This window comes from Fodinibius sediminis (assembly GCF_900182555.1).
GTDB classification, from domain to species: Bacteria; Bacteroidota; Rhodothermia; order Balneolales; family Balneolaceae; genus Fodinibius; species Fodinibius sediminis.
The window spans coordinates 1-57,671 of sequence record NZ_FXTH01000016.1 but is presented as its reverse complement, the minus strand read 5'-3'; the positions used below and the strand labels follow the sequence as shown (position 1 = coordinate 57,671).

Sequence of the window (57,671 nt, the reverse complement as noted above, 5' to 3'; positions counted from 1 at the left end):
AGTGCCGCATTGCGACTATATCCCGACAAGTCAATAGCCAGCGTATCCCCGGAGGTGTTGATATGCGGGAGCAGTTGTTCGGCCTCGAACCGAAGGTGGCGATCATAGTTATGATGGATCGACTGATGGTACGACTCGTATAAAAAGTAACCGAACAGGCTGAGCATCACGAACAAACTTAGCCCATACCAAAATGCCAGTTTTTTAGAGATTGAGAGCCGATCAAAAAAGCTTGTTATGCTACTCACAATGCTACTCATTGTTGTTAATTAGGTCACTATGTAGTCGATACCCTGCACCCCGAATCGTTTCAATCACCTGAGAATGATCCTCCAAGAATATTTTCCCGCATTCATCAAACGATTCGGCCAACTTCTGGCGCAGTGTTGAAATTGTAGCTTCAATGGTGTTATCGCTCACGTGGTAGGCCGAGCCCCAGACCCGCTCGGCTAATTGCGTCTTTGAAAACACCGTTTCCGGCTCTCCAAGCAACAGTTCCAACAGAATAAATTCTTTGGGCCTGAGCGAACGCTTAATACCGCATACTTTTACCCAGTGTTTGCGCGCATCCAACTCAATGGGCCCTACCGAGACCACCTCATCGTTCTGCATCTCCGAGGACCGTCGTCCCAATGCCCGAACGCGGGCCAGCAGCTCTTCAAACGAAAACGGCTTGCCCATATAATCATCGGCGCCCGCATCAAGGCCTGACACTTTGTGATCCAAATCCCCCAGGGCCGTTAGCATGAGAACGGGGAAGGTCCGCTCTTCCGCCCGCCAATGCTCCAGAATTTGCTTGCCGTCCCGATGGGGCAACCGCCAGTCCAGGATCACCATGTCGTAATCATTGACCAGTCCCTGCAGCTCAGCCTCCTCTCCGTCGTGCATCACTTCCACTACATGCCCTTCTTCTTCCAGTCCACGCTTGAGGGAACGGGCAAGCTGTTTTTCATCTTCGACTAATAATATCCACATACTACTAACTTTCTGATTATTTAAATAACGACCTAAAGATAAAAGATGCTGACCAATAATGTTTTAAGCTTGATTTAAGGTTTACCCCTTATATTGCGGCACTATCTCAGAATCATATTGCTATAACACTGAATAAAAGAGGACATATAACCAGCTATGAGTGAAGATAATAACATGACACGCCGTCGCTTTCTACGTTATACCGCCTCAATGGCGGCATTTGCAGGAGTAAGCTCCATCTTGCCAGGTTATGCCCTTGGCGGATTTAACACCACAAACGAAAACGTACTCACTCCCCAGGGACCGGACAACGTTATTGATCTGACCATCGGCAAAATGGCACACCAGATCGATGGAAAGCGAGGAGAAGCCATCGGTATTAATGGAACGGTACCTGCCCCGCTCATTCGCCTCAAAGAAGGGCAAGACGTACTGCTTCGAGTAACCAACAAGCTGGATGATACGACTTCTATCCACTGGCACGGAATCCTGTTGCCTTTCCAGATGGATGGCGTACCTGGCGTTAGTTTTGACGGCATCGCCCCCGGTGAAACCTTTGAATATCGCTATCCAGTGCGACAGAGTGGTACCTACTGGTATCACAGCCACTCGGGCCTGCAGGAACAGCTCGGCCATTACGGTCCCATGATTATCGACCCGGCCGATGAAGATCCGGTCGAATACGACCGTGAGTACCCGATCGTACTCTCCGACTGGACCTTTGAAGATCCCCACGACGTATTGGCACACAGCGTGAAGCAGGAAGGGTACTATAATTATCAGAAGCGAGACCTCGGAGAATTTATCAATGATGTCAAAGAAGATGGGTTTGGTAATGCTGTTAAGGATTATCTCTCCTTTGGCAAGATGCGGATGAGCGCCACGGATCTGCTGGATGTAACCAGTGCGACCTATACGTATCTGATGAATGGACGTGGTCCCAATTCTAACTGGAACGCCTTGTTCAAAAAAGGTGAAAAAGTGCGCCTGCGATTTATCAATGCTTCTGCCGGGACCACGGCCTTTGATGTTCGCATTCCCGGCCTGGAGATGACGGTGGTAGCCGCCGACGGCCAAAATGTGGAGGCGGTACCCATCGAAGAATTCCGTATCGGTATTGCTGAGACTTATGACGTGATTGTCGAACCCAAAGAAGAAAAACCCTATACCATTTTTGCCGAATCCCTGGACCGTAGTGGCTACGCCCGTGGCACACTTGCGCCGCGCGAAGGGATGGAAGCGCCGGTACCTGAGCTTCGCCCCCGTCCCAAACGCAGCATGAGAGACATGGGCATGATGATGGCTATGGGCGACATGGAGGGTATGGACCATGGCGATATGAACCACGGAGATATGGATCATAGCGATATGCAAATGCCGGCCATGAAGAAGACCCCCGTAAAACACGGCCCCGACAAGCACGGGCCGGGGGCAGCGGCCGTTGCCCAAAACCAGTTTGACCGGCTCGATGAACCCGGTATTGGTCTTGGCAACGACGGACGAAAAGTACTGGTCTATAACGATCTAAAAAGCCTGCGTCCCAACAAAGACACCCGCGATGCCCAGCGTGAAGTAGAACTACACCTAACCGGCAATATGGAACGCTACATGTGGTCGTTCGACGGCGAGCAGTTTCATGAAGTGGATGGTCCCATTGAATTTACCCACAACGAGCGGCTCCGGCTCACGCTGGTCAATGACACCATGATGGAACACCCGATTCACCTACACGGCATGTGGATGGAGCTGGAAAACGGAAACGGGCAATACAATCCCCGCCAGCATACCCTGCTCGTACAACCTGCGCAGCGGATTTCGGCCCTCATTACGCCACGTGACAAAGGGCGTTGGGCCTTCCACTGCCACATCCTCTACCACATGGAACGCGGCATGTTTCGCGTGGTCCAGGTGGCCGACGAAGACGGCAGCATCTACGGACAGGACTATTCGTAAGTACATCCAACGAGCCTTAACGAACGAATTCTTTCTGACATACAAAATTGCACCATAATGACCATGATTAAACGCACCTCATCATTCATTCTCACTATTTTCGCTATCATCATAATCACCGGCAGTTCGGCCTTTGCCCAAAAAGCACCTGAGTTCAGCAACGACTTGATGATGGACGATAAAACCTACGTCTATCTGATTGCTGAAAAGTTGGAGTACCGCAGCGTTAGCGGCGTCAATCCCCTGATGTGGGAAGTGCAAGGGTATGTAGGCAAAGATCTGAACAAATTATGGTTTAAATCTCACGGCGAAGCGCTGACCACCGAGAGCGAAGCCGAAATGGAATTCCAGGGCCTCTACAGTCGGGCCATTGGTCCTTATTTTGACATTCAGGGAGGAATAAGATACGACCTGGCCTATGAAGATGGGGGCAACAAGTCCAGAGGTTTTGCGGTAATTGGCCTGCAAGGCATGGCCCCCTATTTCTTCCACGTTGATGGCGGTATGTTTGTCAGCGAGGACGGTGATATTTCGGCCTCATTGGAAGCGGAGTATGACCTACTATTTACGCAACGACTGATCGGTCAGCCGATCTTCGAAACCAGTGTGGCCCTGCAGGATGTTCCGGAATGGGGCGTCGGATCCGGATTTAACGACATCGGGCTCGGCTTCCGGCTCCGTTACGAGTTCGTCCGGGAATTTGCTCCCTATATCGGCATCAACTGGGAACGCAAGCTGGGCGAAACCGCCGATATGGCTCGCGCTGAAGGCGGACATGTGAGTAACCTGAGTTTGCTCGGCGGCGTTCGCATGTGGTTTTAACCGACTGTATGGCTAAGCCATAAAAATAACACAACAAATAGCCATAATTCTTTAACACCATATTCAGTGGAAATTTTTACCTTAATTATAAACCTTGAACCAAATCGACAATCAAAACAAACCTAACGGTGACTATTTATGCATATGTTTGACGGAATGGGCGGCGGCTGGTGGATGATGATCCTCTGGTGGGTTATTATCATTGCAGCTATTGTACTGCTGGTGCGCTATGCCACCCCAACCGGTTCGCCACCGCCACAGAAATCAGCGCTGGATATTTTAAAAGAGCGGTATGCCAAAGGAGAAATCAGCAAAGAAGAATTCAAGGAAAAGAAAAAGGATCTGCTGGAGTGAAAAAAGGTTAACTTCAAAAGTAAAATGGCATGGATCGCAAAAAATTCCTGAAATATCTTGGCCTCGGCAGCGCAGTAGCAACTCTGCCGTCGGCGCTTCTGGCGTGTAGCTCGGAAGCTAAAGAGGGCTTTGTGCTGCCTCAAAATGCGTTCACTCAGCCGCTGGTATTTCCGGAAGAGATCCGAGCCAACGACTTCGAGCTGGTGGCCGAATCCACTCAAAAAACGCTGGCCGGTGATGCGCCTTCGGATATTTATACCTTGAACGGCGCCCTGCCGAGTCCGACGATACGCATTAAGCGGGGCCAGTCGCTGAATATCAATTTTCAAAATCGTATTACCCAGGAAAGCATCCTTCACTGGCACGGGCTCATCGTGCCGCCCGCCATGGACGGGCACCCCAAAGATGCAGTCCAGCCCGGCCAAAACTATAACTACCGGTTCAACGTCGATCAGCGGGCCGGGACCTACTGGTATCACCCGCATCCTGATCAGCTGACCGGTCCGCAGGTATATCGGGGACTGGGTGGCTTTTTTATCGTGGAAGACGACGAGGAGCAGGCGTTGGGCTTGCCCTCCGGGGACCGCGAGCTGCCGCTGATCGTGCAGGATAAGCAGTTTAACAGCAGCGGGCAGTTAACCTATAATATCGGCAGGATGGATCGCATGATGGGTTTCTTTGGCAATACGCTGCTGGTGAATGGCCGCCCCGCTCCGTATCATAAGGTAAGCACAAACTGGCACCGGCTGCGGCTGCTCAACGGGTCCAACGCCCGTATTCTGGATTTCTCGTTCAGCGATGGACACGCTTTTCATGTGATTGGTGGTGACGGCGGGCTGCTGGAGCAACCGCATGAGATATCCTCTGTTATGTTAGCTCCCGGCGAACGGGCCGACCTGCTCGTCGATTTCAGTCGTTATGAGAAGGGTCAAAAAGTGCGTATGCAGGCCGAAGCGCAGAACGGGGGTGGCGGAATGATGGATATGATGGATGGAAACAGAAATGGCGGAATGATGGATATGATGGATGGAAACAGAAATGGCGGGATGATGAATGGCCGGCAAAGCCGCAGGGGCATGCAGGGAATGATGGGCGATCGGGACCGTCGAGGCAGCACATCTGGTGGAGAGGCAGATATCCTTGAGTTCAGAATCGCAAAAGAAAAGCAGGAGGAGTTTGAACTCCCCGGAAGGTTGGCAAAACGATCCTATCCTGACGCATCAGCTGCCGACCGGAGCCGGCGTATCAACCTGACGATGGAGATGATGCAGGGGCCGGCCATCAACGGAAAGTTTTTTGAGATGATGCGCGTGGACCAGAAAGTGCCCCAAGGTGCACTTGAAGTATGGGAATTCACCAATAATACGATGATGCCGATGCCGCACCCGATGCATATTCATGCTACGCAATTTAACGTGCTGGAGCGCAGCGGCGGAGAGCTATCCCCGCACGAGCGCGGCTGGAAAGATACCGTGCTGGTCGGCGCCGGCGAAACCGTGCGCGTGCTTACCAAATTTGATGCCCCCAAAGGCCTGTACGTATTTCACTGCCACAACCTGGAGCATGAAGACAACGGCATGATGGCGAATTTTGAAATTACCTAAAAATAAAGGACGCGCCTTTAGTCGCGGAGGATGTTTGAGACAGGTTGATACCAAGTTTATGGGTTGCTTTAATCAAAAATTCGGATCATAATATGTTCCATAACAATTAAAGAATGAAATAATGCAACCACTGCAGCAATACATCATCCTGTTCGGCATGCTGGTGGCCACGGCGGGGCTGGCGTGGATGATTTATCTCATCAAGCGTTCGCTGGGTGAGACGGTGGATGAGCCCGGCAAGGATATGCCGGCCCAGAGCGGCCATCCGTCGCCCGAGCCGGCCTGGAATCGCTACCACGTACACTACTACGGTTTTGCACTGCTCTTTCTGGCCTTTGATATGGAGATGGCCTATATGTATCCCTGGGCGGTAGTGTACAAGGAACTGGGACTTGTCGCCCTACTGGATATGGGTTTTTTCCTGGGCATCCTGTTTTTGGGACTCATTTACACCTGGACGCAAAGCGGACTTAAACGACAATAGTTTATGAGCAAACCGGTAATGACATACGGGGCCCGCAAGGGCAAGATGAGCGGGCTGAGGCGCTGGATGGCCAAGGCCTCAGCCAAGGATATCTGTATTTTTCCGGTGCCGGGTGCGGATATTTTAAGGATGTATCAAAATGAATTGGACTCAGACTTCATCATCGCTCCCAACCCGCGCGAAGCTAACGTGCTGCTGGTAATGGGGAACCTGCCCGACCCGCTGGCGCAAAAAGCAGCCGTGGCCTACCAGCAGATTCCGCGTCCCCGCGTACTGGTGGTGGCCGGCCCGGAGTCGCTCCCTTATCTTCCCAAGCCCGATCTTCATGTTGCATTAGCTAATAATTTCCTTGAGGATGCACTCCCCGAAATTCAGGAACTGTTTCAACATCACGCCTGGAGTGAAGACGCCGAGCCCTGGACGCCGGAGTTTCTGGTGAATATGGCTGAAGATTCGGAAAACGGCGGACATGCACATCATCACCATAATCACGGAAACGGGGATGAAGGTGAGCACGATCATAAAGAGCATGAGCATGGACACGAAGAAGATCATGGATCGCACGAATCACATGACGGACATGGCGGTCATAATAATCACGATCACGGTGATCATGAGAACGAAAAGGGTCATAATCACAATCACGGCGGACACGACCATCATCACGGCCACGGCGATCATGAAGGCCACGACCATTCCACCCATCAGCAGGGTAAAGCCGATGGAGGACACAACCATAGCCACGGAAGCCATAAAAATCACGATCATAACCATTCTGATGATACCGAAGCCGGGGACAGTAAAGACTGCCATGGAACACCGGACAAGCACAGCCACGAAAGCCATCAGCACGGTTCCCATAGTGCACATAAGGGCCATCAACATCACGATCATGGAGAACACGCACATGGGCAGGATGAGCATGAACATAACCACGCAGGCCACGGCCACGGCGGACACGACCACGGTGATATGGACTTTATGTCGATGGTGGCGATGACCAAAGACCTTCCGCGACCGAGGGACGGGCTGCCGATGAACCGTAGTGAGGTCTACTTCGGGCCCTTTCACCCCGGCCTGCCCGGCGGGTTGTCAGTATTCATGGAACTGGACGGTGATACCGTCATCGAAGCCCGGGTGGAAGATGATCTCACCGCCCGTTCTTTTGAAGAGCTCTTGCCGCTTGAGGCAACCGAACTGCCCGATCTGCTGGCGGGGCTCAACCCGTTGACGCCCCAAACGTACCGGCTGCTGGCAAAAAAAGCCCTGACAAACGCTTTTGGCAATGATGATTCGATTTTATCTAATGAACTTTGTGCTCTGGAAAACGAACGCATTGCCAGCCATCTGAACTGGCTGGCCACCTTTGCCAAAACAGTAGGCAACGAATGGATGCACCGACAGGCCGCGCGGGGGCATGTGCTTCACCGCACCAAAGATATATCATCTAAAAAACTGATCGCTTTTCTAAATCAGATCCGGTCCATGCTATATTTGCAAACGAAATTAAGCGTCGGAGGAATCATTCCCGACCCCCTGCTGCATCACCTGTCGGGACCGGTGGCCAAAGCCGCGGGAATCAAACAGGATCTGCGCTCGCAGCAAAAGCAGTACCGGGATTTGGGCTGGGAGCCGGTCATCAAAGAGGAGAACAACGGCTGGGGACGGCTGCTGGTGCGCCTGGATGAGATTGAGCAAAGCTTTGCGTTGATTAACAAGGCCGACCAACAACAAGAAAGGAATACGGTTGATTTGTCCGGCTCCGGTTCAGGCTCGGCGCAGCTTGAAAGTCCGCGGGGTACCCTGTCCCTTGCGATCTCAGTAAAAAAAGGAGTGGTAAAGCAGCTGCAATTGGAAACGCCCGCCCAAGCGCTGGCCGCCCTGGTGCCGACGCTCAGCGAAGAAGCGGAGCTGTCGGACGCGCTGGTGCAGATTGTCTCGCTGGATATTTCCCCGTGGGAAGTCGGACTCAAAAGTCCGGAGGTGAAATAGATGAGTACAGCATTAACGTGGACGGCGATTATCATTCTGTTTGCAGCAGGAGTCTATTTTGTGGCCCTGATGGAGCGCTGGTCGTTTAGCGGGCGCCTCGACTGGGCCGGGCCGCTTCATGCATTCTTGCGGGCTTTCGGACAGGAAGAAATCCGTACCCGCCGCTACGACACCGTTTTTTATGAAGCCACGCCGATTATTTTCATCGCCGTAGTGCTGCTGGCGGTCGCCATCCTGCCCTTTGCCCAAGGAACTATTTTGCTTGATCTGGGTACCGCTGCGCTCTTTATCAACGCCGCGCTGGTCTATATCATGGTTTCACTTATCATGGCGGGCTGGTCAGCCAACGGCGCCTACGGCATGATTGGCGGCTGGCGCGCCATGGCACAGCTCATCGCCTATTCCATGGCGGTAGTGATGGCCATTACCGCGGCCGTCATGCGGGCCGAGTCGATGGGGATGCTGGAAGTAGTACGCTCGCAAGCGCCGCTCTGGAACATTATCTACCAGCCGGTGGGTTTTCTGCTGTTCTACTTCGCGGTGATGGCCATGGCCTTTCTGCCGCCCTTTGATCTGCCGGTGGCCGAAGGCGAGCTGGCGGGCGGAGCCTGGGCGGAGTTCACCGGGGCGCGTAAAATTTTGTTCCGCCTGGGCCGCTTGCTGCTGGTTCTGACGCTCGCGCTGGCCGTAACCGTCTTCTTTTTGGGCGGATGGCTCGGCCCCTGGCTGCCCGATTTTGTGTGGACGTTCATTAAAACAGCGCTGGTAGCGGCCTCCTTCTTCTGGGTGGGCCGCTGGTTGCCGCGTATCCGCCACGATCACCTGCTGGAGTGGGGTTGGAAGTACGCCGTGCCGGCCGCCCTGTTTAATATTGTGCAAGTGGGAATTCAATTGCTGCTATGATGGAACTGCAAATCACATTATTAATGGTCATTGGCCTGATCGCCATCTGGTTCGGTTGGCGGGTGTTCCGCACCAACTCGATGGTGCGCTCGGCCTTTTCCCTGCTGGCCTCGATGGTGGCGATCGGCGGGATGTTTCTGGTGATGGAGGCGGAATTCCTGGGCGTGCTGCAGATTATGATGATGGGTACAGAGATGAGCATCATGGCCATATTTATGATGATGTATATGATGGATCCCGGCGGGCTGGGCCAGATGGACATGACCCACCAGGAAAAACCGTCCATCGTGGCAGCGGTCGTGACGGGCGGACTGGCGCTGGGGGTGATTCTGCTCACAAATTGGGGCGATATCGTTCCGGCGGCACCCGCTCCGGCGCAGCAAAACCACGATTTGGGCATGGAAGTGATGCAACGCTCGATGATGATCTTTGAATCGGCCGGCACGTCAATCCTGACCGCCATGGTCGCCGCCCTGGCCACGGCGTTGATTATTCACAACAACAATCAAAAGGAGCACTGATATGGTTTTAACGGTCGCCCTTATTATCGGAACCATCCTCTTCGGCATTGGCCTGTACGGGGCGCTGAGCCAGACCAACCTGGTGATGATCATGATGGGCGTAGAGCTGATGCTGGGCGCCGTCATGGTGAACTTGGTCGCTTTCTGGCGCTACTTGCACCCGGAGTCCTATTCCATCCAGATGTTTGTGCTGGTGGTAATGACGGTGATGGCCCTGGAGGCGGCTGTCGGCTTTGCTATCGGCACGCAGCGCTTTCGGACCAAAGGCTCCATCGAATCCGAAGAATCGGCTGATATGAAAGGATGAAAAATATCGAATGTCCAACAAGGAATAACGAATGAAGAAAGAGACTTCAAAATTGGACATTCCTTGTTCATTATTCGGCGGTTTAAGACTTTGACATAAGCTTATTGTAAAAACATGATTTATTTATTACTCATATTCCTCGCCCCCGCCGCAGCAAGTCTGTGGACGCTGTTTGGTGGCAAAAAAGAGGGCTACGTATCACTGGCCGGGGCAGCGATTTCCACGGGTGCATCTGCCGCCCTCTTTTGGAGCGTCGCCGGCGGCTTTGCCGCTTCCTGGAGCTTTGCCGGATTCCCCGGGCTGCCCTTCCGGCTGGAAGTAAGCTACCTGAACGGGCTCCTCTCGCTGGTGGTGGGGCTCGTAGCGACGCTCATTTTTCTTTACGCCATCGGTTATATGGGGGAGCAGAAAGGGAAATGGCGCTTCTGGAGTAGCATCTCGCTCTTTTTAGGGGCTATGCAACTGCTGCTGTTTGCAGGCGACTGGATTCTTTTTGTCATTGCCTGGGAGGTGCTGGGTTTTTGTTCGTACCTGCTTATCAGCACCAAGCACTGGAATGCCGAAACTGGCCGGGCCGCCAACAAGGTTTTTTTGATCAACCGTTTTGCGGATTTAGGATTATATATCGGGGTCTTTGTGATTATCCTCGGCAGCGGCTCCAGCAAAATTGCCGAAGTCCCGCAGGCAAGCCTCTCGCAAGTGGGCGCGCTCGCGCTGCTGTTGGCCGCGGCGGGCAAGTCGGCCCAGGTGCCCTTCCAAAGCTGGCTGGCGGCCGCGATGAAAGGCCCTACGCCCGTCTCGGCGCTGCTGCACTCCGCTACCATGGTGGCGGCCGGGATCGTGCTGCTGATCAAGGCTTTTCCCCTGTTTTCGCCCGGGATGCTGGTCTGGATCGGTGCGGTGGGCGGGATCACAATATTAATGACCGGATTGACCGCTATTTTTTCCGATGATATCAAAGAAATGCTCGCCGCCTCCTCCTCCAGTCAGCTGGGCTTTATGGTGCTGGCTATCGGGGCCGGGTCGCCGGGCGCAGCGCTGGCCCACCTGGTGGCGCACGCGTTCATGAAAAGCAGTCTCTTTTTGGGAGCGGGCATCTGGCAGCACGGGGCGGGCTCCACCCAGTTTGAACAATTAACTGGCGCGGGCAAAAAGTTAAAAGTCACCTTTACCGGCTTCGGGGTGGCTGCCGTGGCGCTGGCCGGTATTCCCCCCTTTGTCGGCTATTTTTCCAAAGACGGCGTGCTTGCGGCGGGGCTGCAATCATCGCTGCCGGAGTGGTATTTCCTCGCGGCCTTGGGAGGCGCGCTGTTGACGGCCATGTATATGAGCCGCGCGCTGGGCATTTTATGGAAGGGCGAAGCCGGAGAAATTCAAAATTCCCGGGGCCTTCGATGGATGCAAGGCGGCTTACTTGCCATGCTGGTTTTTGTCATAGGCGGCGGCTTTTTGCTGCACAATATGATGGAGATGGCAGGTTTTACCCTTCCCAAAGCCCAAGCAGCCCAAATCGGCGGATTGCTGGCGGCGCTGGCCGGCCTTGTCGCCGGCTGGCTGATGGCGGGAAAAACGTACCACCACTCCGCTGTGAAGTTTATCCGAAACAACTATCCGTTGGCCGGAGGATACCACGTCTTGGTGAACCGTCCCGTGATGCAACTGGCCCGGCGTTGCAGGCGGATTGATGAGAGCATTCACCGGGTTGTTTTGCAGGCCGGACGCTCGGCCCTGAAGCTGTCAGAAGCGGCGGGAGTCTCCGATGGGCTGCTTCACCGGGGCGTGTTTGGATTCGGAAAGTTTGGGCTACGGCTGGGCAACTGGTCCCGGCGCTCCGACGAGCGCGGTATTGACAGACTGATTGCCTTTTTGGTCGCAAAGGTGCAGGCGCTGGGCCGCTACGGGCGTCGGATCCAATCAGGACTGGTGCACCGCGAGCTGCTGTGGTCGGTCTGGGGACTGGTGGTCTTTGTCGCGTTGATGTTTTTAATCCTAATGTAAATCTGTTACAACTATTAAAGAAAGAATTATTTAACAATGCCACTATTATCAATTACGACATTTTTACCGCTGTTGGGAGCACTGGTGATACTGGTGCTGAAGCCGAAAAACCTGAAAACTACCTACGGCATCGGTATTGGCACCTCAGCACTCGCCTTTATTAGCTCTGTTTTAATTTGGCTGCGCGGTATCGATGCGGGGTTCAGCCAGGTAGAGCAGCTGAGCTGGATTCCATCGCTCGGCATTGCCTACCGGCTGGGGGTGGACGGAATCAGCTTTCCGATTGTGATACTTACCACCTTCCTGTTTTTGACGGCGCTCATCTATTCGGCCAAAATCGAAAAACGAGCCAATACCTACGTGATGTTATTCCTGATGCTGGAGATGGCTTGCCTGGGCGTGTTTATGTCGCTCGATCTGTTCCTGTTCTACGTCTTTTTCGAAATCACGCTGGTGGGCATGTACTTTATTATTGCCGAATGGGGGCATGAAAACAGCAAGCAGGCCGCACTGACGTTCTTTTTGTATACGCTGCTCGGCAGCCTGTTTCTGCTGCTGGCCTTTTTGTCGCTCTATATCTTTTCCGGCACCTTCGATATGCGCGCGCTCATCGCCAACCCGCCGCTGACCGGACTGGCGGCCGCGCTCACGTTCTGGGGACTGTTTATCGCCTTTGCCATCAAGACACCGTTGGTGCCGGTGCATACCTGGCTTCCGGCCGCCCATACCGAAGCACCGGCCGCCGGCAGCGCTATCCTGGCCGGCATATTGCTGAAGCTGGGCGCCTACGGCTTTATCCGTTTTTCGCTTCAGATGACACCCGGGGCCTTCCAGCAGTTTGCGCCCTATGTGATCGTCATTGCGGTAGTTACGGCCCTGTACGGTGCACTGGTGGCGCTGGCGCAAACCGACATCAAACGCCTGGTGGCTTACACCAGCGTGAATCATATGGGCTACATGATGTTTGGCGTGGCGGCCGCGGCGGCCCTGGGGGCGGGCACCGAAACCCCGGCGCTGGACGGCGCCACGCTGCAGATCATCAGTCACGGCGTGGTAACCGGACTGCTCTTTTTGCTGGTGGGCGCCCTGCAGGATCGCACTGGCACCCGCGATATGGACCAGATGAGCGGGCTGCTGAAAACGCACCCGGTATTGAGCGGACTGTTTATCGTGGCCGCTTTTGCTTCGCTGGGCCTGCCGGGACTGGCCCACTTTCCCGCCGAGTTTCAGATCTTTCTGGGCGGCTTCGAGGTATCTCCCGTCGCTACCGGCTTCATCATCCTGGGATTATTGATTACCACCGCTTTTTACTTACGGGCCATCCAGCGCGTGTTTATGGGCGAAGCCTCGGGTGGACTGGAGAAGGTAGCCGATTTGGGCCCGCGTGAGCTATGGGCGTTCATCCCGCTGCTTGCGGCTATCGTTTTGATCGGGGTATATCCGGATTCGCTGTTATCTATGATTAACGCAACGACTGACCTTTTAGGGTTTTAGCCGATGACCAACGACTTACTCCTTATACTGCCTCAAATTGTGGTACTGCTTACGGCCATCGGTTCGCTGGTGGCCGAGATGATGGGCAGCGCGCGCGGCAGCCTGTGGACGCTCGTCATCGGCATGGTAGCGGCTTCCGGGGTTGCCGTATCCAAGCTGGGGACCGTCACCACGGCCTTTTCCAACACCTTTCGGGTGGATTATCTGAGCCTGTGGGCCGTCATCATGCTCTGCCTGACGATTCTACTGATCGCCGTAATGGCGCGCAGCGAGCTGAAAGACACCTATCGTGAGGGCACGGTCTATAGCCTGTTGATCTTTTCCACGCTGGGAGCGCTGCTGCTGGCCGGCGCCGGTGACATTATGTTTATCGTGCTTGGTATTTTGATCGGCACGCTGGCGGGGACGGCCTTGATCGCTTATGCCAAAACGGACCGGGCCACCGAGGGCGCCTTTAAATACTATATCTACGGTTCGGTAACCAGCGCGGTCATGCTGTTCGGGCTTACCTTCTGGGTGGGGGCGACCGGCACCACCTATCTGTCGGCCTTACATGATCCCGGCCTGGGATCTGCCGCCGCTATTTTCGGATTCGGGGCCCTGCTGGTCGGCATCGGCTACGCGGGGTCGCTGGTCCCCTTTCACTTCTGGACGCCCGACGCTTTTGAGGGCGCACCGGTCTCCATTGCGGCCTACCTTTCGGTCGTGCCCAAGGTGGGCGCGGTCTTCGGGTTGGCGCAGGTGGCGCGAGAGCTGCCGGCCGAGGTGCTTAACTGGCCCCTTGTGGTAGCCGCGGTGGCGGTGCTCTCCATGACCTTCGGTAACGTGGTGGCCCTGTGGCAGGATAATGTGATTCGGCTGCTGGCCTATTCCACTGTTGCACAGGCCGGATATTTTATCATTGGGGTCGTCGGCATTCAGCAGGGCGGGCTGGCCGTGAATGCCCTGGTCGTTTTTGGTATCGCCTACGCGGTGATGAACACCGGCGCTTTTGTGGTGACGCAGTCCTGTGGCCCCCGGTTGCGTGATTTCAACGGGCTGGGAAAACGACATCCGGCCATGGCGGTGGGCATGACCATCTTTTTGCTTTCGCTGGTGGGCGTGCCGCCGCTGGCGGGCTTTGCCGGCAAGTTTTTGCTGTTCGGCACGGCCATCGGCAGTGGCTACACCTGGCTGGCGGTGGCGGCCATCATCAACAGCGTGATTTCCCTGGCCGTGTACCTGCGCATCATCATCCCGATGTTCTTCAGTGAGCCTGAAGAAGCGCCTGCAGCCGTCAAACCGGGCATCCGCTTTGTGTGGATTACGACCTTTATTTTAACCATCGGCGTGGGGCTGGGTTTGCAGTGGTTTTTGGTGTGAGGCAGGATGCCTGTATCAGGCAAACGAAATTTTTCTTGCTTGACTGCGTTGGAATGACGTACATTTAATTAAAAATAATACGTCTAACTATGAAAAGTAAATTAACGCTCCGATTAGACGACTCGTTGATTAAGCGGGCCAAAAAACGAGCCAGAGAAAAAGGAACCTCGGTTTCTCAAATGGTAGCTGATTATTTTACGCTTATTGAAGCCGAGCAATCGTCCTCTCACCAAAAATTACCTCCTGTTACCGCTTCTTTGGCAGGTATTTTAAAGGATACAGATATTCGAGAAGAAGACTATAAAAAACATTTGGAAGATAAATTTCTGAAATGAAAGTTCTTTTCGATACGAATGTATTATTGGATGTATTCCTGGAACGAACTCCGTTTTTTGAAGCCTCGTCTCAGGTAGTAGGATTGGCCGAAACGAGTGAAATAGAAGGCTGGATTTGCGGAACTACCGTAACCACTATTTTTTATTTGCTGGAAAAGGGATTGTCCCGCGAGAAAGCAGAAAAAAACATCAGGAAAATGCTTAAAATTTTCCATATTTCCAGCATTAATCGTGTAGTACTGGAAGAGGCGGTGGATAGTGATTTTAAGGATTACGAAGACGCCGTACTGTATCAATCAGGGGTACATGCTAATTTAGAAGTGATTGTCACCCGAAATCAAAAAGATTTTAAAGAAAGTGCCCTTCCCGTTTACAGCCCGGCTGAATTTCTAATTGCATACGATATTTTAACATAACTCGTGTCGAATTATCAAGCGTTTTACAGGATCGGGGCTCATTATCTGAATGCGTAAGCGAGATTAAATAATGAATGAACTTTACCTCATTCTCGGAATTCTGATAACGGTTATCACCGCCTTCGATTTTTTCTATACCACGGTCTCCTTTAACGGGGCAGGAATGATAGCGCGGCACGTATCATCGGGCATTGCCGGTGTATTTCTGTGGGCAAACCGCAAGACCCGCAGCCGGTGGCTGCTGCAGTTCTCCGGGATGACCCACATCCTTGTCCTGGTGACCCTCTGGCTGGCGCTGCTTTGGCTGGGCTTTTTTCTGGTGTTGATGGGGGATCCCCATTCCGTCATCCACGCCGAGAGCGGTGCCACACCGGGCATTGCCGCCAGGATCTACTTTAGCGGATATACGCTTTCTACGATGGGCAACGGCGAATACATTCCGGGCGGCGGTATCTGGCAAATGGTGGTAGCGGCGTTTTCTTTTGCCGGGTTTATTTTTATCACTACGGCCATGACCTACCTGATAAGCCTCACCTCAGCCGTCATCCACAAAAAGAACCTGAGCTTGTTTATTTCGAACGTAGGTGAAACGCCTGAAGCCATCGTCAAAAACGCATTCAATGGCGAAAACTTTGAGCAACTGGGAAAGATAGCTCCCGAGCTGCAAAAGATGATCAACAAGCATAACCAGAACCATTTTGCGCATCCCGCCGTCCACTATTTCTACAGCCGTAACCGCTCCGAGTCGCTGTCAATTAACCTCACCAATTTGGATGAAGCTCTGACGATTATACAGCATCATGTGGACAAAAGCGGCCGCCGGGATCAAGGGCTGCGCCTGCTGCGCGATGCGATCAGCAAGTTTTTGAACACCATCAAGCATCATTTTGTGGCGGCTCACGAAGGGGATATCGAAAATGGGCTGGAATTTAAGCACTTGCAATCCTCCGATGTTCCGCTGGCAGAGGGCCCGGATGGCCAGCTGCCCGAAAAGAAGCGCCGGGCCCTGCTGGCCGGCTTGCTGCGCAGCACCGGCTGGAGCTGGCAGGAGGTGTATTATTCGGAAGATTGAATTTATGTACTGCATTTAAGCTCAATTTAAGGTTGACGAGGTATATTATATTGGATTATCAGTAACCAATTAGTAAATCACACAAAACGGAGGGCTTTATGAGTCTTATACCCGAATGGGCACCCAACATCCACCCGATGCTGGTGCATTTCCCGATCGCAATTTTAGGCATTGCTATATTTTTTGATTTCGTTTCGTTCTTTCTGCCGAGAAAGAAAAAATGGTGGACCGAAGAGGCCACCGCGTTTCTGTACGGGGTGGGCGCCGTGGCTGCCGTCATTGTTTATTATACCGGAACGCTCGCCGCGGATAGCGTGATGCTGTCGGCTGAAGCCCAACCGGTACTCACCGAACACGCCGATTGGGCTTGGTTGACCGTCTGGTTTTACGGGGTCTATGCTGTTTTTCGTATTACAGCTACATGGTGGACCAGCGGAAAATATCGTATGAAATTTCATGTTGGTTTTTTCCTTGTGTCACTAGTGGGGGTATACTTTCTGTATCAGGCCGGTGATCACGGGGCCCAAATGGTATTCAAGCACGGCGTAGGCGTACAGGCGGCCGAGGTCGAAAATCCGGTGCAGCATGAGCATGACAATGGGCACAGCGAGGGTGAAGAAACCCATGCCGACAGTACTGGTACAACGAGTATGACGGGCAACACTTCATTTAACACAAATGAAAACGGCAACTGGATCTGGAATATTGAGCGAAATGCGATTGACGTTTTGCAAAAAAACTTTCAGTGGATTTCGGGGAGCTCAGAATCTGTAAATGCCGAAGTGGTAGAAGTAGAGAACGGTCATGCCCTGTCGTTTTCCGGTGATGATTTGAACGCCTTTTTCACCGGCGATCAATCATACGAAACCGAGCAGATCGACTACTATGTGGATATGGCCTCCTTTACCGGAACCGTGGAGTTTGTGAGCCATATTCAGGATCAGAATAACTACGACTTTGTCTCCATTGCTTCCGGTGGCACGGTAAAGCAGGGTCGTATGAGCAATGGTGAACCACAAATATTTGAAGAAGGGAGTGTGGATGTGTCCCAGCCGCTCTTCGTGCGGGTGGTCGGCAACGGAACGCACTTCCGGGGCTACATTAACAAGGAGATGGTGGTGCACGGGCACGGCGATGCGCCCAAGCCTGGCCGCATAGGTCTAAAAATGAATGGTAGCGGAAGCGTACTGCTGCAAAAGATGGGGCTCACGAAGCTGTGATCGCCCTGTTTTGGTATACTACAGGTAAAATCGGCTAAAACTAAGTGATAGATCAAATAATTAGAATAATCATTTGACTCTGGACCATGGTACAGGGCTTATATTACCGATGAACTGTTCTTTTAACCTTTAAAGCCATGTTATTATGCCCTTACAAAAAGGAGAAATATATCAATGCCCTGACGACAGTTGTGGATGTGAAGTCACCGTTACCAAAGGCGCCCCGGCTGATTGCTCCGGCGACCAAAATCCTACCTGTTGTTGTGGTAAAACCATGGAAAAGATAAACTAATATCAACCTCAAGATAGTAGCCGGGCATTAGTTCCGGCTATTATCTTTTCTTTCTCATTAGTAAGGAGAACTTTTAGCATAACTATTGGTATTATGAGAGAAGAGATGGACCAAAAATATGAGGGTGTCGTCACGTTTAAGATTGGTCAGGTAGCCAGCCGTGCTCATGTCAACAAAGAGACTGTGCGCTACTACGAAAAGCGGGGGCTCATCCCCACGCCTGACCGCTGGCGTTCCGGCTACCGAATCTTCACCCAACGCCATATCGATCAGATCAAGTTTATCAAGCGATCACAAGAACTTGGGTTTACCCTTAGCGAAATCAAAGAGCTGCTGGAGCTGCGTATGGATGAAGATACTACCTGCTCGGAAATTAAAAGCGAAGCACAGGAAAAATTCCAAGATGTGGTTGAAAAAATCGAAGATCTGCAGCGAATCAAAAATACCCTAGTAGATTTAATTGATTCGTGTGCCGGTGAAGGACCTAAGGGAGATTGTCCTATTCTTGGTGCCTTGGAAGGAGACAGTCAAATGGGGAGGAATTTAAGATAAGAGCAATCAGAGATATTTTTTATCTTTATTTAAGTATTTAATTAAATAATATATTTATTATACTTATGTTGTAATAATGAAACGCAACCAACAGCCAAAACTATGAGCAAGCAAGAATGTATTCGTGAGGTCGCCGACTTAAACCAGATTAACCGTTGTATTGACTCCCTGGAAGAAGTAGAAGGGTCTATTGACCGGTTAACTGATATTCTGAAACTGGCAGCCAACGACGCGCGCCTGAAGATCCTCTACCTGCTCAACCGGGAAGAACACCTTTGCCCCTGCGACCTGAGCGATATCCTGGACATGAGCGTCCCGGCCGTCTCCCAGCACCTGCGCAAGCTAAAGGACGGGGGACTGGTGGAGACCCAGCGCGACGGCCAAACCATTTTTTACTCGCTGAACCCGCAATTTAATGAAATTCTTTCCCCAAGCTTTGATCAAATTAAAGATAACAATATTCTGGAGGTGTTAGCCGCATGAACGAACAAACCAAAAGTAATCAGCCTAAAGATAGCACAGACACAAAATGGATGGGGGCCGGCCTGATGGCCGCTTTTGTCGCCTCCCTGTGTTGTGTAACCCCAGTTTTTGCCTTTCTGGCAGGTATCGGAGGTGTAGCATCCACCTTTTCATGGGTCGAACCCTTTCGACCTTATCTGATTGGTCTAACCGCCCTGCTACTGGGCTTTGCTTGGTATCAAAAGCTCAGACCCCAATGGGATCCGGACTGTGCCTGCGAGGAGAACCCCTCTTTCTGGCAGACCAAAGGATTTCTGGGCGTTGTAACTTTCTTGGCCGCACTACTGCTGGCTTTTCCCTACTACTCGGATGCCTTTTTCCCTAAACAGGACAAGCAGGTCGTGTACGTGCAGGAAAGCCAGGTGCAAACCATCACTTGGGACATTAAAGGGATGACCTGCACCGGCTGTGAGGCAACTGTCGAAAATGCTGCCAGCGGTGTAGATGGAGTTCTGGAAGCCGACGCTTCCTATGATACCGGTAAGGCAACCATCAGGTATGACCAGAGCAAGACCAACCAGGAAACAATTAAAGCCGCTATCAACAAAACCGGTTTTACGGTAGCCGAGAAGCAGTCCAATTAGCAGTAGCCCTGTTACCTGCTTTGACCATTCTCGGGCGTTTTATTTTATCAGTAATTTAAGAATTTGCTTAAATAATAAATGTTATGAAAGAACAAACCCTGAACCTATCCATAAGCGGCATGACCTGCGACGGTTGTGCCCGAACCGTGGCCAACCAATTTGAGGATAAAAAGGGAGTGCTGGACAAAACCGTCAGCTACCCCGACGAGCAAGCCGAGATCACCTACGATCCGGAACAAATCACCAAAGAGGAACTGATCGACACTATCAATGCGACTGGACACTACAAGGTAACCGGTGAAATCGGTGACCAGGAAAACGGCAGGAGCCGGTATTCTCTGGTGATCATCGGCGGCGGTTCCACTGCCTTTGCCGCAGCCATCAAGGCCAGCGAGCTGGGCGGCACCGCCCTCATCATCAACAAAGGGCTGCCCACCGGGGGTACCTGCGTAAACGTAGGCTGTGTGCCCTCCAAGACACTGATCCGCACCGCCGAAGCTCACCACCGGGCAAAGAATCCCGGCTTTGAAGGCATCGAAACCCAAAGCCGTATTGCCGATTTTAAGAAGATCATCGACCAGAAACGAGAGATGGTTCAGGATCTGCGCCAGCAAAAATATATTGACGTGATCAAGGACGATCCTAACATCACCCTGTTGAAAGTACGGGGCACCCTGGTTGACCAGCATACCGTCGAGGCAGGCGGCGAAACGTACCATGCCGACCACATTCTGATCGCTACCGGGGCCTCAACTTTTGTGCCGGACGTTCCCGGACTGGAGGAGGCCGGATACCTTACCAATGAAAGTGCCTACGAACTGGAAGAACTTCCTGAAAGCCTCATTGTATTCGGCGGTGGCTATATCGCCCTGGAAAACGCCCAGCTCTTTGCCCGGCTGGGTTCGAAGGTGACCATCGTGCAACGCTCGGCGCACGTACTCAGCGACCAGCCCGACGAGCTGGCCCGAGGCCTGACCGGATACCTGAAAGACGAAGGCATTACCGTGTTGACCAACACCGATGTGAAAGAAGTCAAATCAACAGGTGATGAGAAAATGGTAGAACTGACCGTGAACGGACAGGAAACCACGCTCAAGGCCACCCACCTACTGGTGGCCACCGGGCGGCAGGGCAATTCCGGGGGGCTGGGACTGGAACAGGTCGGTATTGACACGGTCGGTCGTGGATACATTCCTGTAGATGAATCCATGCGCAGCTCCGTTCCTAACATCTTTGCCGCAGGCGACATAACCGGCCAATACCAGTTTGTTTATACGGCCGCCTACGAAGGCAATCTGGCCGCCGAAAATGCTCTGCGTGGGGCTTCCCGAAAAGCCGATTATTCGGTACTGCCGTGGGTGATCTTCACCGATCCGCAGGTAGCCGGCATCGGCATGGACGAGCTACAGGCACGGGAGGCCGGTATTAACTACGATACTACCAAGCTTACCCTGGATAACGTGCCCCGCTCCATTGCCGCCCGCGATACGCGCGGGTTCATCAAGCTGATCCGCAACAAGGAAAACGACCAGCTGGTCGGTGCCCGCATCCTGGCCCCGGAAGGCTCGGAGTTGCTGATGGAACTGGCCATGGCCATGCGTCACGGCGTAACGGTTAAATCGCTTATTTCGGAATTCCACCCGTACCTGACGCTCTCGGAGGGCATCAAGTTGGCGGCACTCACCTTCGACAAAGACGTCAAGAAGCTAAGTTGCTGCGCAGTGTAATCGATCTCAAAGTAAATAATTCATATAACATTATGTCTCGTTTCGATTTCCTGAAGAACAAATATGCCCAAGTTGGCTTCTGGGGCACCTTGGTTGCCGCCTTGTGTTGTTTCACTCCAATATTGGTATGGGGATTTGCTGCTGCCGGGCTGGCCGCCTTTACCGCCTATCTGGACTATGTGCTGCTGCCGGTTCTCTTTATATCCTTAGCACTTTTCTTCTTTGGATATAATCAGTACCAAAAAAATAAAACGTTAAAGCAAAAAGATGGAGAAGACTGATCACACGAATAACAATCAAAATAACTGGTCGGATGCCTGGGCAGCGCTGATACTTCTCCTGCTGCATGCTATCTGTTGTATTGGAGTTGCCTTGCTCGTGTTGCTGGGAGGTATAAGTTTGTCGGCACTTCTGGTCTCCAAAGGATTTTGGGTTGCGGCCGCAGCGGTTGTGTTGATCTCTTTCATTGGATATTGGTATTTCAAACAAAATAAATAATACCCACGAACTCCAACAAGAAACCGCATTTTAACTTTAAAATCACAGAGCTAACTTATGAATACTTCACCGAAAGACACCAAGCGCACGCTTCTCATCCTGCTGGCATTGTTCTTCGGCGGAGCCGTACCCATCCAACTGGTTACGCTTTCGACTGGTTATGCCCAGCTTGTGATGGAGAAAATCAAAGGACCGGAAATGATTATGGCCGCCCACCAGTTTGCCGGTGGATATATTCCCTTCGTCTATATTCCGGCTATTCTGGGATTAATTGTTATAGCGTGGTACTGTAAAAAACACTATCCGGATATCTATCGGCGCATTGTGGTCGGTTTCGGCATCGGAGCGCTGGCTACGGTGGGACTGGACTTTTTCCGTCAAATGGGCGTAATCTACCAATGGCTTCCGGGCGACACGCCTGAAATGTTCGGCATGATCGCTACCGGCAGCAAGAATTTTGCCTGGTACTACTCGGTCGGCTTCCTCATCCACTTCCTAAATGGCGCCAACTTTGGTCTGTTTTATGCCTTCGTCTGGGGTAAGCGATCCAGCTACAAAAGCGCCATCGGTTGGGCTGTTGCCTGGCTTACCGTTGTTGAGATCGGTATGATGACAGCGCCACCCATGGGACCTATGGTCGGACCCTTCGGCGTCAACAATGCCTGGCCGCAACTCTTCCTGATTACCCTGGTCGCACATATTGCATTCGGTATCATACTGGGTATTGGTGTACAATACTTTCTAAAGGCAGAAGATAAACGGTGGTTCGGACCTTTTTTGTTGGATAAACCAATAGATAGTCAAAATAAATAAGCAACTATGGCAACATCTAATTTCGACCTCATTGTTATCGGAACCGGATCAGGCGGCTCGACGGCTGCCAGAAAATGCGCTAAAGCAGGCTGGGAGGTGGCACAGATTGACTCCCGGCCCTTTGGCGGCACCTGCGCCCTGCGCGGCTGCGACCCCAAGAAAGTGCTGGTCGGGGCGGCCGAACTAATTGACTGGAACCGACGCATGAACCGTACCGGCGTCCCCACGGATACTCACATAGATTGGCAGCAGTTAATGCAGTTCAAAGAGTCTTTTACCCAGCCCGTACCCGAACACCGGGAAAAGGGCATGCAAAAGGTTGGTATTACTCCTATCCACGGACGGGCATCATTTGTTGACGAAGGAACCATCGAAGTAAATGGTGAATTCTTGAAAGCCAATAACTTTTTAATTGCTGCCGGGGCTAAACCTGCGCCGCTGCCTATTGACGGGGTTGAACATCTTACGACCAGCACCGAGTTTCTGGAGCTGGAGGAGCTCCCCGAGACCATCGTCTTCGTTGGTGGTGGCTTTATCTCCTTTGAGTTTGCCCATATTGCAGCGCGAGCCGGAAGCAAGGTGCATATTGTGCATCGCGGAGAGCGTCCGCTGGAGGGCTTTGACGGCGACTTGGTGGATATTTTGTTAGAAAAAACAGAAAAGCTGGGTATTTCGGCGCATCTCGGAGCCGAAGTACAATCCGTACAAAAGGATGGACAGGATTTTACCGTTAAAGCTTCCCAAAAGGGGAAGCCCCGGTCTATTTCCGGGGATCTCGTGATCCATGGTGCGGGACGCGTACCGGATATTGACGATATGGATCTGGAGAAAGGAAATGTGGAACGAGGTAAGCGGGGAATCACAGTTAACGAGTACCTGCAAAGTCCCAGCAATGCCAACGTCTATGCCGCCGGAGATGCCGCCGACACCGATGGGCTGCCCCTAACCCCAGTTGCCGGTTTTGAATCTCACGTTGTGGCTTCCAACCTGCTGGAAGGAAATAACAAAAAAGCAGAATATCCGGCCCAACCTACCGTGGTGTTTACTGTTCCGCCCCTGGCGATGGTCGGGTTAACTGAACAACAAGCTCGCGATGCGGGTCATGACATGACAGTTAAATTCAAAAAAACAGACCAATGGTATTCCTACCGGCGAACCAACGAAACCCCTGCCGCTTTTAAAACCATCTTCAACAACGAGAACGGCCAAATGTTAGGGGCGCACGTGCTGGGCAGCAAATCCGAGGAAATCATCAACCTGTTTGCCATGGCCATAAACCAGAACCTGAAAGCAACAGCGCTGAAAAAGATGGTCTATGCGTATCCGTCACATGCTTCTGATATTTCGTATATGGTTTAAGTTACCTTATCTACCATCCACTGTCGTGTTTGCTGATCGATAGAAATCTCAAAAAACTCCTTGAGCTCCTCCAAACGATCCGGGTTCACCTGCAGCGCAACTTTCCGTCCGGTTTTAATCTTTTCTACCAATCCGGCATGTCGCAGTTCTTTTAGATGAAGAGAGAGTGAGGATTTGGAGATGCCAAGATCTTCTTTTAGTTCGCCAAAATCACAGGTAGGCTCTTCCAGGCAGCATTCTTCCTCCGCATTTACCGTACAGCACGTATGAACGCGGCGAATTAACCGCTTGAGAATCGCAAGTCGTTTGGGATGTCCTAACGCTTTAAACGTTACATCGAGAGATTGGCTCATAGCAGTAAATTCATTAACCTTCCCCAGGAGTTTAACAGTTTTAAATTACTTAAACAATTTGACATGGTCTATCTGAAATCTATCTTCTACTTTATTCTTGCCGGCCTGCTTGAAATCGGGGGTGGCTATCTGGTGTGGGTCTGGCTCAGAGACAGCAAAAGCTGGGTGTACGGGCTTTCCGGTATGGTTGTGCTGGCCTTATACGGGTTTATTCCTACGCTGCAACCGGCCCATTTTGGCCGGGTATATGCCGCATATGGGGGCGTTTTTATTGTGCTGTCCCTGTTGTGGGGCTGGAAAGTGGACGGGATCCAACCGGACAAATATGATCTCATTGGCGCCATGCTTGCTCTGATCGGGGTAGCTATTATGATGTACTGGCCGCGAAGCGGTTAGCCGCGCACCTTTTGGCGTTAGTAAAAGAGTTGAATAGAGAACAGATAATCTATATGTTTAATTGTTTTAAAATTAATAAACAATTAATTCTGTTATGTCTTCTTTGCTTACGAACACATCTACCAAGAAAGGACTATGGTATGGGCTGCTCGGAACGCTTTTGATGTCAATTATCATGCTGATCGGGATGGGCACCGGCGTGAGTCCTATTCCCGAACCCATTCCGGCGGCCATTGCCAAAGGACTGCTGGGTAGTGCTCCCAAACCATTGATTATAGCATTTGCCATCATCACCCACTTCGGATACGGAGCATTCTGGGGAGCGGTTCTGTTTAATTGGGTAAAAACCAAAGGAAATATTTGGTACGGCTTGGGATGGGGCGTTATGCTATGGCTGATTATGGACCTTATCGTACTGCCATTTCTTGGATGGGGCGTATTTGGTTTAGCTGTCACCCCTAAAATTGCTATTGCTACCTTGGTCTTGCACCTAATCTACGGAGGAACACTGGGATGGGGATTACAGAAATGATTTCGTCTGTTTATATGCTAAAAGGGAAGCCCATCTTGGGCAGTATGACATCATGAATGTACCGTTCCCCTTCCCTATGGGCTGATTGCCACCGTTCAAGTTCTCTATTTTAACGATGAATATAAACCAATCCGTGACCTATCTCTCCTTTCAACAAATAAAGGTGACCCCCTTTAGTAGAAGCCTCCCCCCTAAGCTACTTGAATGATAATTTTATGAGCATATTTTTTAGCTTTGCCTAATATATAATACTATTAAAGCTAATTTTAACATTGGCCGGTGCAACGTTTAAGAAATAGAGCACAATGCCGGTATTTTTATCATTAATCATTTTAAAAATGACCTTTCAAAGGCTTTAGGGCTTATTTTTTTCTCTTTTGTGCATGGTTTGAATTTGCTAAAGTATCATTATCTTTTCGGCACGCAGACAACCATTGTTGTTATATATCATTTAACCAACCATTATTATGAGACACATATCATTAGCCAGTATATTTTTAGCATTCACGCTCATGCTTGCCGCTTGCGGAGGCGGTGGTACCGACGTGGTAGAGTCGGGCACCTATACCGGCACCATTGACGAGCTCAACCCCGAGGAAACCGAAATATACGTGGAAACCGAGGACGGGCAGCGCCTGGAGCTGTATTTTACCGACACCACCACGCTTACCCAAGGCGGCCAGACGGTCCCGTTCAGTACTTTGCAGACCGGCCAGCAAGTGCAAGTCGAAGTTGAAAAAACGGGTCAGCGTCTGGATCCGATTAGCGTAGAGATCCTGCAGTAACATGGACCCTCTTCCGAGCATGTGGAGAAGTGAGTTGTGGCACCCCATGGTGGTACATTTTCCCATTGTACTACTGTTGGGGGCAGTCATCGCCCGCCTGTTTTGGCATGGCCTTACTTCTTCCCGGGCCGGGGTAGCCCTTGCCATGAGCCGGGTGATGCTCTACGTGGGTCTTGGATTTGCCTGGATTGCCGTGTATACCGGCACCATCGCCGATGGCGTTGTCAATCGCAGCATGTGTGATCCTACCGTGTTGGAAGCCCACGAGCAAGCGGCCTTTACGCTTGGGTATCTGTTTTCGGCCGGGACCGTTATTGATCTGCTCGACCTATGGGGCATCCGGTGGATCACCTCTGCCCTCAAACAATGGGCGGTCACCATCCTGTTAATCGGGGGAAGCTTTTATTTAGGATATACCGCCCACCTGGGTGCTAAACTGGTGTACCAGCAAAGCGCGGCGGTCTATCAACCCACCAAAAGATGTACCGAATTTGAGTAACCCAAACGACACGCATCCCGCCCGGCAAGGATTCAAAACGACCGCTATCGGCATTGCTATTAGTGTTGTGTTAGCCGTCGTTAAAGCTGTTGCTGGGATCCTTGGCCATTCTTTTGCTCTCATTGCCGATGCCGTCGAGTCTGTCGGCGATATTTTTACGGCCTCCGTCATGTTTATCGGACTGCGGACCTCAGCCAAGCCTCCGGATCAGGATCATCCGTATGGGCACGGCAAAGCCGAACCCCTCGCCGCCTTGGTCGTTGTGCTGGGACTTGTCATCGCCGCCGGTTTTATCGCCTATGAAAGTATCGGAAACCTAACCACGCGCCACCACCCACCCGCGGGCTTCACGCTTGGCGTGCTCGCTGTAGTGATTCTTGTCAAAGAAGGCCTATCACGCTATGTATCCGGCGTTGGGGAATCGGTAGAAAGTCAGGCCATTAAAGCCGATGGCTTTCATCACCGAAGTGATGCCATTACCTCGGGCGCTGCGTTCATTGGTATTTCTATTGCCTTACTGGGTGGACCGGGTTATGAAATTGCCGACGACTGGGCCGCCCTGGGGGCCGCCGTCATCATTTTAGGGAATGCTTTTCGCATGGGCCGCCCGGCCCTGGGAGAACTCATGGACAGGCAACCCAACCCAGAATGGCTGGATAAGGTAGAGCAAGTCGCCTTGAACCATCCGCAAGTGCAGAGCATTAAAAACCTGCGCCTTCGCAAGATGGGCTTTGATCGCTATATGGACTTCCACCTGCGGGTTCCCCCTGACTTGTCCGTCCGGGAAGGCCACCGCATTGCCCACGAGGTCAAAGACCAGCTGCTGGGCCTGCACCCGTACCTGCGGGACGTACTGATCCATATTGAACCCGCTTTACCGGATGATGCTATGCCCGAGGGGGAATAGGATGATCTTGTTCGTAATCCACGCCCAACCGCAGAGCCGTCTCCGCTTTGCCCAGCCGCATGATCGTCCGTTGTAGAGCGTCGAGGTTCCCTTCCCCGGTGCAGTCGATAAGGACAATGTGGTTTCTGAAATGCTCTATAAGTTCCCGATCGATATTGATAAGCACGGGGTAATGGCCTTGTGCTTCTATGATTCTATGATCGCTATCGACGCCCTTTTCAAATAGAGAGTGCAGCGTTTGTCCCGGGTGAAAGACCGGCGAATCTTCACCGCAAAGGAGCAGGTACCGAATATTCGGATTGGAAATGATATTCCGGATGATCTTTTCGATGCCTAAGTTAGCGGTCACCAACCGGCCGACAATAGCTGTTCCTTCGGCTTTCTGGAGCGGCTCCATGAGCTGCGGGGAGGTCAGCGTGCAGATAGCCACCGGACTTTTCCGCTCGCCAACCAGATAGTTTCCGGAAGTAACGGGCCATCTATCTCGGTCCCACCAGCGATTCAAGAGGTTGCCCTGCAACAGGTCTTTGATCGATAGCATCTTATGATAGGCCCGAACCGACGTGGTCTGTTCTCCGGAAGAATCAGTGGGCATAAGCCCCTTTATCCCATGCATAATAGAGCGAAGAATTTTTTTCTGATCAGACATACCAAGAAATACTGCTATCGATTCACCCCTTGCGGTATCTGTATCCTGTAATATGCAGATATACCGGCATTAGTTCCAGTTTTTCTCTCTCTCTCCCCTCATCTGACAAATGGTTTATTTAAGTTAGTCCACGCTCATTTTAGTCACGATGGGGGCTGCCAATACCATTTATTGAAAATGGTGATATGATTAGCAGAAATGTAACTTTATGTAACCCTCTAATGTGACCAATCGAGCCTGTTTGCCAAGGAGTTTTAATGCTCCAAAGGCACCGTCTCCTACCCCCTCATTCAAGAGAACAGATAGGATACATTATGTTTTACGACAACATTTTGTCCCATCCGTTATGCACTTTGTAGCTGTCGTGCCAGATGATTGCTGTAGTACCACAGTCCCCCGATAATAGTTAGTACCGCAACTTGTGCCAGTATCGTCGGCCAGGTAGTATACAGCCCCAGCGCGGGAATATTCCAGTTAACCGGCAGGCTCCCAATTTCGATGTATCCGGCCTCCTGCAGACTTCGCACGCCCTTCCCGATCAGGATAACCGCCAGTACAGCCAGCATGAGCGAAGAATACCGGAACAGCTGGCGGACGGGGATATTTCGGGTCACCCGGTTAAAGACATACCCGATACCGGTGATAAGCATCGCTACCGCAATGAGTGCCAGATATATACCTGCATTGCCCCCGGCTGATTTAAGACTAATAGAAGACAAGAAAATAATTGACTCGAACGCTTCTCGGAATACCACAATAAACGAAAGTAGCGCCAGCCCCCAGATACGTTGATCACTCAGTAAATCATGTACTCTCTCCTTAATGAAGCGCGTCCACTGGGCGACGTGCGTCTTGCTATGCATCCAGAACCCGATGTATAGTAACATAACCACGGCAACACCTGCTCCGATTGCTTCCATGAGCTCCCGTTGCAGTGAACTGAACCCAATGAGTGACTGAATGACAAACCAGCCGACAATGCCCAGCAGTAGCGCGGCAATCCACCCGCCATGCACATACTTGACAGCATGGCTAGCCTCCATTGAGCGTAGCACGCTCAGAATTATCATGATAATCAGAAAGGCTTCCAGCCCCTCGCGCAACAGAATGGACGCGGCCAGCAAAAAATTCACCCAGAATGAATATTCTTGATTATCCAACAGGTTCTGAGCCTCCTGGATGGCCAGGGAGGCCAACTGAATTTTCGTAGCCAACTCCTGCTCGTCCACACGATTCTGAATGGCGGAACGCACCGCCAGCATTTTAGTTTCTACTTGTTTGACCAACTCCGGTTTGGAAGCACGAATTTGACTTTCTACCGGTTCAACGCCATCCAGATAAGCATCGAGGGCAAACCGGCGGGCCTGGGGAAAATTCTTTTTTGTATATGCGTTTTGAGACTTTTCAAGCAGCGCCGAGGCTTTAGTGAGGGTGCTACTGGATGATGGATCCTCCGTCAAACCTCGTACTACCGGCATACCCTGCTTGGGATCAATATGTTGTGATCTGAAAAGGTTTTTCCATTGCTGGTTCGTATAGAGGGAAACCGAGCGCAGGGAGGCAGTGTCGGCCAGAGCTTGCATAATGGTGGTTTGGATCGAATCGGGCACCTCCCTTTTATAGTTCAATGCGTTGATATAAAAGGCGACATCCCATACCTGCTGGTCGCTGAGCTCCGAGAATGCCCGCATGGCCGTTCCCTCCAGCCCCAGTCGAGTGGTATTATACGCCTGCAACGGGGACATATTGTCGGCGTTGGCTGACTCCTGAAAATTGGTCGGCGGCGGATTTAACCCGGCCGCCAGCGGCCCGTCGCCCAACCCTGCAGCACCATGGCAGCTTTGGCAGCGTTTTTCAAAAACCTGCTTGCCGTTCGCCAAATCGGGCCACTGTCTGGGGGTGACCTTCACCAACCCGAGTTTGAGTATGGCCTCGCGAACGCCGCTTGTTAAGTGCCTAACTTTTTCAGCAGGGGCTTTTTCGGCTATTACTTTCTGCAGCTTAGCAATATTATTACCCAGAGTAGTAAACGACGGTTGGTCAATTTCTTTCCCGAGCTCGGTGTGGAGATCGGCCACTTGCCTGCTGAAATTCACCATCTCATTATATTCAAACTCACTGATGATCTCCCCGTCCTGCACCGCACGCGGGTAATCCTTGCCGATATAATCGAGCAGGTTGATGAAGGTTCGAACTTTCTGCTTGGGAACGTCTGCATTCGGATAGGAAAAACTAGTTGTTATACCCACAACAAGAAGAAGGCTGAGCAATGATGTTAAATACTTCATTCGCGCTGTATTTTACTATTTAAAATAAGTCTAAATATAGGTAGTTGACAGCAAAAATTCTAAATAGCGGTCAGAGAATTTGATGGACAACTAAGTTTATTTTCTCGTCCGGATGGGCCGATGTGGTTATAGCAAACCATCCTGAGGATCCATGCTATTTTGATAAGTTGAGAATTCTAATCGCACCACGCATAACGAAACTGAAAACAATGGCACCAATAAGCAGATCAGGCCATCTTGAATCAAATATAAAAACAAGAATACCCGCTACGATAACCCCACCATTGACGATAATATCATTCGAGGTAAAAATAGAACTTGCTTTCATATGAGCTTCCTGACTATTCGCTTTATTGATGAGCCAGAGTGTTGCCATATTTCCGGCCAGAGCAATGGAGGCAATGATAATCATCCATTGAAAAACCGGCATGTCTCCCACACCGAAAAACCTACGTAGCACCTCTAAAAAGCCCAAAGACGCCAGGCCCATCTGAAGATAGCCGCTTATTTTAGCCACTTTCTTTTTCCTGGCAACGGCACTACCGACTGCAAACAGGCTAAGCCCGTATACGGAGGCGTCTGCCAGCATATCCAGTGAATCTGCAATCAACCCCATAGAGTTGACAATCCATCCCCCTGTCATTTCTATGATAAAAAAGCTTAGGTTAATCCCCAGCACCCACCATAATATCTTTTTCTGTTTCTTCTCATTAGAAAAAGATACCTCAGTTGCCTCTTCAGTTGAATCCAACTTGGACCCCAAATTCAAGGGATCAAGGGCTTGCTCAATCTCATTGTGACTATTCTTGTGATACACTTCTAATGTTCGATTCGGAATATTAAAGTTTAGTGATTGGACCTCCTCAATACCTTCCAACTTCATTCGAATCATTTGCTCTTCGGCCGAGCAATCCATTTGCGGAATGTTAAATGTGGATTTTTTCATGGCTAAATTTACTTAAGCATACATAATTTCAATTAATCGTGAGAAAGAATCATCTGTTTTTATTTATCAAAAGGCTCACAAGTTTTGATTCTAAATGCTTTTTGAATCTCCGTAACGTAAATGATGCCGTCACTGCGTTCCGGCGTTTGGGCATTGGCACAGATAAGTTGAACAACGTTATCGGATTCATCGCACTGACATACCAGCTCCAATTTTACCACCGGACTGTCCGTAAAGTGAAAATCCAGCGATGGGGACGCATCTTTCTGTTTGTATGCTCCGGTACCTTCTCCTTTGGAAAGCGTAACACTTTCATGTCCTGCTTCTTGGAGAGCTGCAACTACATTTTCTACTCTGTTTGGTTTTATAAAGGCTTTGATTTCTTTCATGATACTGTGGTTTATGTATTAATCCTGCAAAGCCATAAAAACACAAATATGGCTTTGCAGGAATAGTTTTTGTTAATCATCGTGCGAAGTCTGGCTTTTCTTCATTTCAGAAATCAGGTAGTAGGCATTGTTCCAAGCTACACGTGCTCCATCCGGCAATTGTTCTAACAGTTTCACTTCTACCCAACCGTCTTCCTCAATGCCGGTCATAATTTCTACCGGAGTGAAAGACCATTCGGTATTTCCGTTTTCCTCTTGTTGTTCTGCGGTGAATAGGTAGGTTTTACCCTCGTCCTCAACAATGGCATTTTCGGGTAAAGCAAGGACTTTATTTTCTGCTGTGTGAATCGTACCGTTGATATACATTCCCGGAATCAGGAAGCTCTCTTTCTGATCAATTTCGGCGTGTACGTGCACAGCCCTTGGATTTTGTTCAAACTGTTTGCCCACCGAATAAATAGTAGCCGTAAGTACTTGATCCGGTACAGATTGAACGGTAAAAGAGATGGGTTGGCCTTTTTTTACTTTATGGACGTCTTTTTCGAAGACCATCAAGTCAGCATGGACGTGCTCATTATCCACAATTTCGAACATGGTTGTTTGAGGATCCACGTACTGACCAATTTGAATCTGAACCTTTTCGATATACCCATCTATAGGGCTGACTACCGGCACCGACGAATAAATATCGCCGTTTCGTATTTGTTCAACATCCAGGTTAAGCTGAGTCAGCTGGGCTTCATATCCCTTGACCTCCGCCTTAACCGATTCATATTCAGCTTTTGTCTGTTGGTAGGTTTGGCCGGAGCCTACCTCTTCATCATATAACCTTGTCTGCCGCTGGAATTCCTGATCTAAAAACAACATGCGCTGGTATAACCGCACATATTCGGTTTGAACCTTGGTTAAATTGGGATGGGAAAGGAAGGCAAGAGTCTGATTTTTTGACACCTGATCTCCCTCAATAACCTCTATAGAACCAATATTACCTCCCAAAACCGCGGTTACGGTTGCCTCATGTTGTGGGGGGACTTCCAGCTGGCCATTTGCTTCAACACTCTCTGAGAGAAAGCGCAGGGACAAGGTATCCAATTTCATTCCAAGGCTGTTGAATTTCAGCCCCGACAAATGAACCATATTTTCTTCTGCCTCAACCACACCGGCAAGCTCTGTGACAACTTGTTCATTTTCATCGGTGTTGGTCTCTCCACAGGCTGTAAAAACAGATGCCAGGAAAGCCAGTAAGATTACATATATATTTGGAGTATTCATTTCTTTATTGATTTAAAAGCTGTTATTGAGTTTTGTTGAGGTAGTATTCTAACTGGAATTGGCTATTCAGATAATTACCAAAGGCGTTCCATGAGTCAATTTCGATGCGGATAGCGTCTCTGATGCTTTGAAGAAATACCACATAGCCTATGGCTCCTTCTTCATAGGAGGTAATGGCACCTTTTCGTTGTTCTTTGGCAAGAGGGAGTGCTTCCTGTCGGTAATATTTCCACGAGCGCAACCATTTCTCATGGTTTTCCCGGATACTGCTATAGGTACTGTTGAATTCTCGCTGAGCCTGGTACAGGTTTTGACGGGCAATATTTCGTTCAATCCGGGCGGATTGCGTTTTCCCTGCCTTCGACCAGAAGAATATGGGGAGGCTGACCCCAATCTCATAGGAATTAAACCCACCTTGCCCGGCTATTTCCTGCCAGCCATAACTGGCTTGAAAACGGGGGAGAAACTGACTTCTTTGTTCTTTAATCAATGCCTCCGCCACATCAATCCTTTGTTGATAAAAAGCAATCAGCGGATGGCTGAATGTGGAATCTGCCTGTAAAGGTTGTACGAGCTGTTCGGCTGAAGCACTTTGAACCGTGTATAACGAATCCCCCTCAAACCATTTGTTAAAAGCACGAACAGCAGCACCGTAATCACGGTAAGCCTGTTCGGATTCTATGGCAATTTGGTTAGCCTGATTCATGATATTCAGATATCCCAGCCGGGAAATTTCCTCCGTCTTAAGTTTTAATTCAGCGGCCCTGGCAATATCCCTGAACTGCTGGTTCAGGCGATTATAGATCTCATATTGTTGTTTAGTGGTGAAAACCATTGCCCAGTCCTGTTTTACCCTGAGCCGGAGTTCTAACTCTGATAGATCATAGTTCAAACGGGCAAGTTGTGTCTGTTCTTTCTGATGGTTTAATCTTGGCAAAACACCAAACAGATCAAACTGCTGTTGAACACCAAATTTTGTGGTAACACCATCCGAACCGTTGCCGAATTCTTCACTTCCGGTAAAGAGGTTGGTATCGCCGAAGTCCCAGGCTGTTTTTTGAAGTGTTTTTCTGTTCTCAATTTCAAGCTTGGCCGCCTGAAGAGAAGGATAATTTTTCAGCGCTTGCTGGACGGCCTGCTCCAGCCCAAGTTGGGGTAGGGTATCATTCAGCACACGTTCCTGGGCCTGCATAGAATCAGGCGAAAGTAACAGGCTTCCACCCAAAATAAGCAACATAACGGAGGCCATAGAAGTACTACCCAGCTTGTGTTTTCTCATTTTACGCTTTTCTATGTACGCATACAGGATGGGCAGCACGACCAACGTAAGCAGTGTGGCGCTTATTAACCCGCCAATGACAACTGTGGCCAGCGGCCGCTGTACTTCAGCACCGGCTGTGGTTGAAAACGCCATCGGAGTAAAGCCCATGATGGCCGCCGTGGCGGTCAACAAAATGGGTCGAAGTCGCTCTTTGGTACCTGTCAAAATTCGTTCTTGTAAATCCATAACACCTTCGATTTTTAATGAATTAAAACGGCTGACGAGCACAAGGCCGTTTAGCACAGCCACTCCGAACAATACAATGAAACCAACTCCGGCAGAAATACTGAAGTCCATTCCACGTAAAGCCAGGAAAAAGACCCCTCCAATAGAAGCAAGGGGAATAGCCAGATAGATCATTACCGACTGTGAGAACGATTTAAGCGCGAAGTACAGCAGCACAAAGATAAGAAACAGGGCTATAGGCACTACAATAGCCAATCGGTTCTTGGCCCGTTGCAGGTTCTCAAATTCACCCCCGTAGGTAATGTAGTAGCCCGGCGGCAGATTCAATTCGGCTTCCAGTTTCTTCTGAATATCCAATACCACCGATTCCACATCTCGTCCCCGGGTATTCACACCAACATAGCTTCTTCGAAAGGTGTTATCCCGCGAAATCTGCATTGGACCGGGCTGATAACTGATATCTGCTATTTCTTTAACAGGCACTTGTGCTCCGTTTTCCAGATCTACATACAGGTTGCGAATATCCTCGATACCGGTACGATAGGCTTCATCAAAGCGGATCACCAGATCAAATCGTCTTTCGCCTTCAAATACCACTCCGGCAACACCTCCGGCAAAGGCAGAACTTATGTACTGGTTAAGCTTTGTAATATCCAATCCGTACTGAGCCACTTTTTGCCGGTCATACCGGACGGTCATTTGAGGAAGCCCGGCCGTACGCTCGGGACTCACATCACCCACCCCCGGAATAGTCTGGATTATTTGAGCCATTTCCTGAACTTTTTCCGCCAGTACGTCTATATCGTCTCCGTATAGTTTTACGGCGATGTCTTCTCGTACTCCTTCCAGAAGTTCATTAAACCTGAGCTCAACCGGCTGGGTGAAAACAAAATTTACACCGACCATGGTCTTATCGAGTTTGCTCTTTATATTTTCTATCAGTTCTTCTTTAGATTCGGCAGAGACCCAATTGTCTTGATTCTTTTCCAGAATGATATACATATCCGCAATATCCATAGGCATAGGATCCGTGGGAATATCAGCAACCCCTATGCGAGCGGTTACTGTTTCTATCTCCGGAAATTCTTCCAACAGCGTAGTCTCAATTTTTTTGGATTGATCAATCGCTTCCGTTAATCCACTGCCGGGACGGATCAAGGCCTGCATGGCGATGTCCCCTTCATCCAATTGTGGAATAAATTCCCCGCCCATTCTCAAAAACGTGAACATGGCAGCGCCGAAAAGCAGTATGGCAACTACAATCACAACGGCTTTTCGCTTTAACGACCATTGGATAAGCGGATCGTAGCCCTTCTGAATAAAGGATATAAGTTTGTTGCTGACACGATCAAGGCCCCGCTCAAACCGGGCAAACCATCCTTGTTTATTTTGTGAGGGTTTCATAAACAGTGCCGAGACCATTGGAACATAGGTCAGGCACAAAATAATGGCGCCTAATACAGCAAACCCAAAGGTGAATGCCATAGGACGGAACATCTTGCCTTCTACCCCTTTCAGAAACAGGATAGGAGCAAATACAATCAATATTATCAACTGACCAAAGAACGCAGCATTCATCATGGTAGTGCTTGCCTTATAGGCAATTTCATTCATTTCTGTTTTACTGAAAGCCTGTTTATTGGACTTCAGCCTTTTTTCAATTTCATGCACGGTGCCTTCAACAATAATAACAGCCCCGTCAACAATGATACCGAAATCGATGGCGCCAAGGCTCATGAGATTGGCCCACACCCCGGTGGCCTTCATCATGATAAAAGCAAAAAGCAGGGAGAGCGGGATTAACGAGGCAGTAATCAATCCTCCGCGCAAACTGCCTAAGAGTATTACCAATACGAAAACTACGATCAATGCACCTTCCACCAGGTTTGTGGTAACCGTGCTGGTGGTTCGCTCGATGAGTGCACTTCGGTCGAGGAAAGGCTCAATTTTTAAGCCTTCTGGCAGCGACTTTTGAATTTCAGCAATTCTTTCCTGGACATTCTGAATGGTTGCATTCGGGTTTGCCCCTTTCAACATCATAATGATGCCACCTACCGCTTCTTCACCATCCTGCGTAAAAGCCCCATACCGAATTTGTGTTCCATATGTAACATCTTCCGCTACGTCCCTGACCAGAACAGGTAGTCCATTTTCGTTCTTTACGACGATATTTCCTATGTCGTCAAGACTACGTACCAAGCCTTCACCACGGATAAAATTAGCCATCCTGTTTTTCTCAATGTAGGCCCCGCCGGTATTCACATTATTCCGGGACATTGCCTCATACACTTCTGAAATACTGACTCCCATAGCGTTTAGCTTTTCAGGATTTATGGCCACTTCGTATTGCTTGATGCCGCCGCCAAAGGAGTTAACCTCTACCACGCCGTCTAAAAGCACCATTTGGCGCTTGATGATCCAATCCTGAATTGTGCGGAGTTCATTGGGCGTGTATTGGTCTTCGTATGCAGGATCGATCTCAATGGAATACTCGTAAATTTGGCCCAATCCGCTTGAAATGGGCCCCATGGATGGACTTCCAAAATTCTCGGGAATCGTTTCACCCAGTTCACTTAGTTTTTCCTGTACCAGTTGCCGGGGTAAATAGGTCCCCATATCATCTTCGAAAACGATGGTAACCACGGATAAGCCAAATCGGGATACCGAACGGATTTCAGTTACTCCGGGCAGGTTTCCCATCGCAAGCTCCACGGGATAGGTTACAAATTGTTCGATATCTTCGGTGGATAAATTTTCCGATACCGTAATCACCTGCACTTGGTTGTTTGTAATATCAGGAACCGATCCCAGATTGATGGTCATCATGGAATATATTCCTACTCCTATAAGAGTCAGAATGAACAAGCCGATGATGAACTTGTTCTTAATTGAAAAGGCAATAATTTTGTTGATCATGTTGATAGCTGTGTGAATATAGATTTACCGTTAATGCCGGTCTTATTCAAATACAATGGCTGAAACCTATTGTTGACCCACGGTTATGCAGTCCGTTAAGAAAATGAATGGGGCAGAGTTTGTTTCTGCTAAATAGAGAAAGGAAGGTATTAAATTAGGAGTTGAGTGACTTTAATAACCTTAAGAGTTGCGGGAGAGAATAAGCCGTTTTTAAGGTATATAGATGTCGTAAATTGAAAACCAGGCCCAACATAGTTGCCAAGCAAATAAGAAAAAGTTGGTAACGCAATAGTGCAGTCTGGGCACTCATTTCTTATCCTCGCATCATCATAGCAGCACTGGTTTTGAAATTGAAGGTGTTTTTTTTGTTCAACTTTGTTGTATTCTGAGTTAGATTTTTCAGAATGTGCTAACACAATATCAAAACAACCTTTGTCTGTATTGTAAATAGAGGATACAACATGAGTATTTGCTAATGCAGAAACACTTAGAGGTAAAAGGAGGGAAAATCCTACCCATGAAAAAATAAAAATTGCAGTTATCGCAAAATTAAATCTCCTTACATATGTCCTAAAAAAGTGCACGTCTGTAAAGTATAATGATTAAGCAAACCTCAGATAATAGCATTATATGTAATGCAACTCAATTGCAAAGATCATGAAGAACACGAAGGGCAGCGCCCGGTAATCACAAAATTACCATAAGAGGGGATGAATTTTTCAGGCAGGTCGTAATCAGGAATACCTAGGTGAGGAAAACAAAACGTCTGTTCACAAGATGAACAATAGAAATGAACATGTACATCATCTGGATACGAACACGTGCAGTTTTCAGAACAAAGAGCATATTTTGCTATGCCACTTGAATCGTGGATTTGATGCACCAAACCATGTTCCAAAAATGTTTTTAATGTACGGTAAAGTGTTGTCCGATCTGCATGGGTAAACTTTTCTTCAAGATCTGACAGACTTAAAACCGACTTAGTTTCAGCCATGAAGCTAAGAATCCGCATGCGCATAGCGGTCGGTTGTATATTTCTGCTCTGTAATCGTTGCTCATGGGTAGTCATCTTCATTGAAATAAATATTCGTTGATTAATGTGCACAAGTAAAATTCATACATAGGGCCACCTGTATAAATCCTCCCACTTCAATTCTAAATTACCACTAAAATCTTTGAGACTCATATTTATTGGTTTTGTTAATAAAAATATCTGGGTTCAGAGCAGTTATCTCAACGTTTCCAAACTTCTGAACAAGTAGATGATTGACAAGCCCATAACGCATCAACTCAACTCATTCCGAATTAAGTGATTCGGAATGCTTTTTGATACTAAGAAATCCCAACAATAAAAGAAGAGGTAAAATTGCATAGGGTCTCTGTTGAGAAATTATTGACCAGCTTAGCAGAAAGAGGAGAAGAATTGCTGCATATAGTACCAAAAACACCTTATAACTTCTTGAAAGTTGTTTACTACCCGCAAAAGAAAATATAAAAGCCGGCAGGCCCGAAGCAGACCATACAATATTCCAGTTCCATTTGGTTAAGGGTCTCATATACTCGGGTGGTACAGTTATCATAAAAGAACTTAAGAATAGTACCGGTTTTCGGGTTTTGCGTTGTTTTCTAAATAGCGGGACAGTAATTGGGTTTGCTCCGGGCTTAGATTTATCCACTGCTCGGTGATGGCGCGCCCGGCCTTCAGGTAGACTGGTTTTGCCCTTTCGTAACGGTTTACTAAAAGGAAATACTGCAGGTTGCCAAGGGCGAATTTCCGGTAGAAGCCATCGGTATCAAAATCGAAGGTGCCGTAGTTATAGGTGCGGTCGATGTGATTGGCCGTGCCGGCAATCCGCAGGCCGGTGTGGCCAAAAATTGTATAGAGTTCATTGCCCGGTGAGGCAGTGATGAGGCCGAGCTGTGCCTCTGGTCAAAGCTCTTCTTGCTGGGCTGACAGAGAGAAAAATAGAACAGACAAAAGAACCGGAACGAGAAAACCTTTCTTCATCAAAAAGATCTTGTACAAATTAATTTGAGTTTACTTTCTAGGCCTGTTTATCCAAAAACCATTCCTGGGCTTCTTTTACCGCCTGTTTAATAACTTCACCTTCGGAGCCATCGCCCTCCTCCATCATCCGGTTGGCAATTTCCAATGCTTTTTCACGCACCTTTGGATTTAAATCCTTCAGGTCGGCACCAAAATCTTCAAAGGTCCATTTCATAAACGTCACCAGTATGATGTGGGAATATTTTTAAAAAAGGCTCACTTAGGATTTGTATCCCAACAGTCGCAGCGCATTGAAGACCACTACCACCGTTGATCCTTCATGGCCAATAACCGCCCATCCCATGCTGAGGCCGAGAATCGTAGCGGGTACAAGCAGCGCCACCATACCCAGACTGATCCATAGGTTTTGCTTAATAATCGATTTGGTTTTGCGACTCAGTCCGATAGCGAACGGCAGCACGGAAATCTTGTCGGCCATCAGGGCCACATCGGCGGTTTCCAGTGCCACATCAGAGCCCGCGGCCCCCATGGCAATACCTACGGTGCTGTTGGCCATCGCCGGAGCGTCGTTGACCCCGTCCCCGACCATCGCCACATGGCCTTCTCCTTCCCGCAGCTGTTTGATCGCCTCCACCTTGTCTTCCGGCAGCAGATTGCCTTTGGGATCGTCGATACCGATTTCCTTGGCTACAGCATCGGCTACCCGCTGGTTGTCGCCGGTAAGCATAATCAGGTGAGTCAGCCCCATACTGCGCAGCTTTTGAATGACCTCCTTAGCATCCTCCCTCGGGGTATCCATCAGCCCCAGAATACCCAGGTAGCGGTTGCCGCTGCGCACCACCATAGTAGTCTTGCCTGCCCCCTCCAACTCCTCTACCTGTTGTTTGAGGTCATCAGACAGTTTTATGCCATCGGCCTCTTCAAATAATTCCAAATTGCCGATGTGGACCAGCGAGCCGTTCATTTTGGCCTTGACGCCCCGGCCGGTAATGGATTCCAGATCCTCGGCCTCCGGCAGATCAGCACCATGTAGTTTCTCTTTACCGTCACGGACCACCGCCCCGGCCAGCGGGTGATCGCTCAGGCTTTCGACAGCCACGGCGGTTTTTACCAGTTCATTTTCGTCAATGCCATCAAAAGTAATCACATCAGTAAGTCTTGGTTCCCCCTCAGTGAGCGTTCCCGTCTTGTCAAAGGCCAGCGCCTTGAGGATGCCAAGGTTCTCCAGCGGTCGCCCCCCTTTGATGAGTACCCCGCTGCGTGCCGCACGGCCTACGCCACTGAGTACCGCGCTGGGCGTAGAAATCGCCAGCGCACAGGGACTGGCCGCTACCAGCACCGCCATCGCGCGGTAAAAACTGGCCGAGAACGGTTCATTGATTACCAGAAAGGCAAAGTTCAATACGACCACCAGCATGAGTACGGCAGGAACAAAATAGGTTTCAAATTTATCGGTAAACTGCTGAGTGGGTGACTTCTGGGCTTCGGCTTCGTTGACCAGCTTGATGAGCCGCGAGAGCGTGGAGTCTTTGGATAGTTTGGTCACCTTCACCTCCAAGCTGCCGTTGCCGTTGATAGTGCCGGCAAACACGCGGTATTTATCATCAATAGAGTCAGCGTCTTGGTCCACCGCCTCGGGATCCTCATACTCCATCTTATCTACGGGCACGCTTTCTCCGGTGATGGACGCTTGGTTCACGCTGCTATGGCCGTTAATGACCACCCCATCGGCCGAAATTTTGCTGTTCGGTTTAATCACAATCACCTCTCCGACCTGCAGCTCTTCTACCGGTACTTCTTCGGTGGTTCCGTCTATTTTTCGAAGGGCGGTTTTCGGCGCCAATTCCGCCAGTCCCTTGATGGCCTCTCGGGCCCGGCCCATGGCATAGTGTTCCAGGGAGTGGCCGAGGCTGAACAAGAAAAGCAGCAGGGCCCCTTCAGCCCATTCGCCGAGGATGGCTGCTCCGATGGCCGCTACCAGCATCAGAAAGTCAATCTCAAAATTACCGGCCTTCACTTCGGTGTAGGCCTCCTGGACCAGGTAGTAACTGCCAAAAAAGTAGGACCCTACATACAGGACCAAAGATACCCAGCCGGGGACCCCGCCGGCAAAGGAGAGCCCAAAGCCAACCGCGAGCAGCCCCCCGCAGATCAGCGAAAAGATCAGCTCCGTTTTCTCCCCGAAGATGCCCCCATGGTCGTGGGCATGGGCGTGTTCTTCCTCATCGTCATGAGCGTGATCATTGCCGTGGCCATCATCTTCGTGACTATGCTCGTGATCGCCTTCATCCGTATCGCCGGATTTATCTTTTTCATGCTGTTGGGCATCGGTGTGTTGAGGGAAATCAGGACTTTCAGGATGTTCTTGTTTTTGTTCTTCAAGCAGGGATTGGTTATCGGAATGGCGCTGGGCCGGGGCTATTTCCAGGCTGGCTGATTCATCATCGATGGTCGAATCAAGCTCATTTTGGCGCCCCGGGGGATACGGATGCCCATCCGAGAAGCTGTTGGAAAGCTGCTTGATTGTCAACCCCATTTCTTCAATCGATTCCAGCAGGCTATGGTCATTTACCATGCTCCGATTATATTCCAATTGTATCCAGCCGGTAGCCCCGGCATAGGCACTAACAACCCCCCTTAACTTTTGCAGCCGCCGTGTGATCGTGCGGGCATGACGGGGATGACGGATACCCCGGACTTCCAGCAACAGGTGCCCAAAAGTATCCTGAAGCTGAGCGCCCGCCTGACGGGCCATATTTTTTATATGCCGAAGAGAAATTATCTCGGGATTAAAGTGGATGCATACTAGTGAATCCTCTTCCTCCCTTTTTATATGTACCCGGTGTATTCCTTCCCGGCCCTCAAGTGTTGTGATGAGACGGTAGACACACTTATCTTCTACATCAGGAATATCCGGTAGTAATATGGGCAGGTTAATCGTTAATTTATTCATCCGTTCCTTCATGTGATTTACGAATCCAATTCCATGCGCTCCCCGCATGATCGAGGGAAAAGAATTGTAATTCTTCGTTGAACAGGGGGTTCAACAGCTGCGTGCCCCATTGTTGCCACTTTGCCTCCCCTATGATAGCAATGCGATCAAACGAACCGATATATTCGGCATCCAGCCGAAGATCTTTCCAGAACGCGGCGGCATCTTCCCAGCCCTTAAAGTTTTCCATAACCAGGATTAAATGGGGATCATTATGTTGGGAGACATGTTTTTTTAATACAGGCACAAGATCATTCAAAACACCTTCCGTTAGTTTATCGGTTACCTGCAAGGCCAAAACACCGTTTTGCGATTCATTATTATTAACCGTAAGCATGGTAAAACGCCTTTAATTAAACTTGCTTCACTTACATAATACACGTTAAACACAGAACAGACTTGCAGGTTTATGTAAAAACCGTGCAGAATTATGAGGAAACGGGAAAAACCGCCTGATTTGCAATCAAGTTAAACACATAATCCGTACCTTACCTTATGTAATCCGAACTGCCTCAGACTAATAGCCTATGAGCTATTCAAATAATCGATATAGTCCCGGCACGCAATTTTCTGTTTTTCCGCCGGCCGTCAAGCATCTTCTGATTATAAACGGGGTCTTCTTTTTAGCCCTGAACACGCCGGTTATCGGCGAGTTACTGTTTGCCTACGGAGCATTATGGCCCGTTGGCTCCGGACAGTTTGAGATCTGGCAACCCGTTAGCTATATGTTTCTGCATGCTGGGTTAGGCCATATCTTTTTTAACCTGTTTGCGCTTTGGATGTTTGGCCAGGCCATCGAAAATTACTGGGGAACCAACCGGTTTACTATTTATTATTTTGCAACGGGCATCGGAGCGGGCCTTATACAGCTCTTGGTCGTCTCTTCCGGCACCCCCACGGTTGGCGCTTCGGGGGCGGTTTATGGGATCTTGTTGGCCTTTGGCATGATGTTTCCCGACCGATATATTATATTGTTAATCCCCCCAATCCCTATAAAGGCAAAATATTTCGTTGCCATTTTTGGGGTGATTGAATTGGTAAGCGGCCTTACCCGCACTGATTCGAACGTGGCCAACTTTGCCCACCTCGGTGGCATGGTGTTTGGTTATGTTTTAATCAAGATATGGGGACTCAAGGGAGAGAATCATCATTCAATCTGAAAAAAGCGAACTATTTTTTGCGTTTATCAGGCTATACGAAAGGTCAACCCCGATAATAGAACCTTTAGGTCCAACTTTTTTTGTAAGTAATCCAAATTTGAACCCTGTCCCGCACTTTAAATTCCAACAGGTAAAATGACCAGAGCGAAGCATCATATACCACAGTCCACCTGTTGTATATGGTTTTGATTTCCTCCGTAGATAGCATGCGTGGTTTCATAGAACCTCCGGGATTAAAAATTGCATTTTTTTAAACGACTAAATCCATTTTTTCAATCAGCTCTAATAAAACCGCTTCCTGTGTAATATACCTGTTAAACTCTAAAAAGATCCATCCGGTGGGAATTACCCACACATTCATAACGCCCTTAAAATTATTGAGAAGAGTCGTTACGGCCTGCCGGTGGTTCTGGTCTCGCACTGCCCGCATTCTAATCCACAGATGGCCAAAGGTATCATCCAGTTTACCAGCCGTCTGGGTTGCGATATGTTTTATTTGGCTTGCCGAAATGATATCTTCATCAAAGTAAATACAAAGTTCTGGACCTGGTTCTTCTGTATCCAGTCGGACCTGCTTAATTCCATTTCTTTTTTCGAGACTGCCCTTTAAACGATCAATGCACTGATCCTCGGCATTGGCCACCTGATGCAGTACATCGCTGATATCAAGCACTAATGTATTCATATAATTTGATGGTTTTACAATGTTTTAAGCCAGTTTAAAAATGAACTGTTACCCAGGTTATGGTTCCGTTTGCACCTGCTTCTGCTCCGATAAATCAAACGGCTCCTGTTCTTCGGCTTCGAAATCTGGGCGGCGGCTGAGTACAAGGTAACCCAACACGCCACTGACCAGCGAACCGATAAGAATGCCGACTTTTGTAAACTCCAGTAAGGTGGGATCAGTAAAAGACAAGCCGGCAATAAACAGTGACATCGTAAACCCAATGCCCGCCAGCAGGGCCACTCCGTACACCACCTTCCAGGTTTCTTTTTCAGCGGACAATCCGGAGATGCCCAGTATGGTAAGCAGCCAGGTAGCTCCGAAAATACCGACCTGTTTTCCAATGAATAATCCAATCGCTATGCCCCAGGTGAGAGGCGATATTAAGGCCTGGCTCATTACGTTAGGGTCAAAAATAACCCCGGCATTGGCAAAAGCAAACAGTGGCATGATTACAAAATAGACTGCGGTATGCAGTTTATGCTCCAGTCGGTGCAGCGGCGATTGCGCATGCTGTACGGTCTCATCCATATGGTGCAGGGCCTGTTCCCTGGTCACCGGCAGGTCCTCATCGGCTGCTTGTTTAAAAAGATCAAAGCCTTCTTGGGCATATTCTTTTAACTGGTCCAGGCTCCAGCCCCGAGCGGCCGGTAGGGCAAATCCCAGCAGGACCCCGGCTATCGTGGAGTGGACTCCGGATTTAAGCACCGCAACCCACATGATCCCCCCTACCAAAAGATAGGGCGCCAGGTTATTGACGTTTTTGTAGTTAAATAGCAATAATACCAGCAGGCATAGACCAGCAACGGACAGCGCCGCCATGCTTATCTGTTCGGTATAGAAGAAGGCGATCACCAGCACGGCAATGAGATCATCCACGACGGCTATGGCCGTGACAAAAACTTTAGCCCACACCGGCACCCGGGAACCCAGCACCGCCAACACGCCGATAACAAACGCAATATCGGTAGCCATGGGAATGGCCCAGCCGTTCATAAAATCCGAGCCGCCGTTGAGCCCCCAAAAAATGAGGGCCGGCACGAAAGCTCCCGCCATTGCGGTAATAACGGGAAGAAGCGCCGATTGTAACGTCGAAAGCTCCCCGTACTTCAGCTCCCGCTTGATTTCCAGTCCGACCAACAGGAAAAAAATCGCCATCAGTCCGTCATTAATCCATTCGTGAACCGAGTGTTCAATCACCAGCGAAGAAAAGCCGATGGTAAACTCTAACTCCAACAGGTGCTCATACCATTTATTAAGTGGGCTATTGGCTATGACAAGGGCTGCTACCGTTGCCAACAGGAGCATCAGGCCGGCCGCGGAATCTTTTTTAAAAAAATGAAGAACAGAGGTATAACGTTTTGAACTTTGCACGGTTCCTAATTATTATTAATGGCCATTTTGAATCATAAAAAAGCACCGCCGCGGTCAAACAGCGGTGCCTGCCAATTTAACGCTTAGGGATTATGATGAAATGTATGGAGTAATCATATCACAGTACCACTTCATCAAAGCGCATAGGGATAAGGCTATTGTGTGATAGCCTCTGCTGGTAAGTTGTTGATTATGTGAGGGTAACTCTTGCATTTTTATGATCTTCTTGTGCATTATTTTGTTATAACCGGTCGATGGAGATACGCTTATTTTCTTTGATGTCTCTGAAATGCGAGGGGGTTAGCCCGGTTTCTTTTTTAAACTGCCTGGAAAAATGCTGCTGGCTGCTGTAGTCTAACCGATAAGCAATTTCTGCCATGGTGTGCTCCCCATAGACAATGAGCTCCTTGGCCCGTTCAATCTTTTGAAGGATGTAAAATCGTTCAATAGAGTTTCCCTCTACATCGGAAAACAACCGGCTGAGGTGCTGGTACTCTTTATGAAGTCGATCAGATAGATACTGTGATAACGTGGTATCCAATCGCTTACCATGGTGTATGAGGCCTATAATTAGATGTTTGATTTGTTCGACTAGCTGGCTGCTTCGATCGCTCACAATTTCAAAGCCATTTTGGTGGACAACCTCCCATAATTCAGTGAGCTCTTCCTCATCAATCGGCCGGGCGAATTCTATCCGCCCCAGTTCAATATGTTTGATTGGAAACCCAGCGTCCACCAACTTCGCCTCGAGCACTTCCCCGCAATGTTTGCACACCATATTTTTTATGTGAAAATAGCTATCATTCATCATTGTCAGCTTAGGATATAATATAATGAGGCAGGCGTTGTCCAGAGCCACCTCAAAATGGTCGGGTTATGATGCTGTACTACCGGATTACTGAACAACGAGTTTCCCTTTCATTCCTGCTGCAAAGTGGCCGGGAAACGTGCACAGATAATTATAGTCGCCGGTTTTCTCGGGGACGGTAACCGTGACCTCAACCGTCTCTCCCCCGCCGGCAAGCCCGGTATGGGCAATGATATCATCGGTTCGGCCTTCGGGAATGTACTCACTACTTTTGGCTTTCATTGCTTCTTTTGTGAAGCTGGCCGGATCAATCCCCAGCTTCAGCAGCACCCAGTTATGAGCCATGGCCGTGGCGGGAAGGTCGCTCACGGTCGTGAGGCGAATACGCAGCTTCTCCCCGGGCGTGGCCTCAATAGTCTGAAGCAGCAGATAGGAATCGCCACCGGAGGTTTTGATGGTTTCAGCCGTTCCCAGCAGCTTCCCTTCTTCCTTCACCACATATTTCATCTGGTCCACACCAATAATATCAATGGTTCTTATCTCCTGGGTTTGTGCTTGTGTCTCCTGTGATTGAGGTTGTTGCTCTCCGCCGCCGCACCCAGCCAGAAAAGCCAGTAAGAGCAGCATGTAGGTCAATAAATGCATAATGACGATGATTTGAGGTTAGTATTGAAGATTAAGGTAATGTGTTAGTTCTTTCGTACTATCTGTCCTTGCGGGGTAATGGTTTCCCCGGGCCCCGGCGGGCGCTTAGGGAATCGGGTAATCGAAACATCCGGATCCCGGTCCGCCGGCACATAATGGGCATGCGATCCTTTGGATACTTTGGTGTAAGGCTTGGGGTTAAAGGCGCCCAGCGCATCGGCCATGGCAACCCCCGCCAGAATCAGCATTACAGCGACAACTACATATTTAAGTCTGTTTTTAGAAGCCATAGCAGTTTCTTCTAATCTGATATTATTTCATAGCGTACTGATAAAGCTACCGCTGTGGTCAGGCAGGGGCAGCCCGCAGGATAGTGATGGAGGTTACGCAGGAATAGTTTCAGCATGATCACCGATCCTGGGTTTGAGTAAAAAAAGCTGCCGCCACCGTCAGGTGGCGACAACCCGGGGTTGGCTGGACTACCTAACGGATGATCTCCTCATCCGTTTCCCCTGTTCGAATGCGGACGCCTTGTTCGACATTTGAGACAAAGATTTTTCCATCACCATGGTTTCCGGTTCGTCCCTTTTCAGTAATAACGGTGATTATTTCATCCACGCGGCGGGCAGGTACTACGGTCTCCAGCTTAATGCGCTGGACCAGCTGGGCCGGGCCTTCTTTAGGGTGCCCCCAGCCGCGCACGTCACTCAGCGTAATACCGGGCGCATCGGGCAAATTTTCAATGGCGTCAATAACATAGTCAATCATGTTGGTTCGGATAAACGCTTTAATTTCTTTCATAATGGTATGTGTTTAATCCCTCAGACCGTTTGGCAGCCCGAGGGAATTTAGGATTACAGTTCTGCGTGGCTGACCGGTTCGGCAAACCACTTGTAGATGGTTGGCAGCACTACCAGCGTAAGCAGCGTAGAGGTAAATAGCCCACCCACGACGACGGCCGCCAACGGGCGTTGCACGTTAGAGCCGATATCATTGGCCAGTAGCAACGGGAGTAGACCCAGACCGGTCGTTAAGGCCGTCATAAGCACCGGGCGAAGCCTGAGCAGGGATGCCTGTACCACTGATTTCTCCATTTCCATGCCCTCCTCCCGGAGTTGGTTGATATAGCTGACGAGCACCAGTCCATTGAGTACGGCAATCCCGAAAATGGCAATAAAACCGACCGCTGCGGGGACAGAGAGATATAGCCCGGAAACCCAAAGGGCAAAGATACCCCCAATGGTCGCAAAGGGAATATTCAGGAAAATAAGCACCGCATAGCGCCAGCTGCCAAAGGTCGAGAACAGCATGAAGAAAATAAGGCCCAGGGTAATAGGCACAACGACCATCAGCCGGCTCATGGCTCGCTGCTGGTTTTCAAACTGCCCACCGTATTCGGTAAAATAGCCCGCCGGCAGGTTCACCTGTGCTTCTACTTTCCTGCGGATTTCACTGACCACGCTGCCCATGTCGCGGCCCCGGACGTTTAACTGCACGTAGGTTCGCCGGCTGGCTTTGTTCCGGGATATCTGCTTGGGTCCGGTAAAGACTTCGACATCAGCAATTTGAGAAAGGGGAACAAGTGCGCCTTTAGCTGTTCGTATGGGGAGCTCGCGAAGTTGATTGATTTGGCTTCGCTGGCCCTCTTGCAGGCGCACAAAGATGTCAAAGCGGCGGATGCCCTCAAATACCTGTCCGGCCACTGAGCCACCGATGCCGGTTTCTACGGTATTCAGGAAGTCGTTGATGCTGATGCCCAGCCGCGCGAGCTGCTCGCGGTCGGGGCGAACCAAAATCTGGGGTTTCCCGCCCTGCTGTTGGGCGCGTACGTCAACTGCCCCTTCCACGCTTTCGGCCACAGCGGCAATTTCCTGTGCTTTCCGGGCCAGCGTATCCAGATTGTCCCCGTACAGACTGGCTACTACCTGGGCCCGAACGCCACTGAGCAGCTCATCGGTGCGTAGCTGAATGGGCTGAGAAAAGTTAGAAGCCACTCCCGGCAGATCCTCAGTTAGTTTTTGGGCCATAGCCGACTGCAATTCTTCGTAGTCGCGGCCTTCGTCCCACTGGTCCAGTGGCTTAAGATCTACCACATTAAAGATTACATTCACCGGTTCGGGATCCCCCCCGACTTCCGCGCGACCAACCCGCGAATAGACGCCTTCTACTTCCGGAAAGGTCTGCATGGATTCCTGCAGGCGTTTGGCATACTCTTGGGTCGTCGGCAGGTTGGCGCCCGGCGGCAGTACCGACCGCACCGCAAACGTCCCTTCCCGCAAGGTCGGCTGAAACTCGGTGCCCAAAAACGGAAACAGGGCCATGCTTGCGGCAAACAACACCAGCGCCGCCCCAAATACCATCTTTGGATATTTAGTACTTTTTTCAATCAGCGGACGGCTTACTCCCTTCACTTTACGGACCAGCCACGGTTCCTTATCCATTCCTTTATCCGGGAGGATATAGCTGGAAATGATGGGAATATAAGTCAAAGCCAGAAAGATCGCTCCGGCCAGGGCAAAGGTGATGGTGTAGGCCAGGGGCTTGAACATTTTACCTTCAACGCCCTCCAGGGAAAAGAGCGGCAGAAACACGATGATGATAATGCTGGTGGCAAATACGACCGGTCGGATGACCTCGCGTGCGGCCTCCCCTACCACCCGTAGAAGGGATACATTTTGCCCTTTGCGTTCCTCAAGGAGCCGGTACGTATTCTCCACAATCACGGTGGCACTGTCCCCGATCATGCCAATGCTGATGGCAAGCCCCCCCAGACTCATTAAGTTCGCTGATATGCCCATCAGGTTCATCCCAATAAAAGCAATAAGAAAGGCAATCGGCACGGTTGAGATAATAATGAGCGTAGACCGCACATCGCCCATGAAAAAGAACAGCACCACCAAGACTAAGATAGCCCCGATATACAAGGCGTTGGTGACCGTTCCCACGGCTTTGTCTACCAGTTCCCCCTGGGAGTAAAAGGTCTCCATCACCATGCCCTCGGGCAGGGCCTTATTAATGGCATCCACTTTCTGGTCTATCTGGGCCAGCAGATCCTGGGTATTGGTACCGATGAGCTTGAGGACGAATCCGCCGACCGATTCTTCCCCGTTGGCAATCAGTGTCCCCCGCTTTATCTCCGAGCCAAAGGTAACCTCGGCCAAGTCTTTGACATAGACGGGGGTACCATCCTGGTTGGAAACAATGATATTACGGATGTCCTCCAGTCCCTTATTATGGGAATCAATCCAGCCATACCCGCGGACCAGATACTCTTCCCCCCCGCGTTCCAAGAAGGAGGCCCCCACATTTCGGTTATTGGTATTGATGGCTTGCTCCAAATCCTTAAGCGTCAGACCGCGAGAGACCAGGGCGTTCATATCGGCATTGACCTGGAACTGCCGGACATCCCCGCCCAGCGAAAGCACGCCGGTGACCCCGGGCACGGTCCGCAGCTGTGGCTTTACGATCCAGTCCTGGGCCGTGCGACGTTCCATCAGGGTGTTATCAGCGCCTTTTTTATTTTTTACTTCATACATCATCACCGTCCCAAGGCCGGTGGTAATAGGGCCAAGCTGAGGATTGCCAAGGCCGTCTGGAATCTCATTTCTGGCCTTAGCAAGCCGCTCCATGACCAGGCGGCGGGCAAAGTAGATATCGGTGCCCTCCTCGAAATAAATGTTGACTCGCGAGAGCCCAAAGATGGAGGTGCTTTGCACGCGATCCAGTTTCGGAAGCCCATACATAGAAATCTCAATGGGATAGCTAATTTGGGTCTCCACGTCCACCGGCGAAAGTCCGGGGCTGGAGGTAAACACCTGTACAAGCGGGGGCGATACATCAGGAAAGGAATCGATGGGGACTTCCTGAAAGGAAAAATACCCATAGACCCCTACCGCCGCAACCATCAAAAAAATGGTCAACCTGTTTTTAAGTACACGATCAATAATCTGTTCAAGCATAATTCAACATCGATTTAAAATTCATTAGCAATTGAAATGGTTGCCCGTAATGTGCCTTCTAATGCCCGTGCGAGGCGCTACGGGTTTGGGCGGTTAACGCTGATTTTAAGTCAAAAGCGCCAGCGGTTACGGCCTGGTCTCCCGGTTGTAGCCCGGAAAGCACCTCCACAAGCCCTTCATTTTCTGCTCCCAGCCGGACCGAAACGGGTCGGAAACTGCCCGCTTCTCCGCCGGGGACAAACACCCTGGATTCGCCCTCAATGGTTTGTACGGCGTCCACCGGTATCATGGCAATGCTGCGCTGCCGGCCGGTCTGAATGCGAGCCGTACCGAACATCCCGGCCCGAAGTTGTCGGTCCGTATTTTTTAGGGTGGCCCGTATGGGCATGGTGCGACTGTCTTCTTCAAGGGCGTAGGAAATCCAGTTTACGGTCCCTTCAAACGTTTCATTGGGGATGCTCCGAACAGAAATGTTCACCGTTTGACCCGGCTCGATATACCGGATGTCTTGTTCATAGGCGTCAATCATCACCCACATTTGGGACAGGTTCGCGACATGAACTGGCGTTTCACTGGAGCTCACCGTTTGGCCCGGCGAAAGGTTACGCTCCTGGATGACGCCATCAATAGGACTGCTAATATAAAACCGGGAAAGCGGCTGGTCACTTCCGGCTTCAATCTGTTGAATATCGGTTTGAGACAGGCCGTAGAGCCGCAAGGCTTCAGCTGTAGCATTCAATTCAGCCCGGGCTTCTTGATAGTTGGCCTCAGCTTCGAGCAGTTCGGCCTGGCTGGATATTTGCTGCTCATACAGCGACTGCTCGCGCTCATAACGGGCCTGTTCCGATTTCAGGCGCGCTTTCAGGCGCAGGAATTCGGCTTTGGTTTTGCCGAGCTCTACGCTGCTCATTAATGCAATGGGTTCCCCGCGGGTTACCTGCTCACCCAGATCTTTAAGCACCTTGACAACCTTGGCTTCAAGACGGGGACCTACTTTGGCAATGTTATCCAGATCGTAGGTGATATTGGCCGGTCGGGCTATAGTCGAGGCCGCGCTGCCGGAGTTCAGGGTTTCTACATTGATCCCGAGGCTTTGGCGTTGCTGCTCAGTTAAGTGCACCTGGCCGGTATGGCCCCCTCCCTCCTCCTGGTGTTGGCCACCGGATTCGGAGCTGTGCTGCCCTTCCTCTGAGGAATGGTCGCCGGACCCTTCTGTGTGTTGCCCGTCTTCTTCACTATGTTGCTGCTGGGCGGATTGTGAAGTTCCATTTTCGGTACTACTTGAACCACAACCGGTTATGATTCCTCCGGCTATAAAAATTCCTACTATGGTTATATATATAATTGATTTCTTCATGATAGGTAATGCGTTAAATCATTAATTGGATGGTATGTCAGAAAGCGGGGTGCCGATCAGTCGCTCGATTTCGGCTACGGCCCGATTATATTCAGCTAATGCCTGAATGTAGCGGGTGCGGCTGGTAAAAAGCGTACGCTGGGCATCCAGCACCTCCAGGTAATCAAACTTCCCCTGCCGGTAACCGGATTGAATACCCTTGAAAGCAGATTGTGCGCCCGGCAACACCTCTTCCTGCAGCTGTTGTAGCTCCTGATAAGAGGCTTGCAGCCGGTTATAGGCTTCTTGCAGGGCCCGGGTTACTTCTGTAACCGCCGCCTGTCGCTGTGATCGGCCGCGCCAAATTTGGTATTTAGCTGCTTTAATATCGCCTTGATTGCGATCGAAAAGGGGGAGCGGTATGGAGATTCCCACGACCGCTGCTTCGGCCCCCACATCTTCGAAGCGTTTATAGCCGCCGCTAATGGTAGGGTCAGGAATGCCTTTGGCCCGCTCTAATGCCAGCCTGGATTCCCGCTGCTGCATCTCAGTGGCCCATCGCGCTACGTCGGGATTACGCGAGATATATTGGGCCAGCGAGGAGTAGGCTGGTAAAGAATCGGTTTTGGCCAGCGTTCCGGCCAGTCCTTCGAAGGCAGGCTGTTTGTTTCCCCAAAAGGAGGCCAGGTTGCTGCGGGCGGTCTCAAAAGTGCTGCGCGCATTTTTCAGGTCGATGCGGACCCGGGAAAGCTCAACCTTAGCCCTTGTTGCAGCAATGGGAGAAACTTTTCCGGCGTCCACCTGGGCAGAAATAGAATGAAATAGCTCTTCTGCCAGGGTAACCAACGCTTGCTGCTGGTTCCACTGCTGTTGGGCTTCCAACGCCGAAATATAGGCTTGTGTGACGCCAGTAAGCACGTCCAGGCGCTGGGTTTCATAGTCCCAGCCCGCCAGCTGCCTGTTGTATCCGGCCAGGCGTTTGGCTTTGAGGCGATCGGCGCCCAGCAGGATTTTTTGTCCGAGCCGGATGGTGATTTCACGATTGTCCAGGCCCTCAAAGGGGCCGCTGCCGCCAACGTTTTCCATTTCGGCCTGCAGACGGGGATTAGGCAGTAGCGAGGCCTGCAGTCGCTCGGCTTCCTTCGCGCGAACCTGCCAGCCATAGCTTTGCAGCCGGGGATTTTCGAGCAGGGCTTTGGAGAGCGCATCCGAAAACGTGAGGGTATCTGATATCGTTACCGTTGATGCTGTATCCTGCGGGGCTACGTTTTTATTTAGGGCGGGAGATTGCCCGTAGTTTTGGTCTCCCAAGGTACTTTCCGAGGGTGGTTCAATAAGGGTCTGTTCGCTGGCGCATCCGGCAGCAAGTACAAGCATGCCGAGGACCAGCACGGTTTTTAAAAATAGTTTCATGTATTCCAGCCAATTTTTTGCTGTTATAGAGGGGCAAGCAGCACCGGCAGGATATAGTTATTCCTTAGCGGGTGCCTTGCTTGCAATGAAGAAGTGATCTAAAAAGGGCTGGAACTACTTAGTGGTAGAGAATGCGAACAACGGTTGTTAGCGAGGCTGTTATGGCATCCTCGATTAAGGGAGGGGCGTATGAAACAAGGTGAAATACTCGTGATTGCGGGAGATGTTCAACCTTGCTATACAGAATACCGTCAAGAACCTTGAGCGTGCGATCCTGATCGAACCGCGTCGTTCGTTGTTCTTTGGAACAGGTCGCTGAAAAAGCGAGATCGCTGTGATGGCTTTGACCGGTATGGTAGGTAGAGGCGTTGGTATCGTGATGGGGCTCGGCATGCATCATATCCTCCGAGGGGATCGAAAGAAAAGAACCGGCGACCGACTCGATATTGACATCGCCATTTTCCTCAAAACACAGAACCAGAGCATCTGCGATGCCGTGGATACTCAGGAAATGCAGACTAAATAAGAAAATAAGCGCTGCAGCTATGCCTTTGGTACCGGTTCGATATGTAGATCTAATGGTTTTGATAGGTACAATCGATTTTATTAGACCCTATTATAGAGAATAAATCACAAAATTAAAAGAGTGCTATTTGAACGGGGTTCATCTTTGCCGTTTGCTTCATGTGTTGGGCCATGATCAACATTTTCACGTTCAGCCGAGTCGTTCGGTCAGCTAATGATCTTTTATGTGACTCGTGTAATATTATTATTGCGACCCGTGGTATACCTACTTTACATAACCGGGGCTTATATGACAGATATGGCTGCGGCCGCCGGGGGCGGCCATCGGTTTTCGCTTCTCAAAGGAGGAAAGAAGGGATTCCCTTTTTTCTCCCTTACCTTTGTTCACAGCCTCTAAACACCTTCCGTTTTGCCCGTAATAGCCAAAGCCCTGGGGATGGACCATTGCTCCCCGGGAACAACGCTCCGGCACCTGTATCCCGTTGTAAAGGCACCTACCGCCGAGGTCCATAAGAGGACCGCTCGCGGCCCGTGCTATATTATTCACTAAGAAGCTTTTTTAAGCAAATTTATTTTAAACTGCCTGTCCATATTAATCCAATTTAGCACTTTTGGTCTTTTTTACTCCCGAAAGTAAAATAATCAAAAACGCTTCTCTCGCCGTTTAAACATATATTACAGGCCAAAATTACCAATTCCCATTATTTTATTTTACGTGTCCAGTGATAACTTCATACTTTGTTCCTATTGGCAAATATTCAAATATTGGTATAACCTTTTGATATACATGTATTTATAATGATCGCCTTTGTTCCTTATTATGTTCCTTTTGCAGAAATTCTAATAGGAACAAAAATCTTTTGCATTGATACCGAGAGACAACCACTTTTATCAAAATTGATAGATCCCCTTCCCTATTAACTATTGGGTCCAGTGAAATAAGCTTAAAAGATAGTTCATATATTTCTATTACCGTAGTCAAGTTACATCAGGAATGTGTTGTGAATTGCCGAATATCCCTCCCTTTTTCATAAAGCTTCCAGGCATGTTATGTCAACATATTATATCAACAACTGCCGGTTGCTATGATGCATAATATCGGCACATAATACGAAGTTTGTATTTAAACTGATTATTTAAGAACATAGAGTCCTGCATCCCAATATTATCATGTACGAGGCTTGTTGATATAATTATAGGTTAGTACGCTAAAAAAATCTGACAGCTTGAGCACTGAAACAATCACATTAATTATAGCAATCTGGGGTGCAATAACTGGTTCTATTGCTCTTTTTATAAAATTCAGCAGATTTATTAAGGATAAGCCAGATTTATTAATTACTCCCAAATATGAGTACCAGTTTCCAGAAGTTGAACTCCCTCCTTCTGTAAAATTTCGTATTAAAATTGCAAATAAAGGAAGGCGACCTATTTCAATTGCCAAAATTTTTGGCATATATAGATCTAATAAATGGTGGGAAAACTTCTTTGGAATCAATGAAGACCAGAGAAAATATTATCTAGGCAAAGGTTCTTCAAAAGAATTAACGGAAGGAAAATCACAAGAAGTCCTTATAAAAACAGATCGCTTGCCTAAAAACTATAATATTGGGAAGATATATAAGGTATTAGTTTACGATGAAACAGGTAAGAAATGGTACTCAAGCTCCAAATTTGGGCAAAAAGAATTTAATTCCTTCTATAATGCTGAAGAATTAAAGAAAAATGAACTTGAAGAAAACGACCATAGGTTTCAAATTAAACTTTGGGATATAGGGAGCAAATATCTCTTAATCAACAAGTTTTCAATTTCAGGAAGAGTCAGATATTCTAAATACTTTTTTAAAAATGAAAACAAAGCTAGTAAAAAATATGAAGCTATGAACCATCAAGGTGATCAGTTTATTTCAGGTTCTTTAAGCCTTGATGAAATAAAATTTTAGCGGACGTGCCTCGCCCATACCTGCTGGTTTTGCATTACTTAATTTCTGTAGTACATTTTGTTATTTAAATCAACGTTGGCCTGCACGCAGCATATGCGCATGGTCATTATACACAAATAAATAAACATTAATAACAAAATGCCATCAATACCGAAAGCTTTCATTTCTTATTCTTGGGATAGTGAAACCCATAAAAAGTGGGTTAAAAGCCTCTCAAAAAAATTGAGGAAGAAAGGTGTCGACGTAACCTTAGACCAATGGGAAACTGCGCCTGGTGATCAACTACCGGAATTTATGGAGAAAGCAATAAGAGAAAATGACTATATACTTGTCGTCTGCACTCCTCGTTATAAAAAGAGATCTGATAATCGAGAAGGGGGAGTTGGGTATGAAGGCGATATTATGACTGGTGAAGCTTTATCAAATAGAAATAAGAAGAAATTTATACCTCTGATTCGAAAAGGTGACAAAGAAAAATCAATGCCAACTTGGTTGAAAGGTCGCTATTTTATTGATTTTAGAGATGAGAATCAGTTTGAAAGATATTTTTCAGACCTTCTTGTTACGATTCATGGTGAAAGAGAAAAAGCACCACCTATTGGTGAAAAGCCCAACTTCAAAGAAAAAACTGAACACAAACAAAAATCTAAAAAAATAAGTAACGAGGATTTTTCATTTGATCCAATTGAAATTGAAGGTGTCGTAGTTGATGAAGTAACAAGTCCCAGAAATGATAACACCAGAGGAAGCGCCCTTTACAAAATACCATTCAAACTAACTCGTAACCCTTCCTTTGATTGGTCAGAGTCTTTTATAAGATATTGGGACAGACCACCAAGATATACATCCATGCATAGACCCGGAATTGCAAGTGTAATAGGAGATAAAATTATATTAGATGGAACTACTATTAAGGAAGTTGAAAAGTACCACAGAGACACACTTCTGTTAGCAGTTGAAGAAGCTAACAAGGAGATTAAGGCAAAAAGGAAACAAGAATGGAATCAAAAGAAGAAAGAGAAAGAACAAGAAGAAGAGCATAAAAAAAACATAAGAAATATCTCCGACAGATTGGATTTCAATACATAAGTTGAAGTAGTCACGATGAAATCTGACAGTTTAGTTAGATTAGAGTATCCAACAACCTAATCACTAAACGCAGACTCACCATGACTACGCAAGACAA

At 49.5% G+C, this 57,671-nt stretch carries 58 protein-coding genes (1 of these 58 running past the window's edge); 33 read left to right on the top strand and 25 right to left on the bottom strand.

Annotation, left to right across the window (positions count from 1 at the left end; translation table 11 throughout):
- Both FN808_RS15620 and FN808_RS15615 read right to left on the bottom strand, forming a co-directional pair.
- A protein-coding gene (locus FN808_RS15620) for a sensor histidine kinase (protein WP_185958441.1) crosses the window boundary here: on the bottom strand, positions 1-248 show its start. 1,189 nt of this gene lie to the left of the window's left edge; the window shows 248 of its 1,437 coding nt (coding positions 1-248); the start codon lies at positions 246-248; its stop codon lies beyond the left edge, outside the window.
- Positions 249-252: 4 nt separating this feature from the next.
- A complete protein-coding gene (locus FN808_RS15615; RefSeq protein WP_142715545.1) occupies positions 253-975 on the bottom strand; it encodes a response regulator transcription factor in 723 nt (240 codons plus the stop codon).
- 156 nt (positions 976-1,131) lie between these two features.
- On the opposite strand from FN808_RS15615, the gene FN808_RS15610 reads away from it, so the two are divergent.
- The 24 genes from FN808_RS15610 (at position 1,132) to FN808_RS15495 (ending at position 24,159) form a co-directional block, all read left to right on the top strand.
- Positions 1,132-2,928: a copper resistance system multicopper oxidase gene (locus tag FN808_RS15610; RefSeq protein WP_142715544.1), complete on the top strand. Its 1,797-nt coding sequence runs from the start codon at positions 1,132-1,134 to the stop codon at positions 2,926-2,928.
- 63 nt (positions 2,929-2,991) lie between these two features.
- Entirely contained in the window at positions 2,992-3,750 is a 759-nt protein-coding gene (locus FN808_RS15605) for a copper resistance protein B (protein WP_246068375.1), read from the top strand.
- 138 nt (positions 3,751-3,888) lie between these two features.
- Positions 3,889-4,104 carry an SHOCT domain-containing protein gene (locus FN808_RS15600; protein WP_221930077.1) on the top strand — a complete coding sequence of 72 codons (216 nt, stop codon included), beginning with the start codon at positions 3,889-3,891 and terminating at the stop codon, positions 4,102-4,104.
- 29 nt (positions 4,105-4,133) lie between these two features.
- Positions 4,134-5,708, top strand: coding sequence for a multicopper oxidase family protein (locus FN808_RS15595; RefSeq protein ID WP_142715542.1), 1,575 nt, complete (start codon positions 4,134-4,136; stop codon positions 5,706-5,708).
- A 121-nt stretch (positions 5,709-5,829) separates the two neighbouring features.
- Positions 5,830-6,192 carry an NADH-quinone oxidoreductase subunit A gene (locus FN808_RS15590; protein WP_142715541.1) on the top strand — a complete coding sequence of 121 codons (363 nt, stop codon included), beginning with the start codon at positions 5,830-5,832 and terminating at the stop codon, positions 6,190-6,192.
- 3 nt (positions 6,193-6,195) lie between these two features.
- Complete coding sequence (locus tag FN808_RS15585) at positions 6,196-8,184, top strand: NADH-quinone oxidoreductase subunit D-related protein (protein WP_142715540.1); 1,989 nt, start codon at positions 6,196-6,198, stop codon at positions 8,182-8,184.
- Entirely contained in the window at positions 8,185-9,087 is a 903-nt protein-coding gene (locus FN808_RS15580) for a complex I subunit 1 family protein (RefSeq protein WP_142715539.1), read from the top strand.
- The gene (locus FN808_RS15575) at positions 9,084-9,608 is read left to right on the top strand and encodes an NADH-quinone oxidoreductase subunit J family protein (RefSeq protein WP_142715538.1); all 525 of its coding nucleotides are present in this window, start codon (positions 9,084-9,086) and stop codon (positions 9,606-9,608) included. Before FN808_RS15580 ends, FN808_RS15575 begins: the two co-directional genes overlap by 4 nt.
- A 1-nt stretch (position 9,609) precedes the next feature.
- Positions 9,610-9,915: an NADH-quinone oxidoreductase subunit NuoK gene (nuoK, locus tag FN808_RS15570; RefSeq protein ID WP_142715537.1), complete on the top strand. Its 306-nt coding sequence runs from the start codon at positions 9,610-9,612 to the stop codon at positions 9,913-9,915.
- 114 nt (positions 9,916-10,029) lie between these two features.
- Positions 10,030-11,913, top strand: a complete 1,884-nt coding sequence (locus FN808_RS15565) for an NADH-quinone oxidoreductase subunit 5 family protein (RefSeq protein ID WP_142715536.1) — start codon at positions 10,030-10,032, stop codon at positions 11,911-11,913.
- Positions 11,914-11,949: 36 nt separating this feature from the next.
- Positions 11,950-13,407 (top strand): complex I subunit 4 family protein, encoded by a 1,458-nt coding sequence (locus FN808_RS15560; protein WP_142715535.1) that lies wholly within the window; start codon positions 11,950-11,952, stop codon positions 13,405-13,407.
- A 3-nt stretch (positions 13,408-13,410) separates the two neighbouring features.
- On the top strand, positions 13,411-14,769 hold the full coding sequence (locus FN808_RS15555) for an NADH-quinone oxidoreductase subunit N (protein WP_142715534.1): 1,359 nt from the start codon (positions 13,411-13,413) through the stop codon (positions 14,767-14,769).
- A gap of 89 nt (positions 14,770-14,858) precedes the next feature.
- The gene (locus FN808_RS15550) at positions 14,859-15,104 is read left to right on the top strand and encodes a DUF6364 family protein (protein ID WP_142715533.1); all 246 of its coding nucleotides are present in this window, start codon (positions 14,859-14,861) and stop codon (positions 15,102-15,104) included.
- Complete coding sequence (locus tag FN808_RS15545; RefSeq protein ID WP_142715532.1) at positions 15,101-15,520, top strand: PIN domain-containing protein; 420 nt, start codon at positions 15,101-15,103, stop codon at positions 15,518-15,520. Before FN808_RS15550 ends, FN808_RS15545 begins: the two co-directional genes overlap by 4 nt.
- Before the next feature lie 70 nt (positions 15,521-15,590).
- A complete protein-coding gene (locus FN808_RS15540; RefSeq protein ID WP_142715531.1) occupies positions 15,591-16,592 on the top strand; it encodes an ion channel in 1,002 nt (333 codons plus the stop codon).
- A 98-nt stretch (positions 16,593-16,690) separates the two neighbouring features.
- Positions 16,691-17,812: a DUF2231 domain-containing protein gene (locus tag FN808_RS15535; RefSeq protein WP_142715530.1), complete on the top strand. Its 1,122-nt coding sequence runs from the start codon at positions 16,691-16,693 to the stop codon at positions 17,810-17,812.
- 385 nt (positions 17,813-18,197) lie between these two features.
- Entirely contained in the window at positions 18,198-18,656 is a 459-nt protein-coding gene (locus FN808_RS15530; protein ID WP_221930076.1) for a MerR family transcriptional regulator, read from the top strand.
- A gap of 102 nt (positions 18,657-18,758) precedes the next feature.
- Complete coding sequence (locus FN808_RS15525) at positions 18,759-19,139, top strand: ArsR/SmtB family transcription factor (protein WP_142715529.1); 381 nt, start codon at positions 18,759-18,761, stop codon at positions 19,137-19,139.
- A complete protein-coding gene (gene merTP / locus FN808_RS15520) occupies positions 19,136-19,762 on the top strand; it encodes a mercuric transport protein MerTP (protein WP_142715528.1) in 627 nt (208 codons plus the stop codon). The genes FN808_RS15525 and merTP overlap by 4 nt, the downstream gene beginning before the upstream one ends.
- An 83-nt stretch (positions 19,763-19,845) precedes the next feature.
- The gene (gene merA / locus FN808_RS15515; protein ID WP_142715527.1) at positions 19,846-21,489 is read left to right on the top strand and encodes a mercury(II) reductase; all 1,644 of its coding nucleotides are present in this window, start codon (positions 19,846-19,848) and stop codon (positions 21,487-21,489) included.
- Between the two features lie 32 nt (positions 21,490-21,521).
- Positions 21,522-21,770: a mercury resistance system transport protein MerF gene (merF, locus tag FN808_RS15510; RefSeq protein ID WP_142715526.1), complete on the top strand. Its 249-nt coding sequence runs from the start codon at positions 21,522-21,524 to the stop codon at positions 21,768-21,770.
- Positions 21,757-21,987, top strand: a complete 231-nt coding sequence (locus FN808_RS15505) for a hypothetical protein (protein WP_142715525.1) — start codon at positions 21,757-21,759, stop codon at positions 21,985-21,987. The genes merF and FN808_RS15505 overlap by 14 nt, the downstream gene beginning before the upstream one ends.
- Positions 21,988-22,044: 57 nt before the next feature.
- On the top strand, positions 22,045-22,800 hold the full coding sequence (locus FN808_RS15500; protein ID WP_142715524.1) for a hypothetical protein: 756 nt from the start codon (positions 22,045-22,047) through the stop codon (positions 22,798-22,800).
- Between the two features lie 6 nt (positions 22,801-22,806).
- Positions 22,807-24,159, top strand: a complete 1,353-nt coding sequence (locus FN808_RS15495) for a dihydrolipoyl dehydrogenase family protein (RefSeq protein ID WP_142715523.1) — start codon at positions 22,807-22,809, stop codon at positions 24,157-24,159.
- Here the strand turns inward: FN808_RS15495 and FN808_RS15490 are convergent.
- Positions 24,156-24,512 (bottom strand): ArsR/SmtB family transcription factor, encoded by a 357-nt coding sequence (locus tag FN808_RS15490; RefSeq protein ID WP_142715522.1) that lies wholly within the window; start codon positions 24,510-24,512, stop codon positions 24,156-24,158. The two genes, FN808_RS15495 and FN808_RS15490, sit on opposite strands and share 4 nt — an antisense overlap.
- A 63-nt stretch (positions 24,513-24,575) precedes the next feature.
- Between FN808_RS15490 and FN808_RS15485 the strand changes: the two genes are divergently transcribed.
- The 5 genes from FN808_RS15485 to FN808_RS15465 all read left to right on the top strand — a co-directional run bounded on the left by FN808_RS15485 (position 24,576) and on the right by FN808_RS15465 (position 27,631).
- Positions 24,576-24,908 (top strand): YnfA family protein, encoded by a 333-nt coding sequence (locus FN808_RS15485; RefSeq protein ID WP_142715521.1) that lies wholly within the window; start codon positions 24,576-24,578, stop codon positions 24,906-24,908.
- 94 nt (positions 24,909-25,002) lie between these two features.
- Positions 25,003-25,440, top strand: a complete 438-nt coding sequence (locus FN808_RS15480) for a DUF1440 domain-containing protein (RefSeq protein WP_221930075.1) — start codon at positions 25,003-25,005, stop codon at positions 25,438-25,440.
- 467 nt (positions 25,441-25,907) lie between these two features.
- Positions 25,908-26,225: a hypothetical protein gene (locus FN808_RS15475; RefSeq protein WP_142715520.1), complete on the top strand. Its 318-nt coding sequence runs from the start codon at positions 25,908-25,910 to the stop codon at positions 26,223-26,225.
- 1 nt (position 26,226) lies between these two features.
- Positions 26,227-26,724, top strand: coding sequence for a DUF2231 domain-containing protein (locus FN808_RS15470; RefSeq protein ID WP_142715519.1), 498 nt, complete (start codon positions 26,227-26,229; stop codon positions 26,722-26,724).
- Complete coding sequence (locus FN808_RS15465) at positions 26,717-27,631, top strand: cation diffusion facilitator family transporter (protein WP_142715518.1); 915 nt, start codon at positions 26,717-26,719, stop codon at positions 27,629-27,631. The genes FN808_RS15470 and FN808_RS15465 overlap by 8 nt, the downstream gene beginning before the upstream one ends.
- Here FN808_RS15465 and FN808_RS15460 read toward each other — a convergent pair.
- The 12 genes from FN808_RS15460 to FN808_RS15415 form a co-directional block, all read right to left on the bottom strand.
- Complete coding sequence (locus tag FN808_RS15460) at positions 27,612-28,280, bottom strand: hypothetical protein (protein ID WP_142715517.1); 669 nt, start codon at positions 28,278-28,280, stop codon at positions 27,612-27,614. The two genes, FN808_RS15465 and FN808_RS15460, sit on opposite strands and share 20 nt — an antisense overlap.
- Before the next feature lie 344 nt (positions 28,281-28,624).
- The gene (locus tag FN808_RS15455; RefSeq protein WP_142715516.1) at positions 28,625-30,568 is read right to left on the bottom strand and encodes an FTR1 family protein; all 1,944 of its coding nucleotides are present in this window, start codon (positions 30,566-30,568) and stop codon (positions 28,625-28,627) included.
- 154 nt (positions 30,569-30,722) lie between these two features.
- On the bottom strand, positions 30,723-31,514 hold the full coding sequence (locus tag FN808_RS15450) for a cation efflux transmembrane domain-containing protein (protein WP_142715515.1): 792 nt from the start codon (positions 31,512-31,514) through the stop codon (positions 30,723-30,725).
- 59 nt (positions 31,515-31,573) lie between these two features.
- Positions 31,574-31,903 carry a P-II family nitrogen regulator gene (locus FN808_RS15445; protein ID WP_142715514.1) on the bottom strand — a complete coding sequence of 110 codons (330 nt, stop codon included), beginning with the start codon at positions 31,901-31,903 and terminating at the stop codon, positions 31,574-31,576.
- Between the two features lie 72 nt (positions 31,904-31,975).
- Entirely contained in the window at positions 31,976-33,175 is a 1,200-nt protein-coding gene (locus FN808_RS15440) for an efflux RND transporter periplasmic adaptor subunit (RefSeq protein ID WP_142715513.1), read from the bottom strand.
- A 22-nt stretch (positions 33,176-33,197) separates the two neighbouring features.
- On the bottom strand, positions 33,198-37,598 hold the full coding sequence (locus FN808_RS15435; protein ID WP_142715512.1) for a CusA/CzcA family heavy metal efflux RND transporter: 4,401 nt from the start codon (positions 37,596-37,598) through the stop codon (positions 33,198-33,200).
- A 655-nt stretch (positions 37,599-38,253) separates the two neighbouring features.
- A complete protein-coding gene (locus FN808_RS15430; RefSeq protein WP_221930074.1) occupies positions 38,254-38,673 on the bottom strand; it encodes a Fur family transcriptional regulator in 420 nt (139 codons plus the stop codon).
- Between the two features lie 220 nt (positions 38,674-38,893).
- On the bottom strand, positions 38,894-39,154 hold the full coding sequence (locus tag FN808_RS19515) for a hypothetical protein (protein ID WP_491523271.1): 261 nt from the start codon (positions 39,152-39,154) through the stop codon (positions 38,894-38,896).
- A gap of 32 nt (positions 39,155-39,186) precedes the next feature.
- Positions 39,187-39,507, bottom strand: coding sequence for a lipoprotein N-acyltransferase Lnb domain-containing protein (locus FN808_RS19490; RefSeq protein WP_142715575.1), 321 nt, complete (start codon positions 39,505-39,507; stop codon positions 39,187-39,189).
- Between the two features lie 136 nt (positions 39,508-39,643).
- Positions 39,644-39,820, bottom strand: coding sequence for a hypothetical protein (locus tag FN808_RS18965; RefSeq protein WP_185958440.1), 177 nt, complete (start codon positions 39,818-39,820; stop codon positions 39,644-39,646).
- Positions 39,821-39,865: 45 nt separating this feature from the next.
- On the bottom strand, positions 39,866-42,559 hold the full coding sequence (locus tag FN808_RS19370) for a heavy metal translocating P-type ATPase (RefSeq protein WP_142715511.1): 2,694 nt from the start codon (positions 42,557-42,559) through the stop codon (positions 39,866-39,868).
- Positions 42,552-42,935, bottom strand: a complete 384-nt coding sequence (locus tag FN808_RS15415) for a SpoIIAA family protein (protein WP_142715510.1) — start codon at positions 42,933-42,935, stop codon at positions 42,552-42,554. Before FN808_RS15415 ends, FN808_RS19370 begins: the two co-directional genes overlap by 8 nt.
- A 190-nt stretch (positions 42,936-43,125) precedes the next feature.
- Between FN808_RS15415 and FN808_RS15410 the strand changes: the two genes are divergently transcribed.
- On the top strand, positions 43,126-43,758 hold the full coding sequence (locus FN808_RS15410) for a rhomboid family intramembrane serine protease (protein WP_142715509.1): 633 nt from the start codon (positions 43,126-43,128) through the stop codon (positions 43,756-43,758).
- A gap of 250 nt (positions 43,759-44,008) precedes the next feature.
- On the opposite strand, the gene FN808_RS15405 is transcribed toward FN808_RS15410, so the two are convergent.
- From FN808_RS15405 to FN808_RS15360, 10 genes are all read right to left on the bottom strand, one after another.
- The gene (locus tag FN808_RS15405; RefSeq protein WP_142715508.1) at positions 44,009-44,443 is read right to left on the bottom strand and encodes a hypothetical protein; all 435 of its coding nucleotides are present in this window, start codon (positions 44,441-44,443) and stop codon (positions 44,009-44,011) included.
- Positions 44,444-44,500: 57 nt separating this feature from the next.
- Complete coding sequence (nhaA, locus tag FN808_RS15400) at positions 44,501-45,856, bottom strand: Na+/H+ antiporter NhaA (RefSeq protein WP_221930073.1); 1,356 nt, start codon at positions 45,854-45,856, stop codon at positions 44,501-44,503.
- Positions 45,857-46,097: 241 nt separating this feature from the next.
- The gene (locus FN808_RS15395; RefSeq protein WP_246068374.1) at positions 46,098-46,634 is read right to left on the bottom strand and encodes a helix-turn-helix domain-containing protein; all 537 of its coding nucleotides are present in this window, start codon (positions 46,632-46,634) and stop codon (positions 46,098-46,100) included.
- Positions 46,635-46,751: 117 nt separating this feature from the next.
- On the bottom strand, positions 46,752-47,309 hold the full coding sequence (locus FN808_RS15390; RefSeq protein WP_142715507.1) for a plastocyanin/azurin family copper-binding protein: 558 nt from the start codon (positions 47,307-47,309) through the stop codon (positions 46,752-46,754).
- 44 nt (positions 47,310-47,353) lie between these two features.
- Positions 47,354-47,599 (bottom strand): hypothetical protein, encoded by a 246-nt coding sequence (locus FN808_RS15385; RefSeq protein WP_142715506.1) that lies wholly within the window; start codon positions 47,597-47,599, stop codon positions 47,354-47,356.
- A 193-nt stretch (positions 47,600-47,792) separates the two neighbouring features.
- Entirely contained in the window at positions 47,793-48,110 is a 318-nt protein-coding gene (locus FN808_RS15380) for a P-II family nitrogen regulator (protein WP_142715505.1), read from the bottom strand.
- A gap of 53 nt (positions 48,111-48,163) precedes the next feature.
- Positions 48,164-51,268, bottom strand: coding sequence for an efflux RND transporter permease subunit (locus FN808_RS15375; protein WP_142715504.1), 3,105 nt, complete (start codon positions 51,266-51,268; stop codon positions 48,164-48,166).
- 58 nt (positions 51,269-51,326) lie between these two features.
- Entirely contained in the window at positions 51,327-52,625 is a 1,299-nt protein-coding gene (locus FN808_RS15370) for an efflux RND transporter periplasmic adaptor subunit (protein WP_142715503.1), read from the bottom strand.
- A gap of 21 nt (positions 52,626-52,646) precedes the next feature.
- A complete protein-coding gene (locus tag FN808_RS15365) occupies positions 52,647-54,017 on the bottom strand; it encodes a TolC family protein (protein ID WP_142715502.1) in 1,371 nt (456 codons plus the stop codon).
- 118 nt (positions 54,018-54,135) lie between these two features.
- Positions 54,136-54,417 carry a hypothetical protein gene (locus FN808_RS15360; protein ID WP_142715501.1) on the bottom strand — a complete coding sequence of 94 codons (282 nt, stop codon included), beginning with the start codon at positions 54,415-54,417 and terminating at the stop codon, positions 54,136-54,138.
- Between FN808_RS15360 and FN808_RS19365 the strand changes: the two genes are divergently transcribed.
- The 3 genes from FN808_RS19365 (at position 54,409) to FN808_RS15350 (ending at position 57,574) form a co-directional block, all read left to right on the top strand.
- On the top strand, positions 54,409-54,543 hold the full coding sequence (locus tag FN808_RS19365) for a hypothetical protein (RefSeq protein ID WP_281280783.1): 135 nt from the start codon (positions 54,409-54,411) through the stop codon (positions 54,541-54,543). The genes FN808_RS15360 and FN808_RS19365 overlap by 9 nt on opposite strands.
- A 1,225-nt stretch (positions 54,544-55,768) precedes the next feature.
- Positions 55,769-56,485, top strand: a complete 717-nt coding sequence (locus FN808_RS15355; RefSeq protein ID WP_142715500.1) for a hypothetical protein — start codon at positions 55,769-55,771, stop codon at positions 56,483-56,485.
- Positions 56,486-56,623: 138 nt separating this feature from the next.
- Positions 56,624-57,574 (top strand): toll/interleukin-1 receptor domain-containing protein, encoded by a 951-nt coding sequence (locus FN808_RS15350; protein ID WP_142715499.1) that lies wholly within the window; start codon positions 56,624-56,626, stop codon positions 57,572-57,574.
- Positions 57,575-57,671 lie beyond the last annotated feature (97 nt).

What these genes read in the sequence shown, in the direction of transcription:
- FN808_RS15595 (WP_142715542.1), top strand. Translation starts at nt 4,134, where the DNA reads ATGGATCGCAAAAAATTCCTGAAATATCTTGGCCTCGGCAGCGCAGTA.
- FN808_RS15470 (WP_142715519.1), top strand. Translation starts at nt 26,227, where the DNA reads ATGGACCCTCTTCCGAGCATGTGGAGAAGTGAGTTGTGGCACCCCATG.
- FN808_RS15610 (WP_142715544.1), top strand. Translation starts at nt 1,132, where the DNA reads ATGAGTGAAGATAATAACATGACACGCCGTCGCTTTCTACGTTATACC.
- FN808_RS15575 (WP_142715538.1), top strand. Translation starts at nt 9,084, where the DNA reads ATGATGGAACTGCAAATCACATTATTAATGGTCATTGGCCTGATCGCC.
- FN808_RS15350 (WP_142715499.1), top strand. Translation starts at nt 56,624, where the DNA reads ATGCCATCAATACCGAAAGCTTTCATTTCTTATTCTTGGGATAGTGAA.
- FN808_RS15410 (WP_142715509.1), top strand. Translation starts at nt 43,126, where the DNA reads ATGAGCTATTCAAATAATCGATATAGTCCCGGCACGCAATTTTCTGTT.
- FN808_RS15375 (WP_142715504.1), bottom strand. Translation starts at nt 51,268, where the DNA reads ATGCTTGAACAGATTATTGATCGTGTACTTAAAAACAGGTTGACCATT.
- FN808_RS19365 (WP_281280783.1), top strand. Translation starts at nt 54,409, where the DNA reads ATGCATCATATCCTCCGAGGGGATCGAAAGAAAAGAACCGGCGACCGA.
- FN808_RS15390 (WP_142715507.1), bottom strand. Translation starts at nt 47,309, where the DNA reads ATGCATTTATTGACCTACATGCTGCTCTTACTGGCTTTTCTGGCTGGG.
- FN808_RS15535 (WP_142715530.1), top strand. Translation starts at nt 16,691, where the DNA reads ATGAGTCTTATACCCGAATGGGCACCCAACATCCACCCGATGCTGGTG.
- FN808_RS19370 (WP_142715511.1), bottom strand. Translation starts at nt 42,559, where the DNA reads ATGAATAAATTAACGATTAACCTGCCCATATTACTACCGGATATTCCT.
- FN808_RS15605 (WP_246068375.1), top strand. Translation starts at nt 2,992, where the DNA reads ATGATTAAACGCACCTCATCATTCATTCTCACTATTTTCGCTATCATC.
- FN808_RS15560 (WP_142715535.1), top strand. Translation starts at nt 11,950, where the DNA reads ATGCCACTATTATCAATTACGACATTTTTACCGCTGTTGGGAGCACTG.
- FN808_RS15475 (WP_142715520.1), top strand. Translation starts at nt 25,908, where the DNA reads ATGAGACACATATCATTAGCCAGTATATTTTTAGCATTCACGCTCATG.
- merF (WP_142715526.1), top strand. Translation starts at nt 21,522, where the DNA reads ATGTCTCGTTTCGATTTCCTGAAGAACAAATATGCCCAAGTTGGCTTC.
- FN808_RS15435 (WP_142715512.1), bottom strand. Translation starts at nt 37,598, where the DNA reads ATGATCAACAAAATTATTGCCTTTTCAATTAAGAACAAGTTCATCATC.
- FN808_RS15460 (WP_142715517.1), bottom strand. Translation starts at nt 28,280, where the DNA reads ATGTCTGATCAGAAAAAAATTCTTCGCTCTATTATGCATGGGATAAAG.
- FN808_RS15495 (WP_142715523.1), top strand. Translation starts at nt 22,807, where the DNA reads ATGGCAACATCTAATTTCGACCTCATTGTTATCGGAACCGGATCAGGC.
- FN808_RS15380 (WP_142715505.1), bottom strand. Translation starts at nt 48,110, where the DNA reads ATGAAAGAAATTAAAGCGTTTATCCGAACCAACATGATTGACTATGTT.
- FN808_RS15365 (WP_142715502.1), bottom strand. Translation starts at nt 54,017, where the DNA reads ATGAAACTATTTTTAAAAACCGTGCTGGTCCTCGGCATGCTTGTACTT.
- merA (WP_142715527.1), top strand. Translation starts at nt 19,846, where the DNA reads ATGAAAGAACAAACCCTGAACCTATCCATAAGCGGCATGACCTGCGAC.
- FN808_RS15445 (WP_142715514.1), bottom strand. Translation starts at nt 31,903, where the DNA reads ATGAAAGAAATCAAAGCCTTTATAAAACCAAACAGAGTAGAAAATGTA.
- FN808_RS15525 (WP_142715529.1), top strand. Translation starts at nt 18,759, where the DNA reads ATGAGCAAGCAAGAATGTATTCGTGAGGTCGCCGACTTAAACCAGATT.
- FN808_RS15480 (WP_221930075.1), top strand. Translation starts at nt 25,003, where the DNA reads ATGTCTTCTTTGCTTACGAACACATCTACCAAGAAAGGACTATGGTAT.
- FN808_RS15500 (WP_142715524.1), top strand. Translation starts at nt 22,045, where the DNA reads ATGAATACTTCACCGAAAGACACCAAGCGCACGCTTCTCATCCTGCTG.
- FN808_RS15505 (WP_142715525.1), top strand. Translation starts at nt 21,757, where the DNA reads ATGGAGAAGACTGATCACACGAATAACAATCAAAATAACTGGTCGGAT.
- FN808_RS15405 (WP_142715508.1), bottom strand. Translation starts at nt 44,443, where the DNA reads ATGAATACATTAGTGCTTGATATCAGCGATGTACTGCATCAGGTGGCC.
- FN808_RS15590 (WP_142715541.1), top strand. Translation starts at nt 5,830, where the DNA reads ATGCAACCACTGCAGCAATACATCATCCTGTTCGGCATGCTGGTGGCC.
- FN808_RS15555 (WP_142715534.1), top strand. Translation starts at nt 13,411, where the DNA reads ATGACCAACGACTTACTCCTTATACTGCCTCAAATTGTGGTACTGCTT.
- FN808_RS15565 (WP_142715536.1), top strand. Translation starts at nt 10,030, where the DNA reads ATGATTTATTTATTACTCATATTCCTCGCCCCCGCCGCAGCAAGTCTG.
- FN808_RS15440 (WP_142715513.1), bottom strand. Translation starts at nt 33,175, where the DNA reads ATGAATACTCCAAATATATATGTAATCTTACTGGCTTTCCTGGCATCT.
- FN808_RS15430 (WP_221930074.1), bottom strand. Translation starts at nt 38,673, where the DNA reads ATGAAGATGACTACCCATGAGCAACGATTACAGAGCAGAAATATACAA.
- FN808_RS15545 (WP_142715532.1), top strand. Translation starts at nt 15,101, where the DNA reads ATGAAAGTTCTTTTCGATACGAATGTATTATTGGATGTATTCCTGGAA.
- FN808_RS19515 (WP_491523271.1), bottom strand. Translation starts at nt 39,154, where the DNA reads ATGAGACCCTTAACCAAATGGAACTGGAATATTGTATGGTCTGCTTCG.
- FN808_RS15615 (WP_142715545.1), bottom strand. Translation starts at nt 975, where the DNA reads ATGTGGATATTATTAGTCGAAGATGAAAAACAGCTTGCCCGTTCCCTC.
- FN808_RS15540 (WP_142715531.1), top strand. Translation starts at nt 15,591, where the DNA reads ATGAATGAACTTTACCTCATTCTCGGAATTCTGATAACGGTTATCACC.
- merTP (WP_142715528.1), top strand. Translation starts at nt 19,136, where the DNA reads ATGAACGAACAAACCAAAAGTAATCAGCCTAAAGATAGCACAGACACA.
- FN808_RS15485 (WP_142715521.1), top strand. Translation starts at nt 24,576, where the DNA reads ATGGTCTATCTGAAATCTATCTTCTACTTTATTCTTGCCGGCCTGCTT.
- FN808_RS15415 (WP_142715510.1), bottom strand. Translation starts at nt 42,935, where the DNA reads ATGCTTACGGTTAATAATAATGAATCGCAAAACGGTGTTTTGGCCTTG.
- FN808_RS15395 (WP_246068374.1), bottom strand. Translation starts at nt 46,634, where the DNA reads ATGGTGTGCAAACATTGCGGGGAAGTGCTCGAGGCGAAGTTGGTGGAC.
- FN808_RS15385 (WP_142715506.1), bottom strand. Translation starts at nt 47,599, where the DNA reads ATGGCTTCTAAAAACAGACTTAAATATGTAGTTGTCGCTGTAATGCTG.
- FN808_RS15455 (WP_142715516.1), bottom strand. Translation starts at nt 30,568, where the DNA reads ATGAAGTATTTAACATCATTGCTCAGCCTTCTTCTTGTTGTGGGTATA.
- FN808_RS18965 (WP_185958440.1), bottom strand. Translation starts at nt 39,820, where the DNA reads ATGAAATGGACCTTTGAAGATTTTGGTGCCGACCTGAAGGATTTAAAT.
- FN808_RS15370 (WP_142715503.1), bottom strand. Translation starts at nt 52,625, where the DNA reads ATGAAGAAATCAATTATATATATAACCATAGTAGGAATTTTTATAGCC.
- FN808_RS15550 (WP_142715533.1), top strand. Translation starts at nt 14,859, where the DNA reads ATGAAAAGTAAATTAACGCTCCGATTAGACGACTCGTTGATTAAGCGG.
- FN808_RS15530 (WP_221930076.1), top strand. Translation starts at nt 18,198, where the DNA reads ATGAGAGAAGAGATGGACCAAAAATATGAGGGTGTCGTCACGTTTAAG.
- FN808_RS15450 (WP_142715515.1), bottom strand. Translation starts at nt 31,514, where the DNA reads ATGAAAAAATCCACATTTAACATTCCGCAAATGGATTGCTCGGCCGAA.
- nuoK (WP_142715537.1), top strand. Translation starts at nt 9,610, where the DNA reads ATGGTTTTAACGGTCGCCCTTATTATCGGAACCATCCTCTTCGGCATT.
- FN808_RS15585 (WP_142715540.1), top strand. Translation starts at nt 6,196, where the DNA reads ATGAGCAAACCGGTAATGACATACGGGGCCCGCAAGGGCAAGATGAGC.
- FN808_RS15600 (WP_221930077.1), top strand. Translation starts at nt 3,889, where the DNA reads ATGCATATGTTTGACGGAATGGGCGGCGGCTGGTGGATGATGATCCTC.
- FN808_RS15580 (WP_142715539.1), top strand. Translation starts at nt 8,185, where the DNA reads ATGAGTACAGCATTAACGTGGACGGCGATTATCATTCTGTTTGCAGCA.
- FN808_RS15490 (WP_142715522.1), bottom strand. Translation starts at nt 24,512, where the DNA reads ATGAGCCAATCTCTCGATGTAACGTTTAAAGCGTTAGGACATCCCAAA.
- FN808_RS15360 (WP_142715501.1), bottom strand. Translation starts at nt 54,417, where the DNA reads ATGATGCATGCCGAGCCCCATCACGATACCAACGCCTCTACCTACCAT.